Source organism: Pleomorphomonas diazotrophica (assembly GCF_002844595.1).
Classification (GTDB): domain Bacteria; phylum Pseudomonadota; class Alphaproteobacteria; order Rhizobiales; family Pleomorphomonadaceae; genus Pleomorphomonas; species Pleomorphomonas diazotrophica.
Genome location: NZ_PJNW01000012.1, coordinates 1 through 55,017, shown reverse-complemented (window position 1 = coordinate 55,017; position 55,017 = coordinate 1). Strand labels below are relative to the sequence as shown.

At 65.1% G+C, this 55,017-nt stretch carries 55 protein-coding genes (1 of these 55 only partly in view); 31 read left to right on the top strand and 24 right to left on the bottom strand.

The annotated features are described in order from the left end of the window. A protein-coding gene (locus CXZ10_RS15140; RefSeq protein ID WP_101290191.1) for a nitrilase family protein crosses the window boundary here: on the top strand, positions 1–823 show its 3' portion. Its footprint begins 140 nt before the window's first position; the window shows 823 of its 963 coding nt (coding positions 141–963); the start codon falls outside the window, past its left edge; its stop codon occupies positions 821–823. Between the two features lie 198 nt (positions 824–1,021). Here CXZ10_RS15140 and CXZ10_RS15135 read toward each other — a convergent pair whose 3' ends face one another. Beyond that, positions 1,022–2,011 carry a helix-turn-helix transcriptional regulator gene (locus CXZ10_RS15135; RefSeq protein ID WP_101290190.1) on the bottom strand — a complete coding sequence of 330 codons (990 nt, stop codon included), beginning with the start codon at positions 2,009–2,011 and terminating at the stop codon, positions 1,022–1,024. A 575-nt stretch (positions 2,012–2,586) separates the two neighbouring features. Here CXZ10_RS15135 and CXZ10_RS15130 point away from each other — a divergent pair. From CXZ10_RS15130 to CXZ10_RS15120, 3 genes are all read left to right on the top strand, one after another. Further along, positions 2,587–3,267 carry an HD-GYP domain-containing protein gene (locus CXZ10_RS15130; RefSeq protein WP_180336014.1) on the top strand — a complete coding sequence of 227 codons (681 nt, stop codon included), beginning with the start codon at positions 2,587–2,589 and terminating at the stop codon, positions 3,265–3,267. 127 nt (positions 3,268–3,394) lie between these two features. Next, positions 3,395–4,204, top strand: a complete 810-nt coding sequence (locus CXZ10_RS15125; RefSeq protein WP_101290188.1) for an APH(3')-I family aminoglycoside O-phosphotransferase — start codon at positions 3,395–3,397, stop codon at positions 4,202–4,204. A 149-nt stretch (positions 4,205–4,353) separates the two neighbouring features. After that, positions 4,354–5,436: an AI-2E family transporter gene (locus tag CXZ10_RS15120; protein WP_101290187.1), complete on the top strand. Its 1,083-nt coding sequence runs from the start codon at positions 4,354–4,356 to the stop codon at positions 5,434–5,436. Positions 5,437–5,444: 8 nt separating this feature from the next. Here CXZ10_RS15120 and CXZ10_RS15115 read toward each other — a convergent pair whose 3' ends face one another. Next, entirely contained in the window at positions 5,445–5,669 is a 225-nt protein-coding gene (locus tag CXZ10_RS15115; protein ID WP_101290186.1) for a hypothetical protein, read from the bottom strand. 138 nt (positions 5,670–5,807) lie between these two features. Here CXZ10_RS15115 and CXZ10_RS15110 point away from each other — a divergent pair, with 138 nt between their 5' ends. Both CXZ10_RS15110 and CXZ10_RS21580 read left to right on the top strand, forming a co-directional pair. Beyond that, complete coding sequence (locus CXZ10_RS15110; RefSeq protein WP_101290185.1) at positions 5,808–6,023, top strand: hypothetical protein; 216 nt, start codon at positions 5,808–5,810, stop codon at positions 6,021–6,023. Between the two features lie 11 nt (positions 6,024–6,034). Next, on the top strand, positions 6,035–6,199 hold the full coding sequence (locus CXZ10_RS21580) for a hypothetical protein (RefSeq protein ID WP_180336013.1): 165 nt from the start codon (positions 6,035–6,037) through the stop codon (positions 6,197–6,199). A gap of 183 nt (positions 6,200–6,382) precedes the next feature. Here the strand turns inward: CXZ10_RS21580 and CXZ10_RS15105 are convergent, their stop codons facing one another. The 3 genes from CXZ10_RS15105 to CXZ10_RS15095 form a co-directional block, all read right to left on the bottom strand. After that, a complete protein-coding gene (locus CXZ10_RS15105; RefSeq protein WP_101290184.1) occupies positions 6,383–7,804 on the bottom strand; it encodes a cytochrome P450 in 1,422 nt (473 codons plus the stop codon). 89 nt (positions 7,805–7,893) lie between these two features. Beyond that, positions 7,894–8,364 carry a hypothetical protein gene (locus tag CXZ10_RS15100; protein ID WP_143741535.1) on the bottom strand — a complete coding sequence of 157 codons (471 nt, stop codon included), beginning with the start codon at positions 8,362–8,364 and terminating at the stop codon, positions 7,894–7,896. Positions 8,365–8,506: 142 nt separating this feature from the next. Beyond that, on the bottom strand, positions 8,507–9,082 hold the full coding sequence (locus CXZ10_RS15095; RefSeq protein WP_180336012.1) for a TetR/AcrR family transcriptional regulator: 576 nt from the start codon (positions 9,080–9,082) through the stop codon (positions 8,507–8,509). Between the two features lie 221 nt (positions 9,083–9,303). On the opposite strand from CXZ10_RS15095, the gene CXZ10_RS15090 reads away from it, so the two are divergent. After that, entirely contained in the window at positions 9,304–10,398 is a 1,095-nt protein-coding gene (locus CXZ10_RS15090) for a saccharopine dehydrogenase NADP-binding domain-containing protein (RefSeq protein ID WP_180336011.1), read from the top strand. Here the strand turns inward: CXZ10_RS15090 and CXZ10_RS15085 are convergent. From CXZ10_RS15085 to CXZ10_RS15070, 4 genes are read right to left on the bottom strand one after another with little or no spacing between them, the layout of a single operon-like run. Continuing rightward, positions 10,383–11,225, bottom strand: coding sequence for an aminoglycoside phosphotransferase family protein (locus CXZ10_RS15085; RefSeq protein ID WP_101290180.1), 843 nt, complete (start codon positions 11,223–11,225; stop codon positions 10,383–10,385). The two genes, CXZ10_RS15090 and CXZ10_RS15085, sit on opposite strands and share 16 nt — an antisense overlap. After that, a complete protein-coding gene (locus tag CXZ10_RS15080) occupies positions 11,222–11,701 on the bottom strand; it encodes an SRPBCC domain-containing protein (RefSeq protein WP_101290179.1) in 480 nt (159 codons plus the stop codon). Before CXZ10_RS15080 ends, CXZ10_RS15085 begins: the two co-directional genes overlap by 4 nt. Further along, complete coding sequence (locus CXZ10_RS15075; protein WP_101290178.1) at positions 11,701–12,045, bottom strand: ArsR/SmtB family transcription factor; 345 nt, start codon at positions 12,043–12,045, stop codon at positions 11,701–11,703. Before CXZ10_RS15075 ends, CXZ10_RS15080 begins: the two co-directional genes overlap by 1 nt. Next, positions 12,042–12,725, bottom strand: a complete 684-nt coding sequence (locus CXZ10_RS15070; RefSeq protein WP_101290177.1) for a glutathione S-transferase family protein — start codon at positions 12,723–12,725, stop codon at positions 12,042–12,044. Before CXZ10_RS15070 ends, CXZ10_RS15075 begins: the two co-directional genes overlap by 4 nt. Before the next feature lie 164 nt (positions 12,726–12,889). On the opposite strand from CXZ10_RS15070, the gene CXZ10_RS15065 reads away from it, so the two are divergent. Next, a complete protein-coding gene (locus tag CXZ10_RS15065; protein ID WP_101290176.1) occupies positions 12,890–13,576 on the top strand; it encodes a type 1 glutamine amidotransferase domain-containing protein in 687 nt (228 codons plus the stop codon). Between the two features lie 61 nt (positions 13,577–13,637). Here CXZ10_RS15065 and CXZ10_RS15060 read toward each other — a convergent pair whose 3' ends face one another. Next, positions 13,638–14,042: an OsmC family protein gene (locus CXZ10_RS15060; protein ID WP_101290175.1), complete on the bottom strand. Its 405-nt coding sequence runs from the start codon at positions 14,040–14,042 to the stop codon at positions 13,638–13,640. A gap of 83 nt (positions 14,043–14,125) precedes the next feature. Further along, positions 14,126–14,650 (bottom strand): GNAT family N-acetyltransferase, encoded by a 525-nt coding sequence (locus CXZ10_RS15055; protein ID WP_101290174.1) that lies wholly within the window; start codon positions 14,648–14,650, stop codon positions 14,126–14,128. Positions 14,651–14,876: 226 nt separating this feature from the next. Here CXZ10_RS15055 and CXZ10_RS15050 point away from each other — a divergent pair, with 226 nt between their 5' ends. The 3 genes from CXZ10_RS15050 to CXZ10_RS15040 all read left to right on the top strand — a co-directional run bounded on the left by CXZ10_RS15050 (position 14,877) and on the right by CXZ10_RS15040 (position 16,853). Further along, positions 14,877–15,446 (top strand): effector binding domain-containing protein, encoded by a 570-nt coding sequence (locus tag CXZ10_RS15050; protein WP_101290173.1) that lies wholly within the window; start codon positions 14,877–14,879, stop codon positions 15,444–15,446. Between the two features lie 22 nt (positions 15,447–15,468). Then, positions 15,469–16,080: a DUF6273 domain-containing protein gene (locus CXZ10_RS15045; protein WP_101290172.1), complete on the top strand. Its 612-nt coding sequence runs from the start codon at positions 15,469–15,471 to the stop codon at positions 16,078–16,080. A gap of 359 nt (positions 16,081–16,439) precedes the next feature. Continuing rightward, on the top strand, positions 16,440–16,853 hold the full coding sequence (locus CXZ10_RS15040; RefSeq protein ID WP_180336010.1) for an SRPBCC family protein: 414 nt from the start codon (positions 16,440–16,442) through the stop codon (positions 16,851–16,853). Position 16,854: 1 nt separating this feature from the next. On the opposite strand, the gene CXZ10_RS15035 is transcribed toward CXZ10_RS15040, so the two are convergent. Together CXZ10_RS15035 and CXZ10_RS15030 are read right to left on the bottom strand one after the other, a co-directional pair. Further along, positions 16,855–17,526, bottom strand: a complete 672-nt coding sequence (locus CXZ10_RS15035; RefSeq protein WP_210199943.1) for a B3/B4 domain-containing protein — start codon at positions 17,524–17,526, stop codon at positions 16,855–16,857. Continuing rightward, complete coding sequence (locus tag CXZ10_RS15030; RefSeq protein WP_101290170.1) at positions 17,523–18,404, bottom strand: DMT family transporter; 882 nt, start codon at positions 18,402–18,404, stop codon at positions 17,523–17,525. The genes CXZ10_RS15035 and CXZ10_RS15030 overlap by 4 nt, the downstream gene beginning before the upstream one ends. Before the next feature lie 213 nt (positions 18,405–18,617). On the opposite strand from CXZ10_RS15030, the gene CXZ10_RS15025 reads away from it, so the two are divergent. Then, on the top strand, positions 18,618–19,430 hold the full coding sequence (locus CXZ10_RS15025; RefSeq protein WP_101290169.1) for an AraC family transcriptional regulator: 813 nt from the start codon (positions 18,618–18,620) through the stop codon (positions 19,428–19,430). Between the two features lie 488 nt (positions 19,431–19,918). Here the strand turns inward: CXZ10_RS15025 and CXZ10_RS15020 are convergent, their stop codons facing one another. Then, entirely contained in the window at positions 19,919–20,608 is a 690-nt protein-coding gene (locus CXZ10_RS15020; RefSeq protein WP_101290252.1) for an O-methyltransferase, read from the bottom strand. Between the two features lie 150 nt (positions 20,609–20,758). Between CXZ10_RS15020 and CXZ10_RS15015 the strand changes: the two genes are divergently transcribed. The 3 genes from CXZ10_RS15015 (at position 20,759) to CXZ10_RS15005 (ending at position 26,538) form a co-directional block, all read left to right on the top strand. After that, a complete protein-coding gene (locus CXZ10_RS15015) occupies positions 20,759–21,568 on the top strand; it encodes an AraC family transcriptional regulator (protein WP_101290251.1) in 810 nt (269 codons plus the stop codon). A gap of 68 nt (positions 21,569–21,636) precedes the next feature. After that, positions 21,637–22,305 carry a spermidine synthase gene (locus tag CXZ10_RS15010; protein ID WP_101290168.1) on the top strand — a complete coding sequence of 223 codons (669 nt, stop codon included), beginning with the start codon at positions 21,637–21,639 and terminating at the stop codon, positions 22,303–22,305. A gap of 378 nt (positions 22,306–22,683) precedes the next feature. Further along, positions 22,684–26,538 (top strand): SIR2 family protein, encoded by a 3,855-nt coding sequence (locus CXZ10_RS15005; RefSeq protein ID WP_101290167.1) that lies wholly within the window; start codon positions 22,684–22,686, stop codon positions 26,536–26,538. A gap of 174 nt (positions 26,539–26,712) precedes the next feature. Here the strand turns inward: CXZ10_RS15005 and CXZ10_RS15000 are convergent, their stop codons facing one another. Then, positions 26,713–26,985 (bottom strand): helix-turn-helix domain-containing protein, encoded by a 273-nt coding sequence (locus tag CXZ10_RS15000; protein ID WP_101290166.1) that lies wholly within the window; start codon positions 26,983–26,985, stop codon positions 26,713–26,715. A gap of 455 nt (positions 26,986–27,440) precedes the next feature. Then, entirely contained in the window at positions 27,441–28,079 is a 639-nt protein-coding gene (locus tag CXZ10_RS14995) for a TetR/AcrR family transcriptional regulator (protein WP_101290165.1), read from the bottom strand. A gap of 155 nt (positions 28,080–28,234) precedes the next feature. Here CXZ10_RS14995 and CXZ10_RS14990 point away from each other — a divergent pair, with 155 nt between their 5' ends. From CXZ10_RS14990 to CXZ10_RS14975, 4 genes are all read left to right on the top strand, one after another. Continuing rightward, the gene (locus tag CXZ10_RS14990; RefSeq protein ID WP_101290164.1) at positions 28,235–28,432 is read left to right on the top strand and encodes a hypothetical protein; all 198 of its coding nucleotides are present in this window, start codon (positions 28,235–28,237) and stop codon (positions 28,430–28,432) included. Further along, entirely contained in the window at positions 28,426–31,623 is a 3,198-nt protein-coding gene (locus tag CXZ10_RS14985) for an efflux RND transporter permease subunit (RefSeq protein WP_101290163.1), read from the top strand. Before CXZ10_RS14990 ends, CXZ10_RS14985 begins: the two co-directional genes overlap by 7 nt. A 142-nt stretch (positions 31,624–31,765) precedes the next feature. Next, positions 31,766–32,959, top strand: coding sequence for an efflux RND transporter periplasmic adaptor subunit (locus CXZ10_RS14980; protein ID WP_244617218.1), 1,194 nt, complete (start codon positions 31,766–31,768; stop codon positions 32,957–32,959). Between the two features lie 440 nt (positions 32,960–33,399). Then, complete coding sequence (locus CXZ10_RS14975) at positions 33,400–33,996, top strand: hypothetical protein (protein WP_101290162.1); 597 nt, start codon at positions 33,400–33,402, stop codon at positions 33,994–33,996. A gap of 129 nt (positions 33,997–34,125) precedes the next feature. Here the strand turns inward: CXZ10_RS14975 and CXZ10_RS14970 are convergent, their stop codons facing one another. Continuing rightward, a complete protein-coding gene (locus tag CXZ10_RS14970; RefSeq protein ID WP_101290161.1) occupies positions 34,126–34,578 on the bottom strand; it encodes a thioesterase domain-containing protein in 453 nt (150 codons plus the stop codon). 370 nt (positions 34,579–34,948) lie between these two features. On the opposite strand from CXZ10_RS14970, the gene CXZ10_RS14965 reads away from it, so the two are divergent. The 4 genes from CXZ10_RS14965 to CXZ10_RS14950 all read left to right on the top strand — a co-directional run bounded on the left by CXZ10_RS14965 (position 34,949) and on the right by CXZ10_RS14950 (position 38,528). Next, on the top strand, positions 34,949–35,758 hold the full coding sequence (locus CXZ10_RS14965) for a phytanoyl-CoA dioxygenase family protein (RefSeq protein WP_101290160.1): 810 nt from the start codon (positions 34,949–34,951) through the stop codon (positions 35,756–35,758). Positions 35,759–36,298: 540 nt separating this feature from the next. Next, a complete protein-coding gene (locus CXZ10_RS14960; protein ID WP_244617219.1) occupies positions 36,299–37,045 on the top strand; it encodes a nucleotidyltransferase domain-containing protein in 747 nt (248 codons plus the stop codon). A gap of 339 nt (positions 37,046–37,384) precedes the next feature. Continuing rightward, positions 37,385–38,059 (top strand): outer membrane protein, encoded by a 675-nt coding sequence (locus CXZ10_RS14955; protein WP_101290159.1) that lies wholly within the window; start codon positions 37,385–37,387, stop codon positions 38,057–38,059. 232 nt (positions 38,060–38,291) lie between these two features. Continuing rightward, a complete protein-coding gene (locus CXZ10_RS14950; protein ID WP_101290248.1) occupies positions 38,292–38,528 on the top strand; it encodes a hypothetical protein in 237 nt (78 codons plus the stop codon). A gap of 189 nt (positions 38,529–38,717) precedes the next feature. Here the strand turns inward: CXZ10_RS14950 and CXZ10_RS14945 are convergent, their stop codons facing one another. Then, complete coding sequence (locus CXZ10_RS14945; protein ID WP_101290158.1) at positions 38,718–39,164, bottom strand: hypothetical protein; 447 nt, start codon at positions 39,162–39,164, stop codon at positions 38,718–38,720. Positions 39,165–39,269: 105 nt separating this feature from the next. Here CXZ10_RS14945 and CXZ10_RS14940 point away from each other — a divergent pair, with 105 nt between their 5' ends. Next, the gene (locus tag CXZ10_RS14940; protein ID WP_101290247.1) at positions 39,270–39,737 is read left to right on the top strand and encodes a MarR family winged helix-turn-helix transcriptional regulator; all 468 of its coding nucleotides are present in this window, start codon (positions 39,270–39,272) and stop codon (positions 39,735–39,737) included. Positions 39,738–40,003: 266 nt separating this feature from the next. Here the strand turns inward: CXZ10_RS14940 and CXZ10_RS14935 are convergent, their stop codons facing one another. Beyond that, positions 40,004–40,600, bottom strand: coding sequence for a TetR/AcrR family transcriptional regulator (locus CXZ10_RS14935; RefSeq protein ID WP_101290157.1), 597 nt, complete (start codon positions 40,598–40,600; stop codon positions 40,004–40,006). Between the two features lie 75 nt (positions 40,601–40,675). On the opposite strand from CXZ10_RS14935, the gene CXZ10_RS14930 reads away from it, so the two are divergent. Beyond that, positions 40,676–41,587 (top strand): SDR family oxidoreductase, encoded by a 912-nt coding sequence (locus CXZ10_RS14930; RefSeq protein WP_101290156.1) that lies wholly within the window; start codon positions 40,676–40,678, stop codon positions 41,585–41,587. Positions 41,588–42,070: 483 nt separating this feature from the next. Further along, positions 42,071–42,598 carry a P-loop nucleotide/nucleoside kinase family protein gene (locus CXZ10_RS14925; RefSeq protein WP_101290155.1) on the top strand — a complete coding sequence of 176 codons (528 nt, stop codon included), beginning with the start codon at positions 42,071–42,073 and terminating at the stop codon, positions 42,596–42,598. A gap of 48 nt (positions 42,599–42,646) precedes the next feature. Here CXZ10_RS14925 and CXZ10_RS14920 read toward each other — a convergent pair whose 3' ends face one another. The 3 genes from CXZ10_RS14920 to CXZ10_RS14910 all read right to left on the bottom strand — a co-directional run bounded on the left by CXZ10_RS14920 (position 42,647) and on the right by CXZ10_RS14910 (position 47,737). Next, positions 42,647–44,317: a methyl-accepting chemotaxis protein gene (locus CXZ10_RS14920; RefSeq protein ID WP_101290154.1), complete on the bottom strand. Its 1,671-nt coding sequence runs from the start codon at positions 44,315–44,317 to the stop codon at positions 42,647–42,649. 689 nt (positions 44,318–45,006) lie between these two features. Then, on the bottom strand, positions 45,007–46,032 hold the full coding sequence (locus CXZ10_RS14915; protein ID WP_101290153.1) for a LacI family DNA-binding transcriptional regulator: 1,026 nt from the start codon (positions 46,030–46,032) through the stop codon (positions 45,007–45,009). A 292-nt stretch (positions 46,033–46,324) separates the two neighbouring features. Beyond that, a complete protein-coding gene (locus CXZ10_RS14910) occupies positions 46,325–47,737 on the bottom strand; it encodes an L-fucose/L-arabinose isomerase family protein (RefSeq protein ID WP_101290152.1) in 1,413 nt (470 codons plus the stop codon). A 468-nt stretch (positions 47,738–48,205) separates the two neighbouring features. Between CXZ10_RS14910 and CXZ10_RS14905 the strand changes: the two genes are divergently transcribed. The 3 genes from CXZ10_RS14905 (at position 48,206) to CXZ10_RS14895 (ending at position 50,952) form a co-directional block, all read left to right on the top strand. Further along, complete coding sequence (locus CXZ10_RS14905; RefSeq protein ID WP_210199942.1) at positions 48,206–49,831, top strand: DUF262 domain-containing protein; 1,626 nt, start codon at positions 48,206–48,208, stop codon at positions 49,829–49,831. A gap of 221 nt (positions 49,832–50,052) precedes the next feature. Beyond that, positions 50,053–50,397, top strand: a complete 345-nt coding sequence (locus tag CXZ10_RS14900) for a hypothetical protein (protein ID WP_244617220.1) — start codon at positions 50,053–50,055, stop codon at positions 50,395–50,397. Positions 50,398–50,487: 90 nt separating this feature from the next. Then, complete coding sequence (locus tag CXZ10_RS14895; protein ID WP_101290150.1) at positions 50,488–50,952, top strand: pyridoxamine 5'-phosphate oxidase family protein; 465 nt, start codon at positions 50,488–50,490, stop codon at positions 50,950–50,952. Positions 50,953–51,012: 60 nt separating this feature from the next. Here the strand turns inward: CXZ10_RS14895 and CXZ10_RS14890 are convergent, their stop codons facing one another. Then, a complete protein-coding gene (locus tag CXZ10_RS14890) occupies positions 51,013–51,384 on the bottom strand; it encodes a DUF1330 domain-containing protein (protein ID WP_101290149.1) in 372 nt (123 codons plus the stop codon). A gap of 87 nt (positions 51,385–51,471) precedes the next feature. Between CXZ10_RS14890 and CXZ10_RS14885 the strand changes: the two genes are divergently transcribed. Beyond that, a complete protein-coding gene (locus CXZ10_RS14885) occupies positions 51,472–52,047 on the top strand; it encodes a class I SAM-dependent DNA methyltransferase (protein WP_101290148.1) in 576 nt (191 codons plus the stop codon). A 160-nt stretch (positions 52,048–52,207) separates the two neighbouring features. After that, positions 52,208–53,800, top strand: coding sequence for a xylulokinase (locus tag CXZ10_RS14880; protein ID WP_101290147.1), 1,593 nt, complete (start codon positions 52,208–52,210; stop codon positions 53,798–53,800). Between the two features lie 251 nt (positions 53,801–54,051). Here the strand turns inward: CXZ10_RS14880 and CXZ10_RS14875 are convergent, their stop codons facing one another. Beyond that, entirely contained in the window at positions 54,052–54,570 is a 519-nt protein-coding gene (locus tag CXZ10_RS14875) for a DUF3060 domain-containing protein (RefSeq protein ID WP_101290146.1), read from the bottom strand. Positions 54,571–55,017 lie beyond the last annotated feature (447 nt).

Sequence of the window (55,017 nt, the reverse complement as noted above, 5' to 3'; positions counted from 1 at the left end):
CGGCTATTGGCACGTGCCCAAGCTCGACGCGGCGGGGCTTGCCGCGCTGGCCGAGCCGCTTTCCGGGCCGTCGATCACCGCCGTGGCCGCCCTGGCCCGCCAGCAGGGCATCGCCATCGGCGCGGGCTTTCTGGAGCGCGGCGACGACGACAGGCTCTACAACGCCTATGCCGTCTGCCTGCCGGACGGCGCGCTGCATTGCCACCGCAAGCTCCACGCCTTCGAGCACAAGCTGATTTCAAGCGGCGACCGCTACACTGTGTTCGACACGCCCTGGGGCATCCGGGCGGGCATCCTGATCTGCTGGGACAACAACCTCGTCGAGAACGCGCGGGCGACGGCGCTCATGGGCGCGGAGCTGTTGATTGCGCCGCACCAGACGGGCGGCTGCAACTCTGTGAGCCCCGAGGGCATGAAGCACATTCCCTTGGATACATGGGCGCGCCGGCAGGAGGACCCCGCCGCCATCCAGGCGGAAATCCTCGGGCCGAACGGCCGCGGCTGGCTGATGCGCTGGCTGCCGTCCCGCGCTCATGACAACGGCCTGTTCCTGATCTTCAGCAACGGCATCGGCCAGGACGAGGACGAGGTGCGCACCGGCAACGCCATGATCCTCGACCCCTATGGCCGGATCATCGTGGAGACCTCGGAGGCCGGCGACGACATGGTCAGCGCCGATCTCGACCTCGGCCTGCTCGACAAATGCACCGGCCAGCGCTGGATCAGGGGAAGGCGGCCCGAGCTCTACGGCATCCTGACCGAGGCAAGGCCGGACACGCTCGCGCCGCTGGAGGCGCGGTTTTCGGAGAGGCCGACGCGGTGAGGGGGATAGAGATCAGTCGATCGCCGCACCGTCCGGAGGTCCTCGCTTCGCAAGGATGACAGGAGAATTATATATATGAAACAATCGGATAGAGAGGCGTCCCTTTCTATCGAGCTATCATCCTGGGCGTGAGGCGCAGGACCTCAGGACGGAAGAATGGTGAGGCTGATATCGGTCTCCCCACATGCTTGGAGCGCGCTAGGACGCCCCCTCGTCGCGGTGGGGCAGAAAGCCCAGCGTTTCCCTGGGCGTCTCGCCGACGACGGACTGATAGTCGTGGGCGAACCTTGCGATGTTGGTGAAGCCCCAGCGCGCCGCCGCGTCGCGAACGGACCCCACCTTGCCGGACAGGAGGTCGCGCCGCGCGCCCTCGATCCGCCCGTTCTTCAGCACGTTGTGCGGCGAGGCGTTGAGGTGCTTGCGAAAGCCGTCCTGCAGGGCGCGCACGCTGATGTCGAGGGAGGAGGCGAGGTCGTGGATGGTCAGCGGCGCGGTCTGGCTGGCGATCAGCTCGACGGCCCGCATGACGTTCCGCCGCGAGGCGACCAGCTTCTCCCGGCGGTGGCCGTCGTGTCCCCGGTCGACCAGTTCGGCGATGGCGACGATGGTGGCGCTGCGGATGAGGTCGAGGCTCGCCTCGGAGGCGTGACCGCCGGCCTCGAAGCTTTCGCGATAGGCGGCGGACAGGGCCTGCATCAGGTGGCCGACCCTGCTGCCCAGAGAAAAGTCCTGCATGCCCGACCAGCGGACCGGAGCGTCCTCGGCATATTGGCGCAAGGCGGCGTCAAAGTCGTCACGCCCGATCTGCAAGGCCGTGGTGGCCGTCGATCTGGTCGAGGAATAGCCGGTCGTGTGGTTCATGGGGAAGACGAAGCCGACATCGCGGGACTGCGGCTGGTCGCCGCACCGCGTGCGAATGGCGAAGTCGCCCCTGAGCTTGGTGAGGATGACGATGTCGTCGCGGTCGGTGTCGAAGGACGCGGTGAGGTCGTCGCCCGTGTGGCAGTGGCTGAGCCAAAGCGCCCCGTCGCGGACGATGGACGTCCTGAAACTGAAGTTGCCGTCGCTCGAGCCGGTCAGGCTGACCGACGGGCCGTAAACGCCGGTGAAGAGGGTTCTGACCTCGTCCAGGCCGCGATATTCGCTGCTGAAGCTTGTCCGGCCGGAGCGGCCGCCGATCCCTCGCATGTCTCCCTCGTCAATACCGCAGCCAACCGGCGACAAGACACGCGATGCACAGGGCGCTGTCAAGGAAAATACGGACAGGGGAGACGCCGAGGTATAGAGTTTTTCGTGAACTCAGGTCATCGGAACCGTCCATCTCCTTGTCATGTGCAAATGACCGGACAAGATTGCGCTTCGCCGTCATGGGAATTGCTCCACCGGACTTGGCCCCTCGTGGTCGAGACTAAGCTGCGAACGACTGAATACATATCAATGGTGTGATATGTAGATGGAATACTTCTTCTTCAGGTTGAGGCAGACGGAATAGATGCGCGCTTGGCGCGCGTCGTCGCGGCGGGCAGCCGCCTGCGTGGACAAAAAGCGCCGGCCTGGACAAAAAGCGCATTACCACATGGCTCGCGAGTTTTCTCTATTCTGGGCCGGCGATGACGGCGAGGCCGGGCCTCGTCGTTTCGCTTTCAGGAAGATCAGAGTGCGAAAGGCTGGGTAGCGACGTGTCCCCGCATGTGTCCTCAAGTCGGATTGCCGCTGACGCGGGAAAAGCCTCCCGCCTCCTATCGTCGGACGCCGGGTCCGCCGTGCCGGCCGCCAACCTCCAGGACATGAGCTATCCCGACAGGCGAACGTCGCTGCTCATCCATGCCGCGCTGACGCGGAGCGGATGCGACGCCGCCACCATCGGCCGCGTGCACCAGTATCTCGCCGACGCCGGCGCCGTTCCGATGCTGACGAGGCTGAGGCGCCACTGCGGCTATATCTTCGCCCATTCGCTGAAGACCACGAAGCTCGTCGTCCACGTCGCCCGTGACATGAGCGTCGACGGCAGCGAGCACGCCGTTCTCTTTGTCGGCGCGCTGCTGCACGACATCGGCAAGCTGGCAGTGCCCACCAGCCTTCTGAACGCGACGCGGCGTCTCCGCAAGACGGAGATCGACGCCATCCGCAGCCATTCGGAAATCGGCTACGACAGCCTCAGCGATACGCGGATCATCGGCTGGAACGCGGTGCTGGACGTGATCCGTCACCACCATGAACGGCTCGATGGTTCGGGCTATCCCTTTGGGCTGACGGCGCCGGACATCTCCTGGCGGACGCGATGCGTCACCGTCTGCGACGTGTTCAGCGCCCTCATCGAGAGCCGACCCTATCGCCCGGCCATGAACCGGGACGAGGCCTCTGCCATGCTGTCGCAGATGGTGGCGGCCGGCAAGATCGACGGCGACATCGTCAACGCGCTGCGCCGCTGGCGGCCGGAATAAGGCCTCTTTTCATCGATAATCCTGGCCCAGGGTCTTTTGGCCTTGGGATGGCGCTCGCCGCACCCCACTTATGTTGGGCGCCGGGCGAGCCTCGGGGCTATCTGATCCTATCGCCTGGAACCCTTCGATGACCGACGCCGACCGGGACGACGCCCGCCCGACCGTGCCGCCGAGCCTCGCCGCCGCGGTGGCGGGCTATGCCTGGGCGCGGGACACCATCGGCGCCTCGGGCGGCGCCGTTTTTCGCCTTCACGGCAAGGCGGGGGCGCCCAACCTCTATCTGAAGCATGGCCGCGACGCCGTGGCCGACGCCATCACCGAGGAGGCGGCGCGGCTCAACTGGCTCGCCGCCCACCTGCCGGTGCCGGCCGTCGTCAAGTTCCGGCGCACGCCCCACGAGGCCTTTCTGCTGATGACGGCGCTGCCCGGTCGGACGGCCTACCAGGTTCTCGTGGCCGAGCCCGACGCCCGCCCTGATGTCATCGACGCGCTCGCCGCCTTCCTCAGGCGGCTGCACGCCATCCCCGTAAGCGACTGCCCCTTTGTCGCCGGCCATGCCCAGCGGCTCGCCGTCGCCCGCGCCCGCATCGACGCCGGGCTGGTCGACGTCGGCGACTTCGACGAGGAGCGGCAGGGCTGGACGGCCGAGGACGTGTGGGACGGGCTGCAAGCCCTGCTACCGCTCGCCGCCGACCCGGTGGTGACCCACGGCGACTTCTCGCTGGACAATCTGATCGTCGAGGGGGGCGAGGTGGTCGGCTGCATCGACGTGGGCCGGGCCGGCATCGCCGACCGCTACCAGGATCTCGCCATCCTCTGGAACTGCCTGCACGAGTTCGGCCCGGCGCTGCAAGACCGACTGTTCCAGAGCTACGGCATCGCCAGACCGGACCGGCGCAAGCTGCGGTTCCACCTGATGCTGGACGAGCTGTTCTAGAGCCGGCCGAACTTCATCCCATCCACACTCGGAACGATGTCCGGGCCGGTGCGTTAGGTCCTGCACGGATGGAGGGTTCCGCTCGGGCTGGGGTCGCCGCATGACCCGGCCGGTTGCCGGATGTTCCTCCTGCCCGGACTGGAGGGCCGGTGCGCAACCTTGAAAGCAAATCCTTCCTGCTGCTGACGGTGCTGGTCACGCTGGCCTTTGCCTGGGTGCTATGGCCGTTCTTCGGCGCGATCCTCTGGGCCACGGTGGTGGCGATCCTGTTTGCGCCGTTGAACCGCCGCCTGCTCGGCGCCATGCCCGGCCGGCCGAACATGGCTGCGACGGCGACCATCGTCATTGTGCTGCTGATGGTCATCGTGCCGCTGGTGCTGATCAGCGTCGCCCTGGTGAACGAGGCGGCGGCGATGTTTGAACAGATCAAATCCGGCGAGATCGATGTCGGCGGCTACTTCCAGGCCGTGTTCAACGCGCTTCCCTCCTGGACCAAGGACTTCCTGGCCGAGTATGGCTTCGGCGAGCTCGGTGCCGTTCAGGATCGGTTGAGCGGCGCGCTGACCGTGGCAAGCCAATATGTGGCCGCCCAGGTCGTCGGTATCAGCCAGTCGACCGTCGCCTTCTTCATCAGCCTGGCGCTGATGCTCTATCTGGCCTTCTTCCTCATCCGCGACGGCGACAGGCTGTTCCTGCGGGTCCGGAAGGCGGTACCGCTCAACCCCGCCTACAAGCGGGCGCTGTTTGCCAAGTTCACCACCGTGGTGCGGGCGACCGTCAAGGGCGTCGTCCTCATCGCCGCGCTGCAAGGCCTGCTCGGCGGCCTGATCTTCTGGTTTCTCGGCGTCCACGCGCCGCTCTTGTGGGGCGTGCTGATGATGGCGCTGTCGCTGTTGCCGGCGATCGGCGCCGCGGCGGTCTGGGTGCCGGTTGCGATCTATCTGTTCGCCACCGGCGCCATCTGGAAGGCCGTGGTGCTGATCCTGTTCGGGGCACTCGTCATCGGCCTCGTCGACAACCTCCTGCGCCCCAGGCTGGTGGGCAAGGATCTCAGGTTGCCCGACTACGTGGTGCTGATCTCGACGCTGGGCGGCCTCGCGGTGTTCGGCCTGGACGGCTTCGTCGTCGGCCCGGCGATCGCCGCCCTGTTCATCGCCGTCTGGAACATTTTCCCGGAGGCGCAGTCTGACGACGAGGCCGAGCCGGCCGGCGAGACGGACCGCCCAGCGTGAGGGTGTGATCAATCCGGCGGCAGGCGGTTGGCGGCGTGATCCTGTTCGAGGTCGGTCTTGATGGCGTTGCCGTCCTGGCCGCGTTCCTTGGAATGCTGCTGCTTGTCGCGGTTCGACAGGATGTCGTTCTCGCCCACCAGGTTCTTGTCGAGCTCGGTCATGGCGCCGGTGCCGTCGCCCTTGCCCTGCGAACCCCTGCCGAAATGCTTGCTGTCGCCCTTGCCGTTGACCATGGCTCGCTCCTTTGCGGTTGGATGGCGGTTGGAAAATGCCAACCCCGATCGCCGGCATTTGTTCCGGAACATGCTCCGGAACATCCTGGGGTCAGGGCGGTTCGTAGACGCATGAGCCACGAACGCGAGGAGGCGAAAATGACCAGCCAGCATTTCAAGACCGAGAAGCCCACCGACAAGGATCTCAAGGAGAACCCCGGCATCGGCACCTCCAGGGGCACGACCGGAGCCGGCGAGATCATCGAGGACGATGGCGGGCTCGACGGCGACAACACCTTCGAGGGCGACGTCGAGAACGACGTCACGCCGGAAGGCGGCGTCGATCCGAAACAGACCGGACGCACCAACAAGTGATGGAGGCCGACATGGCCGGCAACAAGACGCACAAGCAACAGATCCGCATCATCGAGGAGCGGGTGAACACCAAGAACGCCCCGGACGATTTCGACGTCCGGGAAGACCTGAAGCGCTCGGACGAGGACGAAGAGCGGCGGGAGGAGGCGAAGCAGACCGGACGCACCAGCAAGTGAGAGAGGCTTGAGACCGATGGAGCCCTATAGTTCGGCCTCGCCCTTTGCGGTCCGAGATCCTCTGCCTGCGCAGAGGAAGGCAGCCTATATATTTGTTTCTCTTATATAATTCTGTCTTCCTCTGCGCAGGCAGAGGATCTCGGGCAGAACAAAGTGCAACGCCGATATAGGATGCCTAGTTCCTCACTCGGGCCCGGGCGGGTGCAGCGGTTCCAGCCCGAGGCGGATGGCGAAGTGGTTGAGCGTGCCCTTGAGCGGCCGGTCGCTCTTCAGCCAGCCGGGCTCGAGGATGAAGAAGCGGTGGTTCGAGAGCAGCGCGCGCAACGCCTCGGCGGCGAGCAGCGGCACCAGGTTCTTGGCCGGGCAGACGGCATCGCCGGCGCTGAAGGGCACGAAGGGCAGGAGGTCCTCGGCATCCCGGCCGATCCAGCGGGCCGGTTGGAAGCGGTCGGCCGCCTCCACGGACGACGCCCGGTGGAAGAAGGGCGCATAGATCAGCGCGCCGGTGCCTTTCCGGAGCGCGCCCGAGGCAAGCAGCACCGGCTGGGTGGTCTGGCGAAGGATGGCCGGCGTGGTGGGGTAGAGACGCAGGGTCTCGAGGACCGAGGCCCGGAGGAAGCCGAGGTCGCGCCGCTCGCCCAGCACCTCCTCCATGCTCTGCCACAGGGCCTCCCTGTTGGGCGCGACCAGCGCCAGCGCCCGGAACGTCGTCATGCCCGCCGGATCGAAGGCGAACAGCCACTGCGTCATCTGGTGGGTGGCGGCGCCGGAGGCCGGCATCGCCGCCGCCAGGGCTGCGAGGCTGCCCGGCTCGGCCGCGTTGACGTAGACCTGAAGCCGCGACAGCAGCTCGTTCCGCGCCTCTTCGTCCCTCGGCATCATGAAGGCCCAGTTGGCGCGGCCGCGCAGCCGGGCCATGAGCCGGCTGACGGCGACATCGTCGCGCGCCGACGGGCCGAGCACGATCGAGCGGACCATGCGGAACCAGCCCTCGGCGAAGATGGGCCAGTCGAGCGCGCCCTTTTCCGCCGCCCGCGTCAGCACCGCGTTCATTTCGATGGCGACGATGGTGCGGAAGATCTCGGCGTGGCTGTGGACGCTGGCCGAGGTTTCCAGCACCCGTTCGTTGAGTTCGCGGCGCGGCGGCCGGTCGGCCCCGCGCGAGATCAGCGACAGCTTCGGCCCGAAGTGGCTGAGCGCGGCCCGCTTCTCGTCGGAGGCCGGCGTGAAGGGCTGGGGCGTGCCGGCGAGAACCGCCTTCACGTCGTCGCCGCTGAACAGAACCGCCTGCGGCCGGATCGGGTTGCGGACGAGCACGCTCCGGCCCTGATAGGCGCGATGGAGCTTTTCCATGTAGCGCACCGCCCGGCTGTCGAGATCGAAGCGCTCGGCCATGGCCTCGGCCCAGGGGCGGCGGATGATGAGGCCCTTCAGGAAGGTGGGCAGCGCCACCTTCAGCCAGAAGCCGGCCGAATGGGCAAAGGACATCCTGGGCAGCGGGGCGATCGACGGCACTGCGTCGCGCCCGGCGGGCATCGCCTCGCCGCCTTGTTCATGATCCGCTCCGTCCCGGACGGTGTTCCTTTCCTTGTCGCTTCTCGCCATCGCCCTCGCTCCCGGATCGTGTCTCGACCAACCGTGAGGGCCGGGCAAAGTTCCAGAAGAGGGTGGCGCCAATCGCCTCGCGACGTCGGTCAGGCGTGGTGAGAGAGGAGGCGCCAGAGGGCTGAGGCTGCCACCAGGGCGATGCCGAACTGGGCCACGCCGGTAAGCTGGAAGACGAGGTCGTCGGGCGGCTCGTAGAGGCCGGCCCTGAGGGTGTGCTCCACGCCTAGAAGATACTGGATGTTGGGGATGACGTGGTTGTAGCCGCCTTCGTAGAAGCCGACGGCCACGATGGCGAAGAGACCGGTGAGGATGACGAAGAGCCAGGAAGCCGCCCGGGCCACCGCCGCGCTGGCGGTGCGGCGGGCCAGCGCGACGCAGCCGAGGATGACGAGGGCGACGGGGATGCTGACGTAGACGATATGGAGCCGGTAGGGCGTGTCGAAGATCTCGGCGCCGTAGATGTGGTGGATCGAGGTCATGACGAGGATGGCGAGCGCGGTCGCGGTTGCCCGGTACACCAACCCGGTGGGAGCGCTGGAGAGGAGAGATGAAACCATCGGTGAAAGCCTTTCGCTGTTGATGCGAAATAGCTAGCTCACGCGGTGGGCTTCCCGCTCTCGCCGATCCGGCATGAAACGGCCGGCCGGTCCGGTTCGGGACGGCGGCGCGGCGTTTGTCCGGGAAAACGGGGGCCGCGCCTCAGCGCTCCGGGGGCTCAGGGATGGCCCCGAACTCCTCCCCCAGGCCGGAAAAGACTAGCCGGCAGAACAGGCCGTCGGCCTCGGCCGGCGTGACGGAAGGGTTGCGGTCCATCCACCAGCGCAGCACGCAGAGGAAGCTGCCGCTGATATGCGAGATGGCGAGCTCGCGCGGGATCGATCCGCCGCGGGCGTTCGGCAGCAGCGTCCGCACCACCTGGGCGAAGTTCGCGGCGATGGATTCGTGCAGCAGCGCGCCGCGTGTTCCCTTCGCCAGGGCGAAGTGGATGTCGCGATGACGATGGACATGCTCGAACAGCGTGCGCGTCACCGTGAAGATGGTCGCCTCCGGCGTTGCCTCGACCGCCGCGATCAGCTCCTGCCTGAGCCGCTCCAGGCTTTTCTCCAGGAGTTCGTCCTTGGACTTGAAGTGGGCGTAGAAGGTGGACCGGCCGACATTGGCGCGCGCCAGGATGTCCTCGACGGTGATCGCCTCATAGTCGCGCTCGCGAATGAGGTCGACCAGGGCATCGTAAAGGGCGGTCCGGGTTCTCAAGACCCGCCGATCGATGGTCAATGCCGCCTCCTGTCGGTGCGCGGGCAGGCCCTGGGGCCGCTCGTTTCCGGACATGTTGCCATGAAATGTCCGCAATGGAACACGCCGCCGCCGGTGCGTTTCGGGCCATCCGGCCCCGGCCGTCCGATACCGGACAAAACCGGCCGATGGTCCAGGAAAATCCGGGGCCACGCGGCCGGGCGCCGGCTATGCCTTCGGCAGGAAGAGGCGGAAGCGTCACGATGCATGACCGACGGGAAGCCATAGCGGCGGGTAGCCGCGTTTCGCACGATGGGTCTCCCCGCCGGGCGGTTCTGGTGGTGGGCGGCTACGGCAGCGTCGGCAGCCGCATCTGCCGGGCGCTCGGCGAGCGCGGCGATCTCGACGTGGTCGTTGCCGGCCGGAACCTGATCAAGGCCGAGCGGCTCGCGCGGTCGATCGGCGGCCGGGCGGTGCTGATCGACCTCGACGACCCGCGAACCTGGAAGCAGGCCTGCCATGGCATCGACTGGGTCGTCATGTGCATGGACCAGGAGGATCTCGCCTTCGTCGCCTTCCTGGTCGCGCATGGCATCCACTATGCGGACATCACCGCCAACGACGCGTTCCTGCGGGGCGTCGAGGGGCTGGCGCCCTGGCGCTCGGCGGCGCTCGTCTCGCTGGGGCTAGCGCCCGGCCTCACCAACATCATGGCCGCCTGGTGCGCCGCCCGGCTGGACCGGATCGAGCGGATCGACATCGGCCTGCTGTTCGGGCTCGGCGATCGCCACGGCGACGCCGCCATCGACTGGATGGCCGGACAGGTGTTCGACAAGCACCGCGACCGCCGCGTCGCCCCCATGGACTTCGGCTTCGGCGAGGGGCGGAGGACGCTTCACGCCGTCGACTTCTCCGACCAGCACAGCCTCGGGCGCACCCTGCCGGTCGACGCGGCGTGGACGGGCGTCGCCTTCGAGTCGCCGCTCGCAACCGCCGCCCTGTTCGCCCTGGGGCGGGTTTTCGCGGGAAGCCGGCTGGTGCGCGGGGTGACCACCGCCCTCTTCAAGCGGCTGCGCTTCGGCAGTTCGCTCTGCAATGCCAGCGTCCGGGTGTCCGGCTGGTCCAAGGGGGAGCCGGTGGCACTGAGCGTGCATTTTTCCGGCACGGAGGAGGCGCTGGTGACGGCCCGCCTCGCGGCGCTGCAGATCGGTGAGTTCCTGGCAGGCCCCGTGGCCCCCGGCCTCTATCACGTCCATCAGGCGCTCGATGCCGAGGCCGTGCTGGAGGCGGTCGTGGCGCGCGGCATCGGCGAGATCTCATTCGGCCCGATGGAGACGCGCGTTCAACCGGCTTCGTAGATAGGCAGCAGCAGCGCCAGCATCGCCGCCTGATGGGCGAAGGGGTTGTCGTCCTCGATATTCCAGGCGCCGCTCAGGGCGGTGTGGGCGACGGCCCAGGCGAGGAGGTGGCGGCGGGCGATGCCGGTTCGCTCGGCGAGCGCCGTGGCGTGGCGGGCGACACGGGCGGGGTCGAGGACGAGCGCTTCGGCTCGCTCGGGGTTCTGGAAGCTGTTGGCATAGTCATAGGCCGGGTCGCCAATGAGGCCCTTGGGGTCGATCGCCGCCCAAGTCTCGCCGGTGCCGAGGATGTTGTCGTGGTGGATGTCGCCGTGCAGCGGCTGGGTCGATGTGTCCGCGTCGAGAAGGCCCTCGGCGACGGCGGCAGCCCGCGCCACCAGCGGCCGGGCATCCGCCCGCCAGCGCCGCGGATCGGTGCGGAACAGCGAGGCGAAGCGCCGGCGGAGCGGCGTCAGCTCCGGCGGCGGCGTGGCGCGCCGGGCATGCAGCCGCTCGACGACATCGACAAGAATGGAAGTGGCGAGATCGTCGCGGCCGGCGCGGGCAAGGTCGCCCAGCGTCTTCCCGGGGAGCCATTCCATCAGCACCGCGTCCGGCGCCAGGCCGAACACCCGTGCCGCGCCATGCCCGCCATACCAGGCGAGCAGCGCCCCGCCGCGCGCCTCGTCATCGCCCGCGCCCGGCTTCAGCAGCTTCAGCGCGGCCGGGCCGTGGTTGGCGTACGCCACCCGGTAAATGACGCTGCTGGCCGTCTCGGTGACGAAGGCCGGGGCAGCGAGCGACCAGCGCGCCATGGCGTCGGCGAGGGTGGGGGGTGGAGTGGTCATGGGTGGCCCGCCTCCCTGCGATGGGCAGTGTCGGCGGCCATCGCCTCCGCTAGGCGGTCGAAGCCGAGGGCGGTGCCGCCTTGGCGGATGTCGCCGATGCCCTTGTCGCGGAACACTGCCTGCTCGGTGAAGGTCATGAGGGTGGCGGCGTCGCTTGCCGCGAACTCCACCGTTACCAGCGACGAGGAGATCGGCTCGCCTGATGTCCGCATGGTGTAGGCGTAGACGATGCGCTGGCGCGGGTGGATCTCCAGGAAATGGGCGAGCATGGCCTGCTCCGTCCCGTCGGGCATGCGCCAGACCATGCGTTCGCCGCCGTCGACGCGGAAGTCGAAGACGTCCTCCAGCACCGTCCAGTCGGGATGGCAGGAGGTCCAGCGCCGCTTCAGCTCATGGTCGGACCAGAAGCGGAAGGCGTGGCCGGGGCTGCCGGGCAGGCGCCGGGTGATGACGAAGCTGCGGTGGTCGACGGCCATCAGTGATCCTTCTCCTCAGGGGTCTCGGCCATCAGCACGGCCAGCCGGTCGAAGGCGGCGGCCATCTCGCTCTGGCGCTGGTCGATCCAGCTTCTGACCGGCGCGAAGGCGTCGGGCCGCATGCGGTAGGTGCGGGTGCGCCCGGCCTTGTCGGAGACGACGATGCCGCTGTCCTCCAGCACGCGCAGGTGCTTGAGCACGGCCGGCAGTTGCACGTCGGCGGGTTCGGCCAGCTCGCTGACCGACGCCGGCCCGCGCGACAGCCGCTCGACGAAGGCGCGGCGGTAGGGGTCGGCCAGCGCCTGAAACAGCCGGTCGAAGCCCGATGTATCCAAGGCGGTCATGCGGGTTCCTCCAGGAAGCGGGCGGGCATTGCCTCCCTATAGGGAAAGAACTGGAAATAGGGCCGGGCCTCGGCGATGACGCGCCGCACCGACGGGCGGGCGATCAGCCGCTCGAAATAGGCGGCAAGATGCGGCCGATCCTCGCCGAATGGGTGGACGATGGACGAGAAGAACAGGGCGGGCAGGGCGGCGCAGTCGGCCATGGTGAAGGCGTCGCCGGCCGCCCAGGTCTTTCCGGCCATTTCCGCGTCGATCATCGCATAGGCGGTGTCGAGCGTGGCATGCGCCTCGGCGACGCCATGCGGATCGTTGAAGCCCTCGGGGCGCAGGCGGTCGGTGACGATCTTCTGCATGGGGACGGAGACGTAGAGGTCGTAGAAGCGGTCCCAAAGGCGGACGTCGAGCAGCACGTCGGCATCGTCGGGCAGCAGGCGGACGGGGCCGGGGTAATGCCGGGCGAGATACTCGACGATGACGCTGGTCTCCGGCACGAGGCGGCCGGTCGCGCCGTCGTAGAGCACCGGGATCTTGCCCACCGGCCAGCGCTCGAGATGGGCGGCGGCCGAGCCGGGATCGCTGAAATCGACGATATGGGGCTCGAAGGGCGTGCCGTTCTCGTAAAGGCCGATCAGCACCTTGTGGCAGAAGGAGGCGAGCGGATGGAGGTAAAGCGTCAGCATGGCGGCCTCACGGTTTCCGATATTGGAAAGTGATAGCAGGTCGGGACGGCGATGGCAAGGATGGTTTCCGGAGAAGGAAAGTTTCTGGAGCAGGCCTCGGCGATACCATCTGTGTGAGGGAGCATGGCGGCCGCCGGCTGCCCTCGACACGCAAGGAGGCGACGATGAGAGTCCTGATGGTGTTGACCTCGCATGACCAACTCGGCGACACCGGCCACAAGACCGGCTTCTGGCTGGAGGAGCTGGCCGCCCCTTATTATGCCTTCAAGGAGGCCGGCGCCGAGATCACGCTGGCCTCGCCCAAGGGCGGCCAGCCGCCGCTCGACCCGCGGAGCAGCGAGCCGAACTCGCAAAGCGACGAAACGCGCCGCTTTGAGGCCGATGCCGAGGCGATGGCGGCGCTGGCGAGCACCGTGCCGCTCAGGGATGTTGATCAGGCCGACTTCGACGCCGTCTTCTATCCCGGCGGCCATGGTCCGCTCTGGGATCTCGCCGAGGACAGGACGTCGATCGCGCTGATCGAAAGCTTCCTCGCCGCCCGCAAGCCGGTGGGGCTGGTGTGCCATGCGCCGGGCGCCCTCAGGCGCGCCAGGACCGCCGCCGGCCGTCCGCTGGTCGAGGGCAGGAAGGTGACCGGCTTTTCCAACTCGGAAGAGGCGGCGGTCGGCCTTAGCGACGTGGTGCCCTTCCTGGTGGAGGACGAGCTGAAGTCGCTGGGCGGCCTCTACTCGAAGAGTGCCGACTGGGCGTCCTACGCCGTGCGGGACGACCTCCTCGTCACCGGTCAGAACCCCCAGTCGTCGGCGGAAACCGCGCGCCTGTTGATGGAGACGCTGAGGGCGCACCGGTAAGGGTTCGCCGCTTCTGGACCAGACGGATCACCCAGTCGCCGATGCCGCTCTCCTCTCGGAATCAGACCACGGTCAGCGTTGTCGGCACGCCGCGATTGAGGGAGTTCGCCACGGTGCAGATCGCCCAGGCCCGATCGATCAAGGTCTTCGGGTCGGAGCCATCCGATGTCGTGCAGTTGACGGACAGGACGGCGCTGGTCGCGACCAGCGGCGCGCCGTCGAGCTCAAGTTTCACCGTCACGGAAATCTCCCCGATCTCGACGCCGAGATTATGGGCCACGTAGCGAAGGTCGTTGCAGTAGCAACCGCCGATCGCCAGGGCGAGCAACTGTCCGCCGTTGAAACCGAGGCCCATGCCGCCGGCCTTGCCGTCGGGACGGTCGACTACCAGCGTGTGGCCGCCGGCCCAACCCACGGCCGCCTCCGTACCGGGCACGTTGCGCAGTTCGACGATCGACTGGACCATTTCAACCCTCCGGCTGCAGCGAGCCCTTGAGGCTCTCCGCGGAAACGGGCCATGTCAACGGCGAAGAACGGCAAGGAACCCGGTCAGGGGAGCGGCGCGTCCGGGGTGGCGCGGTCGTCCAGCACCAGTTGCAGGAAGGCGAGGTCCAGCCACTTGCCGAACTTCATGCCGACTTGCGGGAGAAGGCCGACCTCGGCAAAGCCCAGCTTCCTGTGCAGGCGGATGGAGGTGGCGTTGCCGGCCTCGATGCCGGCCACCATCACGTGCTTGCCGATGGCCCGGGCGCGGGCGATCAACTCGCGCATCAGCGCCTCGCCGATGCCCCGGCCGCGCGCGTCGTGCCGGACGTAGACGGAATGCTCCACCGTGTGGCGGTAGCCGTCGAAGGCGCGCCAGTCGCCGAAGGAGGCGTAGCCGAGCACGGCGCCGGCCTCGTCCACCGCCACCAGCACGGGATAGCCGAGGCGCTGCCGGTCGGCGTGCCAGGCGGCGCGGTTGGCGACATCCACCACCTGATCGTTCCAGATGGCGGTGGTGTGCGCCACGGCGTGATTGTAGATGGCGGCGATGCCCTCGATGTCGGCCGCCTCGGCGTCGCGGATCAGCATGGGAGCCCCTTGCCGAGCAGGTTCATGCGGGCGCCGATGCGGCGGTCGATGTCGTTATTGTCGCTCATCCGTCCACAATAGTGGACGAGCGCCATCCGAGGCAAGCCGGGCGCAAAACATGAGCCCAGCCGTTCTTTTATCTCGTGATGAGCGCGTGTTAAGTGCGCCGGGACTTTGTCGTCAGTTCATCTTTTCATGGTTCCAAAGTAAAACCCGGAAGATATCGATGGAAAAATTAGACAACGCAAAAGACATTCTGGGCGAGCTGACCGACCGGGATGTGCGGATCGTCCATCTGCCGCCGATGACCGTGGCCGCCGCCTTTGCGAGCGGCGAGGGCTGCGAGGGCAAGGCCCTGGACATGATCACGCGCTTCGCCACGGACAACCGGTTGCTGGAGATCAAGCCCGACGCCCGGAGCTTCGGCTTCGACTGCTCCAAGGGGGCGGCGGCCGTCGGGGAGCCGTCGCATGTCTATGAGGTGTGGGTGTCCATTCCCGAGGAGATGGCGGTTCCCGCGCCGCTGGTGAAGCGGCGTTTCGACGGAGGCCTCTATGCGGCCCATGTGCTGCGGTCGTGGGATTTCGAGGACTGGCGCCGGCTGAAGACCTGGGTCGAGGCCAGCGACAGATACGCCAACGACTGGGATTCGCCGCGCTGGACGTCGGCGGAGACGGCGGCCGGGCAGGGGTTCGAGGAGACGCTGAACTTCTACAACTTCATCCGCAAGGGCGGCCGGATGGACGACTTGCAGCTCGATCTGCTGTTCCCGATCCGGGAGAAGGGCGCCGCGTAAACTTGAAGCGGGGAGTGATCACGTGGCGGATATCGAGGTTGGCGCGTTGCTGCGCTTCGGCGGCCATGACTGGCGCGTGCTGGACATTGACGGCGACAGGGCGCTGGTGATTGCCGAGCATATCCTGGAGCAGCGCCCCTATCACGACGCCTACACCGATATCACCTGGGCCGACTGCGCCCTGAGGCGCTATCTCAACGGCGCGTTCTGCGAGCGGTTCAGCGCGGCCGAACGGCAGAGGATCGTGCCGGTCGTCAACAAGAACCTCGACAATCAGTGGTATGGCACCGCTGGCGGCGCCGACACCGAGGACCGTGTGTTCCTGCTCAGCATCGAGGAGGCGGTCTGCCGCTATTTCGGCGACAGCAGCGCAAGGCTCTATGACCAGGGGCGGAAGCGCCGATACTGGTTCGAGCGGAAAGACGCCAACAACGGCAGGCGGACCGCAAGGCTTCTGAGCGGCGGCATCTGGTGGTGGTGGCTGCGGTCGCCCGGCCGCGTCGGCGTCAAGGCGGTGTATATCCATGGCGACGGCAACATCGGCATCCAGGGCAACAACATATTGATCGGCAACCTCGCGGATGGATGGTGCACCGGCGGCGTGCGCCCGGCCATGTGGGTGAAGGTGGAGTAGGGATAGGGCGCCCTATAGTGGCGTCGCGCTTCGTTCTGCCTGAGGTACACCTTGAATTCGCGAGCGAATTCAAGCGGCTTTCGCAAGGATGACAATTGATATATAGGTTATGTTATTGTTTTCTCTTATATAAATCTGTCATCCTTGCGAAAGCGAGGACCTCGGGACGAGTAGAGCGGGCGGCTGATATAGGGCTGCCTCTATGCGGCCACCGCTCGGAGCGCCGCTTCACCATTGTGCAGGAGCAGGGCTTGGTGAAGAGGCGGCACAGGTCGCGGCAAGCGGCGTCAGTTTCGTTCAAGACAGATGGGCGGGATGGCCTGAAGATGCGAGTGTCGTGATCGCCGATGGAGGGACCCATGCGCGTTGAACTTACCGAGGATGTCGAGGCGCCGCCGGCCCGGGTGTGGGCCATGATCGTCGAGCCCGCGGCGCTGGCCCGCTGGTTCGGGCCGCACATGGCGCTGGACGCCCGGCCGGGCGGCGGCTTTCGCGAGGTGTGGCGCGACGGCGGGCGCGAGGTGGTGACCTCGGGCCGCGTCACCGCCTTCGAGGAGGGGCGGCGCCTCGCCCTGACCTGGGCCGACGACGACTGGCCGGCCGAGACGGCGGTGGAGATCGCCATCGAGCCGCGTGGGGACGGCAGCCGGGTTCGGCTGATCCATCAGGGATGGGAGCGGCTTGGCGAGGACGGCGCGGCGCTGGCCGCCGCCCATCGCGACGGCTGGCGCCACCACCTTCAGAATCTCAGGCGCTTCGCCAAAACCCCCTAGATCAGGTCGCCTCCATCTCCATCACCCGGGCGCCGGCGGCGGAGAAGCCGTCGGCGAGGAGGGCCATCATGCGCTCGATGTCGCCGGACGCGCCCTCGTGCAGCGCCTCGGCCACCAGGAGAACGCGCGCCGTTTCGGGCGAGACGGCCGACCAGCGGCTCTGGCGGTGCGTCCAGCGGCGGGCGTGGGCACGGTTGCCCTCGTCGCGGAAGATCACTTCGCCGCGCTCCGGGCTCTCCTCCTCGCCGGAGAAGGCGAGGAAGCGCTCGTCGCCGATCGCTTCGCAAACGGTGAGGGCGCCGTCGACCCGGTCGAGGTCGAAGGCGGCGAGCGGGATGGCCATCGCGGCGGAGACGGCGTTGCAATAGTCGACCACCGGGTGGACGGCGGGCAGGCTGCCGTCGGTGCGGAGGCGCCGCAGCAGCGCCTCGGCGGCCGAGCGATATTGCGTCGGCTTGAAGCCCATGGCCGCGAAGGTGGCGCGCCAGGCGCGGATCGAGGGGAGATCGCTTTCCGTGCCGCCATCGAGCGCCGCCTTGGCGGTGGCGGCGAGCGGCGCGGTGTCGAGCCGGGCAAGGGTGAGCCGGTCCATGCCCGAGAGCACCAGCGTGCCGACGCGCAGCATGGGGAAGCGCTTGAGAATGGCGGGGTGGTGGCTGATGAGGGGTGTCATGCGGGCAGTCTCCGGCTGGTACGCTTCAGGCTGAGAACGAGGATGGCGAGGCCGACGGCGGAAAGGCCGAGATATTGCTGCGGCTCCAAGGGCTCGCCGAGGGCGAGGGCGGCGAGCACCACGGCGGTGACGGGCGCGACGGCGGTGAAGGTGGCCGCCTCGCTGCCGCTGACCCGCGCCGCCCCGGCATACCAGAGCAGGAAGCCGCCGACGGTGGGCACCAGCGCATACCAGGCGACGGCGGCGACGGCCTGTGTGGACGCCTCTGGCGGCCAGCCTTCCAGCGCCACGAAGGGCAGCGACAGGGCGAGGCCGAGGCCGGTCATGGCGGTGGCCTGCAAGAGTGGCGGCAGCGGCACGGCCATGCGCTTGTTGAGCAGGATGAAGGCGCTTTCGCAGACCACGGCGCCGAGAACCAGCAGGATGCCGATCATCGACTTCGGGCCGGCACCGTCGAGCGACACGGCGAGCACGCCCATGGTGGCGAGTGTGACGGAGGCGAACACGCGGATATCGGGTCGCTCGCCCAGCACCAGCACGGCAAACATGGCGGAGACCGCCGGCATGGTGCCGATGACGACGCCGGCATCCGACGCCGGGATATGAGCGAGGCCGGAGATCAAGAGCGTGGTGTAGCCGACGCTGCCGGCCCCGGCCTGGAGGGCCAAGAGCGCCCATTCGCGCGGCCGGAGGCGGGGCAGGGGACCGCCGTATCTGGCGGCCAGCGCCAGCAGGACCGGCAGCGCCATGGCAAAGCGCAGGGCGGTGGCGGTAAACGGCGGCAACCCGCCGGCGATCAGCTTGGAGGCGACGACGGTGGACCCCACCGTCGCCATGGCGAGCGACAGAAGGATGTATCCTTGGATGCGTGCGGACATGGCGGCTCCTCTTTCCGTGAGCATCGCCGCTTGCAGCCGGCGCGGTCTTGAACGAAATTGCGGGGAGGGAGATACCAAGATGCATTGAAAATGCGGCTTGGTATTCCGCTTGCCGATTTCTCATGCCCCTGATGCAAATGAGAAATCGGCAATGATCTCAATGAGCGGATGCGCCAGCATCTTCGCACATTGCGATGAATCGAGGCTGACGACATGACGGCAGCGGAGACGGATCGGTTCGACGCGGTTGCCACGGCCCGGCCGGGGGTGCTGGCGGTGCGCGCCGCCTCGGCCCGGCAGTTCGGCCGCCATACGCATGACCAGTTCGGCGTCGGCCTGGTGCTGGACGGCGCGCAGGATTCGGCGAGCGGCCGGGGCGAGGTGCGGGCCGAGCGCGGCGAGATCATCACCGTCAATCCCAACGAGGTGCACGACGGCCGGCCGATCGGCGGGGCGCCGCGCGTCTGGAGCATGCTCTATTTCGACCCGGAGGCGCTGGCGGCGAGCTTTGCCAGGCTGGGTGCGCCGGCCGGCAGCGAGATCGCCCACCCCGTGCTCTCCGACGCCCGCGCCGCCGCCGCCTTCCGCGCGCTGAGCCACGCCCTGCACGACCGCTCGGCGCCCGACGATCTCGCCATCGAGACGCATCTCCTCGCCCTCATCGCGCCGCTTCTGGGACGTCCGCCGGCCCGCCGCCTCATCCAGGCCGACGCGGTGCAGAGGGCGCGCCAGCGCATCGACGACGACCCGGCCGCCGCCACCTCGCTCGACGAGCTGGCCGCGCTCTCGGGCATCAGCCCCTTCGCGCTGATCCGCGCCTTCCGGGCGGCCACGGGGCTGCCGCCGCACGCCTATCGGCTGCAACGCCGCCTGCAACTGGCGCGCGGCATGATCGCCGGGGGCGGCCGCCTCGCCGACGTCGCCGCCGCCGCCGGCTTCGCCGACCAGGCCCACCTCACCCGGCATTTCGTGCGCGCCTACGGCCTGTCGCCGGGGCGCCTCGCCGGGGTGTCGCGCGAGGGGTAGGGAGGTGGGGTGAGCGGCTGCCGAAGCCCTATATGTCCGTCGGCGCCTCCTTCTGCCCGAGGTCCTCGCTTTCGCAAGGATGACAGGAGATTTATATATAGGAAACAAAGCGGTAGTCGCCTCGCACACCTTGCCGTGGCTCGCCATTTCGCGCGTAGGCGCAGGGTGAGAGATTTATGGGCGCGCGAGCGCTATCCGATTGTTCGGTCTATATAAATCTGTCATCCTTGCGAAAGCGAGGACCTCGGGACGGTGGGGCGCGGCGCCGATATCACGCTCCGAATCCCCGCGGCGCCCTATGGAGTTCCCCCGCCCCATTCTGCCTGAGATCCTCTGCCTTCGCAGAGGAGGACAACCTTATGGAAGCGGGAGACAGATCGGCAGCGACGATCCGCTAATCTACTGTTTTATATCAATTTCCTGTCATCCTCTGCGCAGGCAGAGGACCTCAGGAAGGTAGGGCGAGCCGCCGATATCGCGCCGCCCCTTCACCCAACCCACACCGAATAGACATTGCCGTGGCCCGGATCGATCGGCAGCGGCAGGGTGAGGTAGCCGTTTCGGGGATCGCCGACATAGGTGAGATAGTCGGAGGCGAAGGCGTTTTCGGCCAGCACCGGGGCGCCGGGGGCAAGGTGCGGCTCGATGAGCTTCAGCACCGGCAGGTAGAGCGACAGCGCGCCGTCGAGCAGCAACAGGTCCACCGGGCCGCCCACGTCCTTCAGCGTCTCCAGCGCGTCGCCCTCGCGGATCTCCACGAGGTCGCCCAGCTCGGCGGCGCCCAGGTGGAACTGCGCGCGCACCACCTTGGACGTCTCGATCTCGCTGCCGATCAGCTTGCCGCCGCCGTTGTCGCGCAGCGCCGACGCGAGGTAGATGGTGGAGATGCCCATGGACGAGCCGAATTCCACGATGCGCCGCGCCTTGCAGGCCCGCGCCGTCATGTAGAGGAAGCGGCCATAGGCGGGCGACACCGACAGGAAATTGCCGGAAAGGCCGTGGCAGACGCCGCGATAGTCGGCCTCTTCCTCGGCCATCATGTCGGCGATGGCCTCGCCGCTCGGCACCGCCGAAAGGCCGCCGGTCACCGCGTCGATCAGCGCGCGGTCCGAGCTTTCGGCGTCGCGGTGCAGCCGGTTGAGCGCGCCGCGGACGGGAAAGGCGATCAGCTTGTTCATGGCCATTCTCTCGCAGGGGTCCGGGACCATCCGGCCCGGTCGGTTGCCTGCGGGAAGACATAGGAAGCCGCGCCGCTGGCGTCATTACGAAGCCTTGTCACATTGTTATTCGATCTTGCCAAAGTGGCGCCGGCAGGTCATCTTTGCCGCATGCCGATCCTCGACGTGAACTCCCTGCCGCAAGACTGGATGGACCCCGACCTGGTGCCCCGGCCGGTGGTGACCTACGGCTTCGTTGCCGACCACTCGGCCGAGTTCGAGATGTCCACCCACAGCCACATCAAGGCGCAGCTCATCCTGGTGCGGCGGGGGGCGCTGAGCTGCGAGGTGGAGGGCGACCTCTGGATCGTGCCGCCGCGCAGCGCCATCTGGGTGCCGGCCGGCGCGCTGCATTCCGTCAAGATGAGCGGCGTGCTGGAGGGCTACAACGCCTTCATACAGCCCTACGCCGCCGAGGGCCTACCGCCCGCCTGCCGCACCGTGTCGGTCAGCCCGCTGCTCGACGAGCTGATGGCGCGCGCCGCCCGGCTGCCCAGCCTCTACGAGGAGGGCGGCGCCAACTCGCGCCTGATGGCTGTGCTCATCGACGAGATCGTGGCCGCCAAGGTGGAGGACCTCAACCTGCCGCTCCCGGCCGACCCCTGCCTGCGCCGGCTGGCCGAGGCGATGCTGGCCGCGCCCGCCGACCGCTCGACGCTGGACGTCTGGGCCAAACGGGCCGGCCTCAGCGAGCGGACGCTGGCCCGCCGCATCGGCGAGGAGACAGGCATGAGCTTCGGCCGCTGGCGGCAGCGCCTCGCCGTGATGCTGGCCGTCAAGTGGCTGGCCGGCGGCGCCTCCATCCAGAAGGTGGCGGCCGACCTCGGCTACGAGAGCGTGCCGAGCTTCGTCACCATGTTCCGCAAGACGCTGGGCACCTCGCCGGGGCGGTATATGGCGGAGCGGTATGGGGGAGGATAAGCCCGCCTGTGCGGCCGGGCCGGGCTCGTGTAGGGTGCCGCCGTTTTATCAATGAGTGGGTATCCGCGATGCTTCCCTGGGTTCGGCTTGGCGCCGTGAAAACTGACGATGGCGTGGAGCTCAAGCTGATGCAGCGCGGCAGCGAGTTCTCCATCATGCTGGGCGCCAACGAGCTGATGAACAGCCGCCTCTCCGGCTCGGAAGAGGCGCTGGCCAACCTCGCCGCGGCGGAGCTGGCCGGCCGGCCCGGCATCCGCATGCTGATCGGCGGCCTCGGCATGGGCTTCACGCTGCGCGCGGCGCTCAACGCGCTGGACGCAACCGCCCGCATCACCGTGGCCGAGCTGATGCCGGCGGTGATCGACTGGGCGCGCGGGCCGATGGCCGAGGTGTTCGGTACCTCGCTCGACGATCCGCGCGTCGCCCTCTACCGGGGCGACGTGGGCGAGCTGATCCGCGCCGGCGCCCAGCGCTGGGACGCCATCCTGCTCGACGTGGACAACGGCCCGGAGGGGCTGACGCGCGAGAGCAACGACGCGCTCTATTCCGCCGAGGGCCTCGGCGCTGCCTTCCGGGCGCTCACCCCCGGCGGCGTCTTCTCCGTCTGGTCCTCCACCCCCAACCCCGCCTTCACCCGCCGCCTGAGAAAGGCCGGCTTCACGGTGGCCGAGGTGCCGACGCGGGCCGGCAGGAAGCGCGGGGCGAGGCACATGATCTGGGTGGGGGTGAGGGGATGAAACGCGTCATTGGCGCCATTGATAGGGTCATCGACGTCATGTCTGCGCTGACCGGACTGCGACCTGAAGGTGCTCTTTGGACGGCAGCCGAGCGAGTGCTTGTTGGCGTTTTGATACTTGGCCTGCTGGCTCTGGCAGTGTTTGTGGCCGCTGAGGTCTTGATCCGGTAGTTCCTCCTCAGCTGGCAGCTCAAGGAGATATCGGCCCAGGGGGGCAAGCGCGGCGCTGCCGAAGGGGCCTTTTACTCCAGGATTGTCACGCTCCGGCTTAACAGATCGCCGCGGACCGGCGTGACAGGCCGAGAACTCCACTCCTTTGCAGGGACAACTAGAAATTACTGACTACTAAGGCGCAGACTTTGGTAGTTAAAGTAAACGCATGAAGTGGAGGCTCGCTTTGCGATTCTTAGCCGACGGACCATCAATACCTGACGATCTGCTTCTCGCCAGAGATCAGGGCCGCGTAATATTCTTCTGTGGAGCCGGGGTCTCAAGAGCGCGAGCAAATCTTCCAGATTTCTTTGGTTTGGCTCGCAGGGTAGTTTCCAAACTTGGAGTTGACAAAGACAGCCCAGCCTACAAGCTCATCCAAGAAGCTCAAGAAATAGACCGACGCGTTGGTATTTCCGGCGTTATCTCGGCCGACCGCGTTTTCGGCCTCTTGGAAAGGGACTTTGCATCGCAAGACATTGACGAAGCCGTAGCTTCAGCGTTGATGCCGCCTACCGATTGTGATCTGACGGCGCACAGGATTTTGCTCGACTTGGCAACCACCCCAGAAGGCGTTGTGCAACTGGTCACCACCAACTTCGACAGGTTGTTTGATAATTGCGAGCCGGGAATCCAGACGTGGCAGCCACCGCGATTACCAGACCCTCAGCGTCCCAATGAGCTTAATGGAATAGTATACTTGCACGGTCGATCCACACCGACCTATACCGGTGCTGAGGGCGATGGTTTTGTTCTCTCAAGTTCCGAATTTGGTCGAGCATATCTGTCGGACGGATGGGCAACAGAATTTATTCAAGAAATACTTCGAACCTATGTAGTTGTATTTGTAGGATACGCCGCTGACGACCCTCCAGTTCAATATCTCCTTGAAGCTCTACGAAGAACCTCTGGGAAGCTCGAAACTGCATATGCTTTTCAGTCCGGCGGCCACGACGACGCCTCTGCACAATGGCGGCACAAAGGTGTCGAAGCTATCCCTTATAGCCCGGATAACGAGCACGCTGCTTTGTGGACATCCCTCGAGGCTTGGGCCGAGCGGGCGCGTGATCCTGACGCTTGGGCTGCTAAGGTCATAGAGGCAGCCAAGAAAGGCCCGACAGTAATTCAGCCACATCAGCGAGGCCAAGTTGCGCATGTTATTTCGACATATGAAGGCGTGAAGAAGTTTTGTATCGGAGAGATTGTTCCATCAGCTGAATGGTTATGTGTATTCGACAAACATCGCCGATTTGGAAAGCCAGGCAGGTCAGGATCGTTCGGCCACAAAGGTCCCTATGTCGATCCGTTCGATTTATACGGTCTCGACTCGGATATCCCGCCGACGAAACTAGACCCAGAAAACTATTACGCCAAGCGCGAGGTGCCATTAGCTGCGTGGGATGCATTTGAACTTAATCGCCTTGATCGATCAACGATTAGCGATGAAAATCTTGCGGCATTTCGTGGACATGGGGCTAACCATTTCCCGCGTCTCGCTCCCCGAATCGAACAGCTCGGAGCATGGCTCACCAAGGTCTGCGATCAGCCTGCCGCTGTTTGGTGGGCTGCTCATCAGCAGTCACTTCATCGGAGTATTCAAGGGTACATCTCGTGGGAACTGGAAAGGAGCGGCCGAAAAGTACATCAGGACATTCGCAACGCTTGGCGATTGCTTTTTGAAGCTTGGGACAACACCAAAGATTTCCACAAAGGTTGGTATGAGTTGCAAGCGGCCATAGAGGCAGACGGTTGGAGCAGCGCTGTCGTGCGACGGTATGCTGAGTTGGTACGGCCACGCCTTTCTGCGGAGCCGGCTTTCGGCAGTGGCCCGACGCCGCCCGTGTCAGGGACCGACGAAGGCGACGCCGGTCGCCTGCTACGGATGGACGTTAGGTATCCTGAAGAGCACGAAGCAATATTGATTCCGGACGAGTGGTGTGCGGCTGTCGTTAAACTTCTGCGACAGAATCTCGAGCTGGCTCTTTCACTTGAGCGCGAGATCGGTGGCTATGGGCTTACTAATATAAGTCCGATAGTTAAGGACAACGTCGGAGGCGACGAATATCACCGAACACACGGGCTTTCCGCTGTAGTTGTCCGGTTTACGGAACTTTTCTCCCAACTTGCCAAAGCCAATAGATTAGCCGCAAAGCACGAATTCGCGTCGTGGCCCACCGACGATGAAACCATCTTTGCGCGACTGCGAATATGGGCATCAGCGGACCGAGGCATTGTTACTGAGGATGATTTTACACAAGTCATAAAGTCCCTGAGCGATGCCGCATTCTGGAATAGCTATCATCAGCGAGACCTTTTGCTAGTCATTGCTGGACGGTGGAAGAAACTGAGCCAAACGTCGCGCGAATTAGTCGAACAAAAGCTATTGAGAGGCCCAAAGCGATGGCCACGGGAGAAGCTTGCGGATTTTAAGATTAGGCGAGCTGAGTCAATTCTTGACCGCACTCATTGGCTTCAAATGTCTCGATGCAGGCTTCCTCCCAAGACGCGTTTGAAAGCGAAACTTCTCCGCACTGACGCCCCTGACTGGAGGGAGGATTATGGAGCGAAGGCCGCCGACTCGCCGGAGAGTCGGGGAGGATGGGTTAGGACCAACACTGACCATGAGAAACTGGCGGGTATACCCCTTTCACAGTTATTACTGCTCGCCAAAGAGCACACCGGTCGATCAGAGGACTTTCTTGTCGAGAACGATCCTTTTGCCGGTCTCGTCGCCCAGCGTCCTGCGCGTGCTTTTGCTGCACTAGCCTACTCAGCTAAACGAGGGGATTTTCCAGAGTGGGCATGGCGACGGTTTTTCAATTCGCAGGCACGGAAAAATGACAAGGAACGTCTCGTCCAGTTGATCGCCGAGCGACTGGTTCGCTGTCCTCATACGCACCTTGTAGCAATCATCCACTCTACGACCAGTTGGCTTCAGGAAGCCAGTACCAAACTGACTAAGGAGTGCCTCCCAACTTTCGATCGTATTTTCGAGAAGCTGGTAAGTGTCCTTCACGAATCTCCAGACGCAGGACGCTCGGGTGTCGTAGGGAGCAGCGATGAGCCAGACTGGACTATGGAGGCGATTAACTCACCTACTGGCATGATCGCCCGAGCACTTTTTAATGATCCTCGCAGGAGCAACTTGAGCCAGAGCCAAGGATTTCCTTCCGAATGGCTTGCTCATATTGAGGCCCTTCTGTCTCTTCCGAATGACTTGCGCAAGCATGCATTGGTGATCTTTTTTCACCACCTTAATTGGTTTTTTGCTGTAGATCCGCGATGGACAGAACAACAACTGTTGCCGGCGCTTCATAGCAGTAACACCGACGAACGCGACTCAGCATGGTCGGGCTTTTTGTGGGGAGCGACAACTCCCCATAGAGAACTTTATATGAGACTCAAGACGGACTTGCTGGAGTTTGCGGCAAATCCTCTATCCTCGCGCCGCTCATATCGCGAAATTATCGCAGGTATAATTTTAGCGGGCTGGGGAACTATTGACAATACCACCGGCGAGCGCTGCATTTCTAGCGGCGAGATGCGCAGCCTGCTCCTTAGGACTGACGATGAATTTCGATCACACGTTCTATGGCAGGTCCAACGTTGGTCTACCGAGAAGAGCAAGAAATCTCATAAGCAATGGAAGGGGCGGTTGCCGGAGTTACTTCAAATTTGGCCGCGCCAATTATCAGCTAGATCTCCAAATATGTCCGCTCGCCTTTGCGAGTTAGCCTTCTCCAGCGGCGATCAGTTTCCTGCTATAGCCTCGTTAATTTTGCCGCTTCTGACCAAAATCGAGCGAGACCATTTAATGCTACCCGAGCTCCGCCGGTCTGGGGGCAGCATCCTAGATCGGCATCCTGAACAGGCGTTGGCAGTTCTTCATAAGATTCTGCCGGACGATGCGTCGGCGTGGCCTTACGGGATGGAAGAAATATTACAGCGAATTGGGGAAGCTGACGACGCGTTAAAGAGCGATCATAGACTAATTTCGCTGAGGCGAAGGTGGGACGCGAGGTAATGCCTCATCGGTCAAACCCTCCGCCTCGACGCCCTCTTGCCTCGCGGCAAAGCTGCACCAACTTCCCGCGCCGTTCGCACTTGGGGCTTCCCCAATTGGCGGGCGGGGTAGTCGGCTTGGGAAGTTGGAAGCCACTGTCAGGAGGTCGCAGCCGCCCGGTTCCAATCGCCCGCCTCACGCCACCACCTTCGCCACCATGTCCGGATGCAGGCCGATCACCCTGACATACGCGATGGCGAAATCTGGCGCAGTTGCACGCGCCTGTTCCCAGTCGCGCAGGGTGCCGACGGGGACGCGGAAGCGGTTGGCGAACTCGGCTTGGGAGAGGCCGAGGCCGGTGCGCGTCTTGCGGATCAGGCGGGCGCGCTGGGCTCGGTTCAGGGCCTCGATTGGCGCGTCGAAGTCCTCGGCGTCGGCCGGATCGGCAGGCAGCGCGATGGGTTTCACCTTTGTTGCTTCTCGTGGCCGTCGCTTGGAGGGGGGTGCGGGAAGAGGGTATACGGGATTTCCGTAGATGTCGGAATGCCGTACCTGCGCCGGAGGGTGATATCCGCGTTGCGCCCTTGCCGGCCTGAGATCCTCTGCCTTCGCAGAGGAGGACAGCTTGATGGGGGCGGCGCGCTGGCGCGCCGGAGATTGATATCGGCGTTGCGCCTCTTTCGGCCTGAGGTCCTCGCCTGCGCGAGGATGACGGACTGATACTTGCGAACAGACGGCCTGACGCTTGCGAGGAGACAGCGTGATAGGGATGGGAGGCCGGGCGCTGAGTGCAGGGCTCTACGCTAAACCTATGTTTTATATCAATTTCCTGTCATCCTCGCGCAGGCGAGGACCTCAGGCAGGATGGGGTGGTCGGCTAATATAGGGCGACATTGGGGTGGTGAGTGCGGGAGGCTTCCGCCCTACACCCCCTCCGCCACCTTCTTCCCCTTCGTCTCCACCTTCCCGGCCGCGCTGAACGACGCGATCACCGCCTCGGCCAGCATCACGAACCTTGCCGACGGGCCGTCCGGCCCCACGCTTCGCCGGTTCACCCTGGCGCCTTCGAGCAATAGGCCCAGCGTGTCGGCCAGCTTTTCCGCTTCCTTGATGCCGGCCTTGCGGCAGAGGGCGATGAGGCGTTGGCGTTGGTCGTGTTTGAAGGCTTCCACCACGAGGCGGGCGGGGTGGTCGGGTTCGGGGAGTTCGAAGGCGGCGGTGACGAGGTCGCAGCCGCCGGCTTCCATGCTGGCGTAGGTGGCGACGGCGCGCACCCATTCGTGAAGCTGCGCCAGGGGATCGCCGGGGAAGTTGTCTTCAAGGTCGCGCCAGAAGGGATCGGCGCCGCGCGCCGTCTCGCGCAGGCATTCGGCGATCAGCTCGTCCTTGGAGCCGAAGTGGCGGTAGAGCGTCATCTTGTTGGTGCCCGCCGCCTCGGCGATGGCGTCCACACCGACGCCGCGAATGCCGTGCTTGCGGAACAGGAGCTGCGCCGTGTCGATGATCCGCTCACGGGGACGTGCGCTCTTCACGCACTCGCTCACCAATTCGTCATTGTCCATAGTGCCAAGGCGCCTTGACGCCCATGTTACCGATCTGTAACGTCAGGAATGTTACTGACAGGTAACACCCCCTTTCCAGTGCGTCAAGGCTGGCCCCCTCCGGGAACGGCAACGGTGAAGTGCGCCTTTCGTATGAGAGGCCGAGGAGACTTGTCATGAAGAGAGAACTCACTTTGGACGAGCTCCTTGCCGATCCCCTGGTGCTCACCGTGATGCGCGCCGACCGGGTGCATCCCGAGAAGGTTGGGCGCCAACTGCGGCGGATCGGCGACCGTCTGAACAACACCGCCGATGGCAAGGCGGTTCCCTGCTGGATGGCAGCAAAATCGCTAGGCGAGGCCTGCACATGGTAAGCTTCTTCACCGGACGTCCGATCTTCGCGTCGGCCATCGCCATCATCATGGTGCTGGCCGGCGCCATCTGCTACGTGCTGCTGCCGGTCGCCCAGTTCCCGGACATTTCGCCGCCGCAGGTGGTGGTCTCCGCCCATTATCCCGGCGCCAGCGCCCAGGTGGTGGCCGACACGGTGACCACGCCGCTGGAACAGCAGATCAACGGCGTCGAGGGCATGACCTACATGTCGTCCTCGAGCTCCAACGACGGCTCGTCGACCATCACCGTCACCTTCGACGTCGGCTATGACATCAACACCGCCGCCGTCGACGTGCAGAACCGCGTGTCGCAGGCGTCGTCGTCGCTGCCGGCCATCGTCAACCAGACGGGCGTGTCGGTGAGGAAGCAGAACCCCAACTTCGTCCTCATCGTCAACCTGATCTCGCCCGACCATTCGGTGGACGCGGTGGCGCTCAGCAACTACGCCGCCCTGCAGATCCTCGACCCCTTGAAGCGCGTGCCGGGCGTCGGCGACGTGCAGGTGTTCGGCGAGCGGCGCTATTCCATGCGCGTCTGGCTCGACCCCGACAAGCTCGCCAACCTCGGCCTCACCGCCGTCGACGTGCAGCAGGCGATCGCCGAGCAGAACGTGCAGGTGGCGGCCGGCAAGATCGGCCAGGCGCCGGCGCCGGAGGGCACCGCCTTCGAGATGCAGGTCAACGCCGTCGGCCGCCTGTCGAGCGCCGAGGAGTTCGGCGAGATCGTGCTCCGGGCCGACGGGCCGAGCGGCGCCGTGGTGCGGCTCAAGGATGTCGCCCGCGTCGAGCTGGGCGCGCTGCAATATTCCTCCTCCGCCTTCTTCGGCAAGGACCCGACGGTGGTGCTGGGCGTGTTCCAGATGCCCGGCTCCAACGCGCTCGACCTGCAGGAGGGCGTGAAGGCCAAGATGGAGGAGCTTTCCAAGCGCTTCCCGGCCGGCATCTCCTACGCCATGCATTACGACACCACGCGCTTCGTGCAGGCGTCGATGGACGACGTGCTGAAGACGCTGGGCGAGGCGCTGGTGCTGGTCATCGCCGTGGTCTTCATCTTCCTGCAAAGCTGGCGCACCACCGTCATCCCGGCCATCGCCATTCCCGTGTCGCTGATCGGCACGCTGGTGGTGATGTATCTCCTGGGTTTCTCGCTCAACATGCTCAGTCTGCTCGGCATGGTGCTCGCCATCGGCCTCGTGGTCGACGACGCCATCGTGGTGGTGGAGAATGTGGAGCGGCAGATCGAGGCCGGCCTCAAGCCGCTCGCCGCCACGCGCAAGGCGATGAGCGAGGTGACCGGGCCGATCATCGCCACCACGGCGGTGCTGATGGCGGTGTTCATCCCCGTCGCCTTCATCCCCGGCGTCACCGGCCAGCTCTACAACCAGTTCGCGCTCACCGTGGCGATCTCGGTCGGCATCTCCGCCTTCAACTCGCTGACGCTGAGCCCGGCCCTGTCGGCCGCCTTCCTGCGCCACCAGGGGGCGACGCGGTTCGCGCCCTTCCGCTGGTTCAATTCGGCCTTCGGCGCCATGTCGCACGCCTATGCGTCGAGCGTCGGCCTCCTCGTCAAGCTGCGCTATCTGGTGCTGGCCCTCTTCGTCGTCACCATCGGCGCCACCTACTGGCTCTGGAACCGCACGCCCTCCACCTTCCTGCCGGTGGAAGACCAGGGCTATTTCTTCGTGGTGGTGCAGCTGCCCGACGGCGCCTCGCTGGAACGCACCAACCGGGTGTCCGAGCAGGTGCGCGACATTCTGGAGGCGACGCCGGGCGTCGAGATCGTCGGCGCCATCTCCGGCCTCAACTTCCTGACCTCGGCGGCCCAGTCCAACTCGGCCGTGGAGTTCGCCATCCTGAAGCCGTGGGAAGAGCGCGGGCCGGAGCAGCACGCCTCGCGCATCGTGGAAGAGGTCCGTCCCAAGCTGATGGCCATCCCCGACGCCTTCGCGCTCAGCTTCGATCCGCCGTCCATCCCCGGCCTCGGCGCCACCGGCGGCTTCGAGTTCCAGGTGAAGGACCTGACCGGCCAGGGCAGCCAGGCGCTGAACGACGCCACGCAAGGCTTGCTCAACGCCGCCCGCCAGCAGCCCGAGCTCAACGCCCACCAGCTGTTCTCGAGCTTCGGCACCTCGACGCCGCAGTTCGTCTACGACCTCGACCGCAACAAGGCGAAGCTCCTGGGCCTCAGCCTGCCGGATATCTTCAACACCTTGCAGATCTATCTCGGCTCGCTCTACGTCAACGACTTCAACCTGTTCGGCCGCACCTTCCGCGTGACGCTTCAGGCCGACCAGGACGCCCGTTCCTCGGCCACCGACCTGTCGCGCCTCTATGTGAGGAACGCCAGCGGCGGCATGGTGCCGCTCTCCACCCTCGGCGAACTCAAGCCCACCGTGGGGCCGGAGACGGTGCCGCACTACAACTCCAACGCCTCGGCGCTGATCAACGGCGGCCCGGCCCCCGGCTTCTCGTCGGGCCAGGCGATCGCCGCCATGGAGCGGGTGGCCAACGAGACGCTGCCGCGCGACTTCGGCTACGAGTGGACGGGCATCACCTTCCAGGAGCTGAAGGCGGGATCGGCGGCGACGGCGGTGTTCATCCTCGCCATCGTCTTCGTGTTCCTGATCCTCGCCGCGCAATACGAGAGCTGGACCATGCCCTTCGTGGTGCTGCTCACCGTGCCCTTGGCGCTGTTCGGCGCGCTGGGCGCCATCCAGTGGCGCGGCATGCAGATCGACGTCTATTCGCAGATCGGCTTCGTCATGCTGATCGGCCTTGCCGCCAAGAACGCCATCCTGATCGTCGAGTTCGCCCGGCGGCGGCGCGACGACGGCATCGGCATCGTCGAGGCGGCCAGCGAGGCGGCCCGGCTGCGTCTGCGCCCGATCCTGATGACGGCCTTCGCCTTCATCCTCGGCGCGGTGCCGCTGATGCTCGCCACCGGGGCCGGCGCCGCCAGCCGGCAGTCGCTCGGCACCACCGTGGTGGGCGGCATGCTGGCGGCCACCGTGCTGACGCTGGTCTTCACCCCCGTGTTCTACGTGGTGATCGAGCGCCTGCGCGAACGGTGGAACCCCGCCGCCGCCCAGCATGAAGCGCCCGCTCATCATGGCCCGCATTTGCAGGCTGCCAACGAGGTCGACGACATCGACCTTGCCAAGGCGGCCGAGTGATGCCGGGGAGGCATTGAAAATGCCTCCCGGGTATTCCGCTTGCCGATTTCTCATGCCCCTGACGCAGATGAGAAATCGGCGAAGATTTCAATGAGCGGATGCGTCAGCATCCTCGCGAATTGGTCCGAATGGAGTTTTCATCATGTCTTTCCTGACGAGACGACCTTTCACCTCCCTCTTCGTCCTCGCCGTGGTGGCCGGCGGCGCCAGCCTCTACCACCCGGCGGTGCGGGGCTATGCGTTGCAGCACCTGCCGATCGAGAAGCTTCTCGCTCCGGCGGCGGCCACCGCCGCGCCGCAGGCGCAGGCGCCACAGGCCATGCCGGTGCCGGTGGAGAAGGCCGAGAAGCGCACGCTGCCCGTCTATCTCGACTATCCCGCCCGCACCGAGGCCATCCAGTCGGTCTCCTTGCAGGCCAAGGTCACCGGCTATCTGAAAGAGAGCGTGGTGGCCGACGGCGCCGACGTGCAGGCGGGCGACGTGCTCTACCGGATCGACGACCGCGACGCCCAGACGGCGCTCGATCAGGCCAAGGCGCAGCTCGCCCGCGACACGGCGCAGGTGGAGTATCTCCGCTCCAACCTCGACCGCGGGCAGGAGCTGTCGCAGAAGGGCTTCCTCGCGAAAGACAGCTTCGACCAGCGAACCAGCTCGCTGCGCCAGGCCGAGGCGGGCATCGCCATCGCCAAGGCGGCGGTGGCGGCGGCCGAACTCGACATCGAGCGCTCGACCATCCGCGCGCCGTTTGCCGGCCGCGTCGGCCGCAGCGCCGCGTCGGTGGGCACGCTCGTCACCTCCGGGCAAACGGTGCTCAACACGCTGGTGCAGCTCGACCCGATCTACGTCACCTTCAACCCCTCCGAAAAGGAGCTCGCCGCCATCAAGGGCGCGCTCGGCAAGGGCGAGGTGACGGCCGAGATCAGCCTGCCGGGCGTGGCGGGCGGCAAGAGCTACGCCGGCAAGCTCACCTTCATCGACAACCGGCTCGACCAGTCCACCGGCACGGTGGCCGCCCGCGCCACCATCGCCAACGCCGCCTTCGATCTGTTGCCCGGCCAATACGTCCACCTGCGCCTCAGCGTCGGCAGCGAGCCCGACGTGCTGATGGCCCCGCAGGTGGCCCTCGGCTCCAGCCAGCTCGGCAAGTTCGTCTACGTCATCGGCAAGGACAGCACGGTGGAGCAGCGCATGGTCGAAGTCGGCCGCACCGACGGCGACCAAATCGCGGTGCTATCGGGCATCACCGAGAACGACCTGATCATCTCGGGGAATCTACAGAAGATCTGGCCGGGGGTTCCCGTGCAGCCGCTGCCGGAGAAGGTGGCGATGAGGTGAGGGGGGTAATCCCTCGTTTCGATCGCCGACGACCGCAACTCCGCCGCCGCCTCGAGAGAGGTTGGCGGCGGTGGTGTTTGGAGGGACCTTTTGCCCTCAGTGCTGTTGCGAGGGCACCCGATATTGCCCTCCGCGCCTCTTCCTGCCTGAGGTCCTCGCTTTCGCAAGGATGACAGATCTATATATTGCTACAGGCGGATAGCGTGCTGCTCACTGGGCAGTGCGGCGCTCTCCACTCGGGCTCGCCGTCCCATCAAGCTGTCTCCCGCTTCCATCACGCTGTCATCCTCGCGAAGGCGAGGACCTCAGGCCGGAAGAGGCGATTGGCCGATATAGGTCTCCCGTTGCTCGGCACCCGTTCTGGTAGCGCACCACCCGGCAGGCGTGCTACGCATTGCAGGGGATTGAATAACGCCGCCAGCAGGAGTGGATGCGCGACGATGACGACTGTGACAGGTCCTGCAACGAAGCTTCCCGCCTATTGCAAGTGGCTTGGCCTCTACTACCTGCTCGTCGGCGTCCTGATGGTTTTGCCCACCTTTCTGAATGTCGTTCACATCCAGTGGCTCCCGTCGCCGGCTTTCGCGTCCCAGATAAGAGTGATCGCACTGCTGGTTGGGCTGGCAACCAGCCTCTCATGTCTGTTGATGTTCAAGCACATCGAACGGATCAGAAAGGTTGGCAAGGACAGTCAGGGCTTTGCAGCCGCTCTGCTTCTTTGTCTTTTTCTCGCGGTCTGCGGCTATTATTCTACAATTACCACCGTCCCGATGGTGGCAGCCGTGTTGTCCGGCGAAGTCATTGAAATGACTTTCACCGTCGAGAAAATATGGCCTTTCCCTGTAAAGTACTGCGGAAGAGCAATTGAACTCAGCTACTTGTCACCACACTACGGCACCTTGTGCGGCGTTGCTCCCGAGTTCATGGAGCAGCTACACCCCGGCTCGGAAATCGTTGTGAGTGGGCGCGGAACTTCATGGGGCCTCTTTGCCAATAATGCCCGCTTGGCCGATGGCAATCAAACGGGGATGCCGTGAACCGCTTGTTCAAAACGTGCGACAACCAGCTCGGCTGTTCATGGAACTGATGCTGGCGCTCGGCTTCTCCACATTCGGACGCTCCTCCTGTCGAAGCGTTCATCCTGACGCGCCCTGAGTCTGTCCCCCCTACCTTCCCTCCCTCAAAAACGCCACGAACCGCCCTCGAAACTTCCCCACCGCCTCATCCCCACACCTCAACTCCGCCTCGATCTCGATCCGCGCCTTCTTGCGGCTCTCCAGTGTCCGGATGAATCCCGGCCAATCCGCCTCGGCGCTCACCGCCCCCGTCGCCACGAACTCCCCCTGAATCGGCCGCTGATACTCCATCGTGTTCGTGTGGATGACGATCTCGGAGGGGAGGCCGGCGTCGATGAGGCGGGTGTGAAGGGTGGACCAGGCCGCGAGGATGCACAGGGTCGAGGCGCTGCCGCCGAACACCGTGCCCTTGGGATTGATGTTGGGGGAGAGCGGGGCGGCGAGGGTGACGGACGTTTCGGTGACGGAGCGCACCGACATGCCCATGGCCTGGGACAGCGGGATCTGCTGGTGCAGATAGGTTTCAAGGTCTTCTCGGTTCATCGCGGCTGGCGCTCCGGGCCATCGAGCCCGGTCGGGCGAGGCGGTGGGCAAGCTAGCGCAACGCCACCTAGGTGCCAAATGCGGCGGCCGGCGCCAACGCCATCGGGCTGCTCGCGCCGAGGCCGGCGTGATCCATCGCGCCGGGCCATCTTTTTCTCACGGCAGATGTGTGCTACGCATATGACGTCTTGCGGCGCTCCCGCGTCGTGATGCGCCCTTGAACCTGCCCTCTGCGACACGTGGTTCCCATGATGTTCATGTCCACATTCTTCCCGCTGATCTGACCGACCGACAGTCGTGCCGGCGCGCTTGCGCCATTCGGATCAAGACGGCCCCACTGACACGGTGGCCGAAGGAAAGAGTGTGTTCAATGTCTGGAACAAATCATGTCGGCCTGACCCCCGGTCAGGTCCAGAGCTTCATTGACGACGGTTTCGTCAGGATCGACAACGCCTTCAGCGCAGAGCTTGCCAAAGCGTGCAGGGACGAGCTGTGGGCGGATATCGGCCTGTCGCCGGACGCGCCCGAGACGTGGGACCGGCCCGTCGTTCGCGTGGCGTCGAAATCCTCGGCGCCCTTCGTGGAAGCCGCCAACACGCCCCGGCTTTTGAAGGCCTACGACCAGCTTGTCGGCGAGGGGCGCTGGCTGGCGCCCATGGGATTGGGCACCTTCCCGATCCGCTTTCCCTCGCCGGACGCCCCCGGCGATGACGGCTGGCACGTGGACATGAGCTTCGGCGACAGCCCGGATTTCATGGAGTGGCGCGCCAACGTGAAGAGCAGCGGCCGCGCCTTGCTGATGCTGTTCCTGTTCTCCGATGTCGGCCCTCAGGACGCGCCGACCCGGATACGCAGGGGATCGCACGCGACCATCGCGCGCGAGCTGCTGCCCCATGGCGAAAAGGGCGCGTCGCTGCGGCAGCTGTCCGCCGGCGGCTATGCCTCCACGGAAGGTTGCGAGGTCGAGCTGGCAACGGGCGCGGCGGGCACCGTCTACCTGTGCCATCCGTTCATCGTCCACGCGGCGCAGCCTCATCGTGGCAAGGAGCCGCGCTTCATGGCCCAGCCGCCGCTGCTGCCGAGGGGCGAGTTCGATCCGGCGCTGCCGCCCTCGCCGGTGCAGATCGCCATACGCCGGGCCTGCGGGCTGACCTTCCCTGAGGTGAAAGCTCAGGGATAGGGCAGGGCGCTCGCCTCGCGCCGAGGCGCTGGCACCTGCAAGCACCATCCGCCGCCGGTTCGAGAGGGCCGGCGGCGGTGGCGTGGCGGGATAGCATTTCGCCTTCGGCCCTGTCGTTGGAGGAGCGTGATATTAGCGCCTTGCTTTACTCGTCCTGAGGTCCCCGCCTTCGCGGGGATGACAGGAAATTGATACAAACCAATAACTTACCTTGCATTTCCGGCGCACCTCCGGTTCGAAAGCAAGGCTCCCGCCCCCATCATGCTGTCATCCTTGCGCAGGCGAGGACCTCAGGCAGGAAGAGGCCCGCCGCTGATATAGGGCTCCCCTCTCCACCACTCGAACCGGTTGACAATTCCCGCCCCCGCGCTAGCCTCTGCCCATGACGACCATGCTCTCCCTCTCGACGTCCTCGACCACCGCCGCGCGGTGGTTGGTTGCGTCATGAGGTAACGTGGCTTCAGACGAGACCGATCAACCCGCCGGAAGCGAGCGGGTTTTTTTATGCCTGCCGCGTCCCGCCCGATGGAGGACGACAGCATGCAGAAGGATCGCGTCGAAGCCGCGCTGGCGGCGGCCCGGACATGCCTTGCCACACGGTTCATCGGAGCATCGCATCTGTTCGTGGCGGGCTCGATCCTGCGCGGCGACGGCAACGCCTTCTCCGACATCGACCTGGTCGTCCTCTATCCGAAGCTCGAGCGGGCGTGGCGGGAGTCCCTCGTGCTCGACGGCTTTCCCATCGAGGCCTTCGTGCAAGATCCCGAGACGCTCGCCTATTTCTTCAAGAGCGACGCGGAGCGGGGCGTCCCCGTCATCATCGACATGGTGGCAAACGGCGTGATCGTCGGCGACGGGGCGGCCGACGCCGTCGCCCTGCAGCAACGGGCGCGGCAGATCCTTGCCGTGGGGCCGAGACCGCTCGCCGGGGCGCCGCTTGATGCCATGCGCTACATCCTGACGGATCTTGCCGATGATCTCCGCGCCGAACGGCCTGCCGACGAGGTTGCCGCCATCGCGGCGCAGCTCTACCCCCGGCTGATCGACCTGATACTGCTCGGGCGCGGGCAGTGGACCGGCAACGGAAAATGGGGGCCACGCCTGTTGCGACGGTTTGACGCCAGGCTCGCGGAGATCGCGGCCGAGGCGTTCGGGGACGCCGTGCAGGGCAGGGCGGCGGCGCTGCTGGCGCTCACGGATCAGGAACTGGCCCGCCATGGCGGCCGCCTGTTCGAGGGCTACCGATCCGATGCGGCGTTGGAGGCAAGGATTCCGGCCGGGGCTTAGGCCTTGCCGATCCTCCCTCAGGAACGCGACGAACCGGCCGTGGAACGTGGGGGGCAAAAGGCGGGAAACGGATCCTATGTGGCCTATACCGAGCCCCGTGAAGGCCAGGGCATGGCGCACCACGTCTCGCCCACAGCTCGGCATGGGGGCTCGTATTTATACCGATAGAGAAAACGGAAAGGCTGTGCCGGTTCCGTATACAGCCTTAACCGTGCGTCAACCTTAATTTGTGACTAACTCCTTGACGGGGTTCGTTATCGGATCCGTCGGCACGAGCGCCTGGTCGATGACCGGCGGGCAGGCCGGCGGTCCCGCCGGTTACCCAGGAAGGGGAAATTCATGCGTCTTGTTCTCGCCACGGTTATCGCAGCTCTCACGGCTTCCACGGCGTCGGCCGCCGATCTTGAAGTGCTTCGGCCCAGCATCTCGGATCAGCCGGAAACCATGCGGACGATCGACTGGAGCGGCCCGGAGTTCGGCATCACCGCCGGCGGCAACCTGATGCAGGCCGACGGCGAGAAGTTCTTTGGGCGAACCGAGGATTTCAAGGGGGCGAACTTCGGCGCATTCGCCGGTTACCAGCAGCAGCTCAACAACAACGTCGTGCTGGGCATCGAAGGCGACGTGACCTACACGACGAACAACGCCAGGACCTTCGACACCTACGACGTCTCGACCATGAACTATCTCGGCACGGATGAGTTCAGCACCGATTGGTCGGGGTCCGTTCGCGCCCGCGTCGGCTATGCCTTCGACAACCTGCTGCTCTACACGACGGGCGGCTATGCGGTGACGCGCGTCGTCGACAAGATGGACACCACCGTCGCGGTCGGCACCTATCATGCGAACTACCATGGCGTGACGATCGGCGCCGGCGCCGACTATGCGTTCACCGACACCATCTTCGGCCGCGCCGAGTATCGCTACAACAAGTTCTTCGAGCGGCAGTTCGGCTCCATCGAGGAAGAGCTGTCCCAGCATGTGGTCAGCTTCGGCGTCGGCATGAAGTTCTGAAGCAGTTCCAGCAAAAGTGGGAACCGGTTCTGCGTCCGGAACTGCGTCTTGGTGAGAGATAGAGCCGAACCACACGTGCCCATCCCGTCGGAACCGGTCGGCGCAAGCCGGCCGGTTTCCTCCTTCGGGGCCGCCGCAAGACCTGGGGTCGACATCCCCATTGACGGGACGGCGTTTCCTCACGATACGGTCGGGGCAAAGGCGGACACCGCCACACAAGCTACAGGAGCGCATCTTGAGCCAACCGACCGTCGCCGAGGCCATCGAGCGGATTTACGGATCCCTGCAGGCGGACAACGCCGATCTCGACCTGCATATCGCCACGCTCAAGGCGGCGCTGGCGCATGAGGGCGTGAAGGAAGCCGTGTTCGACCCGGCACGGCTGGCGCAGAACAACCGCCCTGGCCGGAAGCTGATGCAGGCCTATTTCCGGCAGCGCGGGGTGAAGGTGACGTTCTCGGGGGCGTGAGGGTGGCGCGGAGAGGGGGCGTTTTCGGCGCTTGATATGTGCCGCTCGCCCTATCCTGCCTGAGGTCCTGGCCTTCGCCAGGATGACAATCTATATATTTGTTTTCATTATATAAATCTGTCATCCCCGCGCAGGCGGGGACCTCAGGCAGGATGGGGCGAGTGGCCGATATGGAGCTCCCACAACCCCTCACCCCCTTGCTCGCCGCAACCGGCCGCTCATGCGGAGGCCGTCGCGCATGTTGAGGGCGAAGAGGGTGAGGTTGAGGGCGCCGGCCAGGAGTTCGATCGCCTGCACGGCGTAGAAGGCCGTGTCGAAGGCGCCGTCGGCTGCCTTGGCGGCGAGGAACAGCGCGGCGGGCACCAGGATCAGCACCCCATTGGCGGCGATGATCCGCATGCGCCTCAGCTTCACGCCGAGGAGGCCGGCGCGGCGGCCGCGCGCCAGCGACAAGCCGGAGCCGCCGGTGGCCGCCATGGCCGGGATCAGCAGCAGGAAGCCCCAGGGGATGGCGGTCTTCACCGCGACGACGGTGTCGGCCGTGCCGAACAGCTCGGACAGCGCGGTCGACAGCCAGAAGGCGGCAATGGTCAGCATGGCCAGCGCGCCGGCCACGGGGTGGACGATCCTTGTCATGGTCGGAAACTCCGGATGCCCGCCCGCCGCCTTGTGCCGGCGGTGCCCAGGTCGTATCGTCACTAAGATGCATATTTGACATCATGATGTCAATAAGGGTAGATGATGCCAACGAGCGATGACGGCCGCGCGCCGGCCCGGGATGCCTTGACCGACCTGATCCTGACCCTGTTCCGGGTGAACAACCTGACGCTGACCTGGGGCGACCGGATGGTGGCGCCGCTGGGGCTGACCAGCGCCCGCTGGCAGATCCTGGGCGCCATCGTCTATGCCGAGCGGCCGCAGCCGGTGGCCTGGCTGGCGCGCGACCTCGGCGCCAACCGGCAGAACGTGCAGCGCATCGTCAACGAGCTGGAGAAGGACGGCATCGTCGCCTTCGAGACGAACCCCCACCACCGGCGGGCGCATCTGGTGGTGCTCACCGACAAGGGCCGGCGGACCTACGAGGAGGCGCTGCGGCTCTACGTTCCCCGCGCCGAAGCGCTGGCGGAGGGGATGGCCGCCGAGGACATCGCCGCGGCCCGCCGGGTGCTGGATGTGCTGAGGGCGAAGCTGGAGGCGGAGGAGGGGTGAGGGTGGATTGAGGGGGCAGAGGGTTCGATGCGGCGAAGGGGTATTATAGGCGCCCGATATATCCCGCTCGCCCCGTTCTGCCTGAGGTCCTCGCTTTCGCAAGGATGACAACCTATATATTTGTTTTATCTATATAAATCTGTCATCGCCGCGCAGGCCTCTTGAATTCGCGCGCGAATTCAAGGTGGACCTCAGGCAGGAGGCACCAAGCGGCTTATATAGGGCGTCAAACCGAAGCATGCCTCAAACATGCCAGAGCCGCTCCCTCACATCTCCCCGTCCAGCGCGTCGAAGGCTTCGTTGAGGAGCTCCGCCATCGGGCGTTTGCCACCTTCGCGGTTGAAGGTTTCGGAGGCGAGGCGCATGGCGCCGATCGCCAGCATGGCGACGAGGCGCAGGCCTGTCTGGCGGGCCGGGTCGGGCCAGCGCTCGCTGAGGGCGGCGAACAGCGCCTTCTCCTGCTCGACATAGCTTGCCTGCTTGCGGGCCTGCACCGCCTCGCTCTCGCGCATCAGCCTGTCCAGGGCGATCATGTCGCCCTCGGGAATGCTGGCGCAAACGCTGACGGCGGCGTCGCGGATGGCGTCGAGCGGGCGCCTGTCGGCCGGAACCCGGCGCAGCGCGTCGGCGAGCAGGGCGCCGACATCGGCCTGCAACGACAGCAGGATCTCGTCCTTGGACTTGAAATAATAGAAGAAGGTGCGCCGCGAGATGCCGGCCGCCGCGGCGATCTCCTCAAGCGTCGTTGCCGCGTAGCCCTTCTCGATGAACAGGCGGATGCCGCGATCGCGGATGCGCTCCAGGGTCTCGCGGCGCTTGCGCTGCCTGAGACCTTCGCCTTGCGCCGATCCGCTGTCCGCCATTGCCACGCCCCTTGAAAATTACACTGAGTGCGATAATATTCTACACCGAGTGCAGTTTCTTGCAAAGGTGAGATCATGGTCAAGTGGACGGCAGCCGACATTCCCTCGCAATCGGGCCGCTCGGCCGTGGTCACCGGCACCGGCGGCCTCGGCTATGAGACGGCGCTCGCCCTGGCGCGGGCGGGCGGCGAGGTGATCGTCGCCGGCCGCAACCCCGAGAAGGGCGCGGCGGCCGTCGCCGCCATCCGGGCCGAGGCGCCCGACGCCCGGGTGCGCTTCGAGCCGCTCGATCTCGCCAGCCTCGCCTCGGTCGCCGATTTCGCGGCGCGGCTGAAGGGCGAGCGCGACAGCCTCGACCTTCTGATCAACAATGCCGGCGTGATGACGCCGCCCCGGCGGCAGGTGACGGCCGACGGCTTCGAGCTGCAACTCGGCACCAACCACCTCGGCCACTTCGCGCTGACCGGCCATCTCATGCCGCTGCTACGTGAGGGGCGGGACGCCCGGGTGGTGACGCTGTCGAGCGTCGCCGCCCGCGCCGGCCGGATCGATTTTACCGACCTCAACGCCGAGGCGAACTACCGGCCGATGACGGCCTACAGCCAGTCCAAGCTCGCCTGCCTGATGTTCGCGCTGGAGCTTCAGCGCCGCAGCGCGGCGGCCGGCTGGGGCGTCTCCGGCATCGCCGCCCACCCCGGCGTGTCGCGCACCGACCTGTTGCACAACGGGGCCGGACGCTGGAGCGGCGCGGGCCTTGCGCGCTCGCTCCTGTGGTTCCTGTTCCAGCCGGTGGCGCAGGGCGCCCTGCCGACGCTCTATGCCGCGACATCGCCAGATGCGCGGGGCGGTGGCTATTACGGCCCCGACCGGCTGAGCGAAACGCGCGGCCATCCCACCGAGGCGGTGGTACCGGCGCGGGCGGGTGACGCGGCGGTGGCGGCGCGCCTCTGGGAGGTGTCGGAGCGGCTCACGGGGGTGGGGTATTGAGGGAGCCCTATATGGGCCGATCGCCTCTTTCGTGCCGAGGTCCTGGCCTTCGCCAGGATGACAGGAGAATTATATATAAGGAACAAGCTGTTAGGTTGGAATTGCTCACTATCAAGCTGTCTTCCTGGCGAAGGCCGCTTGAATTCGCGCGCGCGTTCAAGGTGGACCTCAGGCAGAAGGCCCTGAGGGGCGGCTATAGGGCGCCTCACATGCTCCCATCCTTGGCGCGATCCCTCCCGCCCAGAAATTCAGCTCCCTTACCCCGGAACCAAGAGGGCGGCGGTGGGTTGGGCGTGGGACGACATCAACCTGCCAAGATGGAAGGCGCCTATGTTCGTCTTTCCCCCAGCCTCCGCCGACCAGATTGAGACATCCGGTCGGCAAAGGGTCAGGGGTTCATTTGCCTGAGCAGCCGCTTCCCGATCAGGCTGAGAAACCGGATCGGCGGGTGCTCTGGGGCACGCGAACAGAGGGGAGGCCTGCATGCTGATCATCCTCGGGGGACTGCCGGGTGCGGGAAAGACTACGCTGGCGCGGGCGCTGGCGGCGGAACTCAAGGCCGTTCACCTGCGCGTCGACACCATCGAGCAGGCCATTCGCGCCGCCAAGGTGCTGACATCCGAGGTCGGCCCGGCCGGCTACATGGTGGCCTACGGCCTTGCCGAGGACAACCTGATGCTGGGGCAGACGGTGGTCGCCGACAGCGTCAACAGCCTGAACGTGACGCGCGATGCCTGGCTTCAGGTGGCCGGCCGGGTGGGCGTCCCGGCGGTGGAGGTGGAGGTGATCTGCTCCGACCCGGCCGAGCATCGCCGCCGCGTCGAAACCCGGCCCACCGACGTGCCCGGCCTCGTCAAGCCCTCCTGGGACGAGGTGATCGCCCGTCCATATGACCCCTGGGGGCGGGGCCACATCGTCATCGACAGTGCCCGGCAGGGGGTGGAGCAATCGGTGGCCGAGGTGATCTCGCGCCTGCCGCTCGGCCGGCGCCCGACATCGCGCAGCGCCTGAAGGATCGCGGGCGGGCTCCCCCGGGGCGGACCCGAGGGAGCGGCTGGGTCACGCCGCCGCGAAGCGGGCGACGAAGGTCTCCACCACCGACTGCAGGCCCTTGGCCTTGGACGACAGGCCGGTGGAAAGGTTCATCAGCTGCGTCGAGGCGGCGCCGGTCATCTCGGCCGCCTGGCCGACGCCGGTGATGTTCTGGGTGACCTGGGTGGTGCCGGTGGCGGCCTGCTGGCAGTTGGTGGCGATCTCCGAGGTGGCCGCGCCCTGTTCCTCCACCGCGCCGGCGATGGCCGAGGCCACCTCCTTGATGTTGGTGATCGTCTTGACGATCGAGGTGATGGAGTGGACGGTGTTGCCGGTCGACTCCTGGATTTCCGCCACCTTGGCCTCGATGTCGCCGGTGGCCTTTGACGTCTGGTCGGCGAGCTGCTTCACCTCCGCCGCCACGACGGCAAAGCCCTTGCCCGCCTCGCCGGCCCGCGCCGCCTCGATGGTGGCGTTGAGGGCCAGGAGGTTGGTCTGCTCGGCGATGCCGCGGATGATGTTGACCACGTCGCCGATGGCCGCCGCCGAGGCGGCGAGGGTGGAGATGCGCTCATTGGAGGCCTGGGCCTCGCCGAAGGCCAGCTCGGCCACCTCGGCGGAATGATCGACGCGCTGGCTGATCTCGTGGACCGAGGCGGCCATCTCCTCGGAAGAGGCGGCGACCGTCTGCACGTTGCTGGCCGCCTGCTCGGCCGCCGCCGCCACCGCCTGGGCCTGGCGGGCGGTTTCCTCGGCGGTGGCCGACAGGCTGCGGGCGCTGTCGGCGATCTCTTCCGACGACTGGGCGAAGTTGGCGGCGAGCTCCTGCATCTCCGAAACGAATTGATCGGCGAGTTTCTGGCGGCGGGTCATGTGGTCGCGCTCGGCCACCTCTCGCGCCTGCTGCTCGGCACGCGCCTGATCCTCGTTGATGAGGCTATGCCGCCATTGCTCAAGAGCGCCGCCCAGCACGCCGAACTCGTCGCGCCGCGTGGCGATGGCGACCGGCGTCTGCTTCTCGCCTCGGCCGAGGGCGAGAACCGAGCCGATGGCGGCGGCGAGCGGCCGCGTCACCGACAGGGCGCTGACGATGGCGACCGCGAGGGCCGCGAGCACGGCGGCGACGCTGACCGAGAGCTCGATGGCGACGCCCCGCTCGGCGCCGGCGGCGCTGTCCTGGCCCATCTGCTCGCCGCGCTTGCCATAGGCGTCCGACATCTCCGCGCCCAGCTTCTCGATGACGGCATAGGTGGCGGCTAACTCGGCGCGCAGGTTGGATCCGCTCGCGGCGGTGTCGCCGCTCTTGATCTGACCGGCCAGCGTCATGACGCCGGCGTGGTAGGACTTCAGCGAGTTCTCCAGTTCGGCCGCCTTGGCCTTGCGGCCGGGGTCGCGCGTGGACTGGCTGACGCCGTCGAGCTTCGCCTCGGCGGCCGAGAAGGCCTCGTCCATCCGCCCGAAGAGCTCGACCTGATGGGCCGGCTGGGCCACCGCCTCGTAGAAGCCGGCGCGGCCCATGGCGATCTGCTTGAGGGCGCTTTCCATGGCGATGGTCTGGGAGAGGACGCGCACCGACTCGCGGGTGTAGGTGGCGGAGGCGGTGAGGTAGATGTATCCCACCACGCTGACGGCGATCAGCATCAAGGTGACGAGCGCGAAGCCGGCGTAGAGCCTGCTGGCAATCTTTATGCGGTCCATGGGCGCACCCTTCCTGGGCTTTCGGTGAAACCGCGCCAAAACGCGACTGGGGCGGGCAGCTCGCCTGGAACCCGAGGGCGATGCCCTCAGGAGATCCGTGCCAACTGCCGCACCCCAGCGAATTCGGGTCGCGGTTGTCTTGTAACCAGTAGAGGATGGACGAAAGTGGTTAACGATGATTACTGTTCCGCCCTATTTCTGTTAAAGCGGACTGACGAGGTGTAGATAAACTTGTGTCTCGAAGAGTTGAGGGATGATGCCATGCATTTCAACGGAAATGGAAATGTTTTTAACTCAAGACCGACGTCATCTGGTGTCTCCATCCCGCCATTTCAGTTATCGAGCGCAGTCATATTGGGAGATATTTCCTGAAATGCTTGCCAATCGCTTCGGCTCGCTTCGTTAACATGACGAAGTGTCAGTAATGTCCTGAAAGTCGCGGGTTTGACGTGGTTCAACTTGTGGTTCGCGCGCGGAATGCGACGGGTTCGGCTCGCTGCGCACCGCTTCGCTCGCTCTGAACAGTCCGGTTCTCGTGTCCGTGCGAATACCTAATACTCGTTCCGCTTGATCTGGACTCATCCAGCTCAAGCGGGTTTCGGCCTGACCGGCCGGCGCCCGGTCGGGCGCGTCCGCGTCCGTCGGGTTCCGCCCGGAAGGTCGAAACCCGACGGAAGCGGTATAATCGCTCAGGGCAGGTTGTCGCGCAGGTAGATCTCGATGCGGATCGTCTCCTGCCCCTCGCTGAGCGGCGTGCCGTCGATCAGCGAGCGCAGCACGCGGATGGCGCTGCGGATTTCGTGGCCGGCGTCCTGGTTGATGACGGCGTGGATGAGGCCGCCTTGCAGGGCGGCGCGCGTCACGTCGTTGAGCTCGTGCGCCACCACCACCGGGCGCCGCTCGGCCGGCAGGGCTTCGAGCACGTCGACGATGCCCTCGTGGCCGGCGCCGATGTTGTAGAGGCCGACGATGTCGCCCTCGCGCGCGAGGCAGGCGCGGAGCGCCTCGCGCGTCGCCTCGCGCTCGTCGCGGCCCTCCAGCGTGACGGAGGCCTGAAGGCCGGGGAACTGGCTGAGGATCACCTGATCGAAGCCCATGCGGCGCTCCACATGGTCGCGCACCAGCATGGAGCCGGCGACCACCACGATCTTGCCGGCCTTGCCGCCCAGGAACTGGCCGAGCAGGCTGCCGGCGGTGCGGCCGGCCGCCACATTGTCGATGCCGACATAGCGGTGGCGCGGGTAGGTGGGCGCGTCGGAAACGAGGGTGACCACGGGGATGCCGGCCGCGCCGAGGCGGGCAAGCTCGGCCTTCACCGCCGCGCCCTCGGTGGCGACCAGCGCCACGCCGGCCACCGTTTCAAGGTCGAGCGCGCGGAGCGCCGCGGCCAGCGCGTCGCCATCGAAGGGCGGGACGGGGCGGATGTCCAAGTTGACGCGCCGGCCGGCCAGCCGCCGGCCCGCCTCGCGCGCCTCGGCTTCCAGGCGGTGCATGAAGTCGCTGGGGCCGTCGGGGATCAGGAAGGCGAGGGTGTCCACCCGCTTGCGAGCCAGGGCGGCGGCCGAGGCATCGCGCACGAAGCCCAGCCTGTCGACGGCGGCCTTCACCCGCTCGGCCGTGGCGGCGCGCACGCCGGGGCGGTCGTTGAGCACGCGGTCCACCGTTGCAAGGCCGACGCCTGCGGCACGCGCGACATCGTAAATGGTGGGACGCATCAGGCCCTCTCAGTGAGCAAACGCAAAAACCTGAAAATCAAATTCCACTTTTAATCCACCCGCTGTCAACCACGCAGCGCAGCGGATGAAGCCAATCCACGGGTGGGCGTTTCCGATGAGGCACCGGAAACGCGTTGGTTATGCGAGGCGCAGAGGCTGGCTCGAAACTCGCTGGGGCGAGGCAGGTGGCGACGGCTTCGAGAACCGGAGCGCAGCGGACGTTCTGTCCGTGAGCACCGGAAGCGCAGAAGACTAAGCCAGATGTCCGCCCCAGTAGAGTTTCCAGTCAGTCTCACTCGTGCCAGTGGATGTCCCAGCCGAGATACTTGGACGCCGCTTCCTGAACCGAACGGCCGGAGTTGGAGAAGTTGGCGGCCACGTGATGCTCGAAGCCGTTCTCGCAGATGTAGCGCAGGAGCTTCTGCAGGTTGGGGATCTCGACCACGCCGGCGCCGCCGAAGGTGTTGAGCTCGTCATTGGTGAACGAGCCTTCGCCGGTGTAGCCCTTGATGCGGCCCGTCAGGTCGTCGGTGGAGAGGCGCAGGAAGGTCATGGCGCCGGCCTTCACCTTGCCGTCCAGCGTGCCATAGGTGTTCTCGGCGCCCACCGTGCCGGCGATGATCTGCTGGTAGTCCATCTTCACGCCTTCGTTGAAGAAGTGCTTGGGCAGGTTCGAGCAGTGGAAGCAGACGGCCTTGTTGGGGTTGCCGCCGTAGTTGTTGTTCCAGTCGAGGAGCGCCGACGGCGTCTCGCTGGCGAGCGCCAGCGCGTACATGGAGAGCGAGCCCAGCGTGTCGACCTCGCAGGCCGACGGCAGCAGCTTCTGGCTCATCATGCTCATGACGGTGCAGGGCACGATGCCGAAGAACTCTTCAAGGCTGGTCCAGCACTGCACCGAGGTGATGGTGAGGCGGTTGGTCTCCACCCAGTTGTCCAGCACGGCGCCGAGCTTGGCCATCTTGACGAGGGCTTCCCTGGGCGTGTGGCCGGTGGGCACGTAGGCCTTGATCTCCTCGATCTTCCTCTCGACGGCGGCGTCGGTGTCCGACAGGCGGCCGATGCGGCCCAGCACTTCCGACAGGTCGAGCGTGTCGACGGTGATGCCCGACCGCTCGAGCATCTTTTCCGAGTAGCGCACGGTGTTGAAGGCGGCCGGGCGGGCGCCGACGGCGCCGACGCGCAGGTTGCGGAAGCCGCGCACCACGCGGCAGACGCCGGCGAACCACTTGAGGTCGGCCTCGAACTCGGGCGAATCCGGCGCCTCGGTGTGCAGCGTCGTCAGCGAATACTTGATGCCATATTGCTGCAGGTTGTTGCAGATCGACATCTTGCCGCAGAAGCTGTCGCGGCGGTGGGTGATGGCCATCTTGCCCGGCTCGTCGGGCGTCGCCTGGATCAGCACGGGCACGTTGAGGTTGGCAAGGCGCAGCGCGTCGGCAAGGCCGCGCTCCTCGCCGAAGTTCGGCAGGGTGACGATGATGCCGTCGATCTCATCGGCGTGCTTCTTGAACAGCGCGGCGCAGATCTCCGCTTCCTTGTAGGTTTCCACCGCGCCGTAGGCGGTCTCCTCCGGCGATACGACGATCGCCTTATAGCCTTGCTTCTCAAGGGCGGCGATCATCTCCAGCCGGCCGCTGGCGGCCAGGTGGCTGGGGAAGAATCCACGGTTTCCGACGATCACGCCGAACGTCATCTGCTTGGCCATCAACTTCTCTCCTCCGCTTTCGCTTGAATGTTTTGAGGTACGCTACCGGTAACAAAAAGGTGCATATCTCAGTGAAGATTTTAACAGAATTGAGGGGATTCAAGCGAGTTGTGAGGAGCGTACATCAAGGGCGAGGGGGAGGCAAGGGAGGGGAGGGCTTGCGCGTGTCGGTTGACAACCACAAGCCTCCGGTTGCGGATGTGCCGTCTCAGGATCATAGTCCCATCGTTGGCGTTTTGAGTCGCTGGAGGTGGTCGCGGGCGGGCCATTGGATAGCAGAATTTCCACCAGTGGCTGTGACGAGTCGTTTTGAAGTAGGGGCTTCAATGCGAAGCTCTTGTCGTGATCTGGCGACAATGAGCGGCTACGTTTATCCAGGTTTTCTCTTCCGGCTTGGACATAACCTGCGTGTATAGACTCTCACGGCTAGAAGCCAATTATGAGCATGAGTAACCTTTGGGCTGAAACATGAATACGATTACTCCGGCGATGCCTCCTAAGTCGATCAAGGACCCGCAACCGTCTGTCGACCGCATAGATGATTTAGCGAGGCGAATACTGTACGGAGACATTTTTCTTCCAAAATTTCAACGAGAATTCGTTTGGGAGAAGCAGCAGATTCTGGATCTTCTAGACTCTGTAGCCCTTAACTACCCGATTGGTAGTATTCTGCTGTGGCAAAGTCGCCAAGAATTGAGGAGCGAGAGTCGGATCGCGGACCTTGATATCGCATCCCCAAAGCCGGACTATCCTGTGAACTATCTGCTTGATGGGCAGCAGCGACTTTCCTCTATTTGTGGAGCGTTATATTGGAGGGGTGAGAATCCCAATAGCCCTTGGAATGTGGCTTATAATTTGAGGAGTAAGTCTTTTCTCCATTTAGATACTGTTGATGAGCCCCCGATCCATATCGTACGACTCAACAAGTTGCCGAATCCATCGGCCTTTTTTCTTCAAGTCGCTGCGCTTGAAGCGGCCCGTGAGCTAGAACTCGCGGGTATTGCGCGAGAACTGTTTGATCGATTCAAGGATTACAGGGTAGCTACTGTTACTCTTAGCGACATGACTTTAGCCGACGTTGCCCCGATCTTTGAGCGGATCAATAGCACTGGCACCCGTTTGACTATAGTTGATCTCATGCGGGCCGCGACTTGGAGTCCAGATTTTGATTTGGTTGACTCAATTGACGCAATTAGAAAGGCGCTTGAGGATAAGTCTTTTGAAGGAATCGAACGTAAAGCTATCTTGCGAAACGTCTCGGCCGCGATCGGCGGTGGTTTCACTGCTGAGAGCATTGATGATTTGCGGAAATCCAGCGTTGGCGATCTAAAGGATGCGGTGGAGGCTACTGACAAGAGTTTTCGGCGGTCAGTGGATTTTTTGTCCTCCCATATTAAGGCACCATCTGCTGCGGTCGTTCCCTATACGAATCAAATAGTTGTTCTCGCCGAGATATTGCGACGTATTCCAACGCCGAATGCGGCTCAATGGGCCGCAATTGAGAAATGGTTTTGGCGCACGGGGATCTCAGGGTATTTTAGCGGTTGGAATTCGGGGACAATGAGCTCGGATTTGGCAGCTGTGGTTGCTTTCACGCAGGGCCAAAGCTCTGAAATCGATATAGAAGTTCAAAAGACAGACAGCAATCTTTGGACAAATCGAGCGTTTCGTCTTAACAATGCCCACAGTAAGATTCTGGCTTTGATTTTAGCGTATCAAATGCCTGTAGACATTCTTACTGGTATTGCGATCGATGTCAGCGTGGCCCTTTCTTGGCAGAACTCAAAAGAATTTCACCATTTCTTCCCGCAGGCGTTCCTAAAATCGAAAGGTGTGTCATCGAGCCACTCGTCCGCACTGGCTAATATTATTTTCTTATCGTCGGTCAGCAACAAGAATATTAGTGATCGACCTCCGTCCGATTACGTGAGAGAACTGCTGGACAAACACGGGGAACAAGCTCGTTCTTGGCTGAGCAAGAGTTTGATAGACGATGAAGCAATTGCTGCCGCTTTGAATGATGATTACGAGGCCTTCCTCACCGCACGATCCAAGGCAATTCATCGGGTTGCATCGCAACTGGCGAGTTGGTGAAGCATGGTGGTTGGCCAGGCGCAGGCGCTCTCTACGTGACCGTTTCGCCGCAAGACCTGAGGGGCGGTGCAAAGGAGATTCAGATGGGTTCATTTCGGGTTGTGGCTCCCGTTGCGGGGATGTTGCTTCTCAGCCTGACTGCGTTGGACGCTCATGCTTGCACTTGCGGAGAGGGGCCGCACAATGCCTTTTCCAGTGCTGATCTGGTGGTCAAGGGCCGGATGAAGACGGTCACTTTCGGTGACCAGTACCCGACCGGGGACCTGGGGGGCAAGCCGCTCCGGTATGGGAGGGGCGAAGTGGAGATTGAGAAGGTTCTGAAGGGGAGCTACAGCGAACGAACTGTGCCGGTCTACACCGGCGCGGGCCCTGGAGACTGTGGCCGTCTGGGCGAATTCGTGAACGCGGCAGTCTATTATGACCACGAAACATTTGGCGAGTTCGAGCTCGGCCTGACCAAGATCGGGATGAATGGGAAAACGTTCTATGTTTCCTCGATGTGCGATTATGCCAAGGGCTCAAAGTTCGAGGAGAGGCCAAAGGTCGAGGAGGGAGGGACGGAGTGAACTGCGCTTTGCAGCTTCTTGAGTGATCGCTCAACGTTTCAGCATTGACCAAGTAGGGTGGTGGCTACTCTTGCCAAGGGAGGTCCCACCATGCTCAACGAAGCCATCAGAACTGACATCGCGAACTCCGTCCTTTGCTGGCTGGCCACCGTCGACGTCGATGGCACGCCCAACGTGTCGCCGAAGGAGATCTTTGCGGCGCATGGGGAGGATCGGATCGTTGTTGCCGATATCGCTTCGCCGCAGAGCGTGAAGAACCTCCGCGCCAACCCGCGCGCCTGCGTGAGTTTCGTCGACGTGTTCCGGCAGCGTGGGTTCAAGATCGTGGGCACCGCCAGCATCATCGCGCCGGAGGAGGCGGCGTTTGCGGTGGTGGGCGCCGATCTGCTTGAGATGGCCGGGGCGGATTATCCCATTCGCCATGTCATCTCGATCAAGGTCGAGCGTGTCTCGCGCATCTGGGCGCCGAGCTACCGGCTGTTCCCCGACCGGACCGAGGAGGAGCGGATGCGGGCGGTCTATGCCAACTATGGCGTTACGCCGGTGGAGCGATAGGGGCGTTCATTCGGACAAGATGGCTGCGGCGCGCCCTGGTCGGCAGCCATCCGAGGCCGGTCACGTCAGGCTGGCGAAGCGCTTGAAAGGTTGCAGCACGATATCGGCGATGGCCGACTGCCCGACTTGGAAGGCGGCTTGGTAGTCCGGATCGTCGACCATGGCCTTGAAGGCGGCGCGGCGCGGATACTGGACCAGCGCCATGGCATCCCATGCCCTTGCCTCGCCTGTCGTCAGCACCGGCAGGCCATCGCCGCCGAACAGGATCTTTGCGCCGAAGCGGGCCAGGATCGGCTCGGCCATCTTGAGGTACTCAAGATATCTGTCTCGGCCGCCATCGGGCTGGAAGCGGATGAGATTCAGCATGATGACGGGTGTGTCGTCGTCCTCGGTGAGGAAGGCGTCGAATGCGCTAGGTGAAAACGAAACCATTTCTCTTCCCTTTCGACATGGCGCGGAAGTGAACAGGTTCGTCTAGAGATAACGGTTCCCCGTGCAAGAAGGCGTCAGGAGGCCGCGGTGACGATCGAGTTCTATGATGACAATGCCGAGGGCTACGCGGCCAAGGGCAACGTGAACCCCAGGCTTGCGAGCTTTCTGGCCCGCTGCGAGCCGGGCGGCCGGATTCTCGAGCTCGGCACGGGCGGCGGCTTGGATGCGCGGGCCATTCTGGATGCCGGCTTCTCGCTGGATGCGACGGACGGGTCGGCCGAGCTGGCGGCGATCGCCTCGGCACGGATCGGCCAGCCCGTCAGGACCATGCTGTTCGGCGAGCTCGATGCCGTCAGGCGCTATGACGGCGTCTACGCCTGCGCCTCGCTCACCCATGCGCCGAGGGGCGAGTTGGGCTCCATCGTCGGCAGGATTCATCGGGCGCTGGTGAAGGGTGGCATCGTCTGGGCGAGCTTCAAGACGGGGACGGAAGAGGGCCGGGACGGCCTCGGCCGCTATTACAACTACCTCTCGGCCGACGAGCTGACCGAGTGCTGGCGCGCGAACGGCGCCTGGGCGCGGATCGAGACGGAAAGCTGGCGCGGCGGCGCCTTCGACGGGCGGCCCACCGACTGGGCGGCCATCACCGCCATCGCCGGGTGACGGGCAGTCAGCGGCAGCACAGCCCGAATTGCAGCATCCTCCATATCCTCGCCGGTACCTGTCACTACTCATCGACAGGCGCTCTGGGGTATGGTGAGGATGACAATCATACCGGTCAGCCCGCGCGAAGCGGGGAGCCATATTAGGGAGTTGAAAGCCGATGAGTGAGGCCATGGCCGCGGCGATCGCCGAGGGACGCACATCGCTGGGCATTGAGCTCGGGTCCACCAACATCAAGGCCTGCCTGATCGGGCCGGATCACCAGGTGCTGGCCACCGGCACGCACGGTTGGGAGAACCAGTTCGTCGACCGCCTGTGGACCTATTCGGAAGAGGCGATCTGGGCCGGGCTGCAGGCGTCGTTCGCGGCGCTCGCCGCCGACGTGAAGAAGCGCCATGGCGTCGAGCTGACCAAGGTCGGCGCTCTCGGCTTCTCGGCGATGATGCACGGCTATCTTGCCTTCGACGCCGCCGGCAAGCTCCTGGTGCCGTTCCGCACCTGGCGCAACACCAACACCGAGCGCGCCGCCGCCGAGCTGACCAAGACGCTGGGCTTCAACTTCCCGCTTCGCTGGTCGGCCAGCCATCTCTATCAGGCGGTGATCGACAATGAGCCGCATGTGGGCAACGTCGCCTTCATCACCACGCTCGCCGGCTTCGTGCACTGGCGCCTCACCGGCCAGAAGGTGATCGGCGTGGGCGATGCCTCGGGCATGTTCCCGATCGACGCCGCCACCCACGACTATGACGCGCCGATGATGAAGCGCTTCGGCGAGATGGTGAAGGCGCACAAGCCCGCCCTCGATGCGCCCAAGCTGTTCCCGAAGGTGCTCGTCGCCGGTGAGGACGCCGGTTCGCTCACCGCCGAGGGCGCCAAGCTGCTCGACCCCACCGGCAAGCTCACTGTCGGCATCCCGGTCTGCCCGCCGGAAGGCGACGCCGGCACCGGCATGGTGGCGACCAACGCCGTGGCGCCGCGCACCGGCAACATCAGCGCGGGAACCTCGATCTTCGCCATGGTGGTGCTGGAAAAGCCGCTGACCACGGTGCATGAGGAACTCGACATCGTGACGACGCCGGGCGGCGATCTCGTCGCCATGGTTCACTGCAACAACGGCGCCAGCGAGCTCGGCACCTGGGCCGGCGTGTTCACCGAATTCGCCAAGGCGATCGGCGGCAAGTCGGACGGCAACGCCGTGTTCGGCGCGCTGTTCGAGGCCGCGCTGAAGGGCGAGGCGGATGGCGGCGGGCTCCTCGCCTACAACTATCTCGCCGGCGAGCCGATCACCGGCCTCAGCGAGGGCCGTCCGCTGGTGGTGCGCACCCCCGGCAGCCGCCTCACCCTCGGCAACTTCATGCGCACCCAGCTCTACGCCGCCTTCGGCACGCTGAGCCTCGGCATGAACGTGCTGCATGGCGAGGGCGTGAAGCTCGACTCGATGTTCGCCCATGGCGGCATGTTCAAGACGGCCGGCGTGGCGCAGCGGTTGCTGGCGGCGGCCATCGGCGCGCCGGTGACGGTGGGCGATACGGCGAGCGAAGGCGGCGCCTGGGGCATCGCCGTGCTGGCCGAGTATCTCCGGAGCGGCAAGGGCAAGGTTCTCGGCGACTACTTGGGCGAGCGGGTGTTCGCGGGGGCGAAGCTGGATGTGGCCAAGCCCGATGCTGAGGACGTGAAGGGCTACGGCGCCTGGCTGAAGCAGTATGAGGCGGGATTGGCGATTCAGAAGGCGGCCGTGGAAGCCATCAGCTGACCGCATAGAGCAGGAAAAAAGCATCCTCGGTGGCCGTGCGTCGCCGGGGATGTTTTGCTTTGAGGGGCTCTATATCGGCGTTGTGCCCCGTTCTGCCTGAGGTCCTCGCTTTCGCAAGGATGACAGATTTATATATAGGGAACAAAAGGGTAGCGCCTCGCGCGACGTTCCGACGTCACTATCATGCTGTCATCCTTGCGAAAGCGAGGACCTCAAGAAGGTAGAGCGCTGCGGCCGATATCAGGCTCCCCTCACTTCTTCCGCTCCACCTTGTTGTCGGCGCCGCTGATGGAGATCCTGGGTTCGGGGGTGTTGGCGACGGGGGCCCAGGTGACCTGTTGGCTGACGCCCTGCACGTCGAGCCGGGTTGCCTGTTGCAGCGCGAGGTCAACCACGTGGTCGCCGCCGGAAATATCCACGACCGCGTCCGCCTCGCCGCCGATGGTCGCCGTGACGGTGGACTTGTCGCCATAGAGGATCAGGCCGGAGGCGGCGGCGGTGACCTTGTGGCCGGAGCCAGAAATGTCGAGCTTGCCGGCTTGCTGGATGTCGACCGTCTGCTCGATGCCACTCACCGTGACCGAGGCGCAGGTGCCGGTGAGCTTGATGGTGTTGCCCTCGCCGTGGATCTCGACGGCGTCGCCGGCGCAGTGAACGTCGCGGCTGACGCCGCTGCCGTCGATGGTCAGCGGTTCGGCGAGCGCCGGAAAGGCAACGAGGGCGAAGAGAGCGACCGAAAGTCCCGAGAAGCGAAACGGCGAAGCCTGCATAGGTCTTTCCTCAACTGTTTGCGCCGGTGCGGCTGCCCACAAGGATGAGCGGCAGCAACCCGGCTAATATTATGGCCCCCGAGGGCACGATGCCGGCGAATCAACGCTGGCAATTGCCTCGGGGTGATGTCCGCGCCCGCGCGAAATCGGCGGCCGGGGGAGGAGCAGCCTCCCACGATCCGCGGCGATTTCAAAGCTGATAATGGCGGGGAGGAATTACTTGGCTGCGGCGGTGGATGCGGTGGATGTGATTGGTAGGCCCATCGATCCCCGGTGGCGTACGCTGCCGGGGATGTTTTGTTTTGGAGATCTATATCGGCGTCGCGCCCCGTTCTGCCTGAGGTCCTCGCTTTCGCAAGGATGACAGATTTATATATAGGGAACAAAAGGGTAGCGCCTCGCGCGACGTTCCGACGTCACTATCAAGCTGTCATCAACTCTGTTGTG

Bases quoted from the DNA above. Each gene is read 5' to 3' on its own strand.
- CXZ10_RS15135 (WP_101290190.1), bottom strand. From the start codon at position 2,011: ATGCGAGGGATCGGCGGCCGCTCCGGCCGGACAAGCTTCAGCAGCGAA.
- CXZ10_RS15125 (WP_101290188.1), top strand. From the start codon at position 3,395: ATGACCGACGCCGACCGGGACGACGCCCGCCCGACCGTGCCGCCGAGC.
- CXZ10_RS15115 (WP_101290186.1), bottom strand. From the start codon at position 5,669: ATGGTCAACGGCAAGGGCGACAGCAAGCATTTCGGCAGGGGTTCGCAG.
- CXZ10_RS15110 (WP_101290185.1), top strand. From the start codon at position 5,808: ATGACCAGCCAGCATTTCAAGACCGAGAAGCCCACCGACAAGGATCTC.
- CXZ10_RS21580 (WP_180336013.1), top strand. From the start codon at position 6,035: ATGGCCGGCAACAAGACGCACAAGCAACAGATCCGCATCATCGAGGAG.
- CXZ10_RS15105 (WP_101290184.1), bottom strand. From the start codon at position 7,804: ATGGCGAGAAGCGACAAGGAAAGGAACACCGTCCGGGACGGAGCGGAT.
- CXZ10_RS15100 (WP_143741535.1), bottom strand. From the start codon at position 8,364: ATGGTTTCATCTCTCCTCTCCAGCGCTCCCACCGGGTTGGTGTACCGG.
- CXZ10_RS15090 (WP_180336011.1), top strand. From the start codon at position 9,304: ATGCATGACCGACGGGAAGCCATAGCGGCGGGTAGCCGCGTTTCGCAC.
- CXZ10_RS15085 (WP_101290180.1), bottom strand. From the start codon at position 11,225: ATGACCACTCCACCCCCCACCCTCGCCGACGCCATGGCGCGCTGGTCG.
- CXZ10_RS15080 (WP_101290179.1), bottom strand. From the start codon at position 11,701: ATGGCCGTCGACCACCGCAGCTTCGTCATCACCCGGCGCCTGCCCGGC.
- CXZ10_RS15075 (WP_101290178.1), bottom strand. From the start codon at position 12,045: ATGACCGCCTTGGATACATCGGGCTTCGACCGGCTGTTTCAGGCGCTG.
- CXZ10_RS15070 (WP_101290177.1), bottom strand. From the start codon at position 12,725: ATGCTGACGCTTTACCTCCATCCGCTCGCCTCCTTCTGCCACAAGGTG.
- CXZ10_RS15065 (WP_101290176.1), top strand. From the start codon at position 12,890: ATGAGAGTCCTGATGGTGTTGACCTCGCATGACCAACTCGGCGACACC.
- CXZ10_RS15060 (WP_101290175.1), bottom strand. From the start codon at position 14,042: ATGGTCCAGTCGATCGTCGAACTGCGCAACGTGCCCGGTACGGAGGCG.
- CXZ10_RS15055 (WP_101290174.1), bottom strand. From the start codon at position 14,650: ATGCTGATCCGCGACGCCGAGGCGGCCGACATCGAGGGCATCGCCGCC.
- CXZ10_RS15050 (WP_101290173.1), top strand. From the start codon at position 14,877: ATGGAAAAATTAGACAACGCAAAAGACATTCTGGGCGAGCTGACCGAC.
- CXZ10_RS15040 (WP_180336010.1), top strand. From the start codon at position 16,440: ATGCGCGTTGAACTTACCGAGGATGTCGAGGCGCCGCCGGCCCGGGTG.
- CXZ10_RS15035 (WP_210199943.1), bottom strand. From the start codon at position 17,526: ATGACACCCCTCATCAGCCACCACCCCGCCATTCTCAAGCGCTTCCCC.
- CXZ10_RS15030 (WP_101290170.1), bottom strand. From the start codon at position 18,404: ATGTCCGCACGCATCCAAGGATACATCCTTCTGTCGCTCGCCATGGCG.
- CXZ10_RS15025 (WP_101290169.1), top strand. From the start codon at position 18,618: ATGACGGCAGCGGAGACGGATCGGTTCGACGCGGTTGCCACGGCCCGG.
- CXZ10_RS15020 (WP_101290252.1), bottom strand. From the start codon at position 20,608: ATGAACAAGCTGATCGCCTTTCCCGTCCGCGGCGCGCTCAACCGGCTG.
- CXZ10_RS15015 (WP_101290251.1), top strand. From the start codon at position 20,759: ATGCCGATCCTCGACGTGAACTCCCTGCCGCAAGACTGGATGGACCCC.
- CXZ10_RS15010 (WP_101290168.1), top strand. From the start codon at position 21,637: ATGCTTCCCTGGGTTCGGCTTGGCGCCGTGAAAACTGACGATGGCGTG.
- CXZ10_RS15005 (WP_101290167.1), top strand. From the start codon at position 22,684: ATGAAGTGGAGGCTCGCTTTGCGATTCTTAGCCGACGGACCATCAATA.
- CXZ10_RS14995 (WP_101290165.1), bottom strand. From the start codon at position 28,079: ATGGACAATGACGAATTGGTGAGCGAGTGCGTGAAGAGCGCACGTCCC.
- CXZ10_RS14990 (WP_101290164.1), top strand. From the start codon at position 28,235: ATGAAGAGAGAACTCACTTTGGACGAGCTCCTTGCCGATCCCCTGGTG.
- CXZ10_RS14985 (WP_101290163.1), top strand. From the start codon at position 28,426: ATGGTAAGCTTCTTCACCGGACGTCCGATCTTCGCGTCGGCCATCGCC.
- CXZ10_RS14980 (WP_244617218.1), top strand. From the start codon at position 31,766: ATGTCTTTCCTGACGAGACGACCTTTCACCTCCCTCTTCGTCCTCGCC.
- CXZ10_RS14975 (WP_101290162.1), top strand. From the start codon at position 33,400: ATGACGACTGTGACAGGTCCTGCAACGAAGCTTCCCGCCTATTGCAAG.
- CXZ10_RS14970 (WP_101290161.1), bottom strand. From the start codon at position 34,578: ATGAACCGAGAAGACCTTGAAACCTATCTGCACCAGCAGATCCCGCTG.
- CXZ10_RS14965 (WP_101290160.1), top strand. From the start codon at position 34,949: ATGTCTGGAACAAATCATGTCGGCCTGACCCCCGGTCAGGTCCAGAGC.
- CXZ10_RS14960 (WP_244617219.1), top strand. From the start codon at position 36,299: ATGCAGAAGGATCGCGTCGAAGCCGCGCTGGCGGCGGCCCGGACATGC.
- CXZ10_RS14955 (WP_101290159.1), top strand. From the start codon at position 37,385: ATGCGTCTTGTTCTCGCCACGGTTATCGCAGCTCTCACGGCTTCCACG.
- CXZ10_RS14945 (WP_101290158.1), bottom strand. From the start codon at position 39,164: ATGACAAGGATCGTCCACCCCGTGGCCGGCGCGCTGGCCATGCTGACC.
- CXZ10_RS14940 (WP_101290247.1), top strand. From the start codon at position 39,270: ATGCCAACGAGCGATGACGGCCGCGCGCCGGCCCGGGATGCCTTGACC.
- CXZ10_RS14935 (WP_101290157.1), bottom strand. From the start codon at position 40,600: ATGGCGGACAGCGGATCGGCGCAAGGCGAAGGTCTCAGGCAGCGCAAG.
- CXZ10_RS14930 (WP_101290156.1), top strand. From the start codon at position 40,676: ATGGTCAAGTGGACGGCAGCCGACATTCCCTCGCAATCGGGCCGCTCG.
- CXZ10_RS14925 (WP_101290155.1), top strand. From the start codon at position 42,071: ATGCTGATCATCCTCGGGGGACTGCCGGGTGCGGGAAAGACTACGCTG.
- CXZ10_RS14920 (WP_101290154.1), bottom strand. From the start codon at position 44,317: ATGGACCGCATAAAGATTGCCAGCAGGCTCTACGCCGGCTTCGCGCTC.
- CXZ10_RS14915 (WP_101290153.1), bottom strand. From the start codon at position 46,032: ATGCGTCCCACCATTTACGATGTCGCGCGTGCCGCAGGCGTCGGCCTT.
- CXZ10_RS14910 (WP_101290152.1), bottom strand. From the start codon at position 47,737: ATGGCCAAGCAGATGACGTTCGGCGTGATCGTCGGAAACCGTGGATTC.
- CXZ10_RS14905 (WP_210199942.1), top strand. From the start codon at position 48,206: ATGAATACGATTACTCCGGCGATGCCTCCTAAGTCGATCAAGGACCCG.
- CXZ10_RS14900 (WP_244617220.1), top strand. From the start codon at position 50,053: ATGAAGACGGTCACTTTCGGTGACCAGTACCCGACCGGGGACCTGGGG.
- CXZ10_RS14895 (WP_101290150.1), top strand. From the start codon at position 50,488: ATGCTCAACGAAGCCATCAGAACTGACATCGCGAACTCCGTCCTTTGC.
- CXZ10_RS14890 (WP_101290149.1), bottom strand. From the start codon at position 51,384: ATGGTTTCGTTTTCACCTAGCGCATTCGACGCCTTCCTCACCGAGGAC.
- CXZ10_RS14880 (WP_101290147.1), top strand. From the start codon at position 52,208: ATGAGTGAGGCCATGGCCGCGGCGATCGCCGAGGGACGCACATCGCTG.
- CXZ10_RS14875 (WP_101290146.1), bottom strand. From the start codon at position 54,570: ATGCAGGCTTCGCCGTTTCGCTTCTCGGGACTTTCGGTCGCTCTCTTC.